At 57.8% G+C, this 56,369-nt stretch carries 53 protein-coding genes, 1 tRNA gene and 1 pseudogene; 9 read left to right on the plus strand and 46 right to left on the minus strand.

What is annotated here, in order from left to right:
- Positions 1–131: 131 nt before the first annotated feature.
- From B5E66_RS06445 to tnpA, 4 genes are all read right to left on the minus strand, one after another.
- Entirely contained in the window at positions 132–485 is a 354-nt protein-coding gene (locus B5E66_RS06445) for a sporulation initiation factor Spo0A C-terminal domain-containing protein (protein WP_158098340.1), read from the minus strand.
- Positions 486–642: 157 nt separating this feature from the next.
- Positions 643–2,259 (minus strand): IS66 family transposase, encoded by a 1,617-nt coding sequence (gene tnpC / locus B5E66_RS06450; protein ID WP_087230320.1) that lies wholly within the window; start codon positions 2,257–2,259, stop codon positions 643–645.
- Positions 2,260–2,428: 169 nt separating this feature from the next.
- Entirely contained in the window at positions 2,429–2,785 is a 357-nt protein-coding gene (gene tnpB / locus B5E66_RS06455) for an IS66 family insertion sequence element accessory protein TnpB (protein WP_087230322.1), read from the minus strand.
- Position 2,786: 1 nt separating this feature from the next.
- Positions 2,787–3,155 (minus strand): IS66 family insertion sequence element accessory protein TnpA, encoded by a 369-nt coding sequence (tnpA, locus tag B5E66_RS06460; RefSeq protein WP_087230325.1) that lies wholly within the window; start codon positions 3,153–3,155, stop codon positions 2,787–2,789.
- Between the two features lie 728 nt (positions 3,156–3,883).
- On the opposite strand from tnpA, the gene B5E66_RS06465 reads away from it, so the two are divergent.
- Complete coding sequence (locus tag B5E66_RS06465) at positions 3,884–4,423, plus strand: hypothetical protein (RefSeq protein WP_087230329.1); 540 nt, start codon at positions 3,884–3,886, stop codon at positions 4,421–4,423.
- 138 nt (positions 4,424–4,561) lie between these two features.
- Here the strand turns inward: B5E66_RS06465 and B5E66_RS06470 are convergent, their stop codons facing one another.
- From B5E66_RS06470 to B5E66_RS06500, 7 genes are all read right to left on the minus strand, one after another.
- On the minus strand, positions 4,562–5,629 hold the full coding sequence (locus B5E66_RS06470; protein WP_087230332.1) for a DUF262 domain-containing protein: 1,068 nt from the start codon (positions 5,627–5,629) through the stop codon (positions 4,562–4,564).
- The gene (locus tag B5E66_RS12810; protein WP_143406939.1) at positions 5,622–6,698 is read right to left on the minus strand and encodes a hypothetical protein; all 1,077 of its coding nucleotides are present in this window, start codon (positions 6,696–6,698) and stop codon (positions 5,622–5,624) included. Before B5E66_RS12810 ends, B5E66_RS06470 begins: the two co-directional genes overlap by 8 nt.
- An 11-nt stretch (positions 6,699–6,709) precedes the next feature.
- Positions 6,710–7,135, minus strand: coding sequence for a very short patch repair endonuclease (locus B5E66_RS06480; protein ID WP_087230337.1), 426 nt, complete (start codon positions 7,133–7,135; stop codon positions 6,710–6,712).
- Positions 7,135–8,010: an NgoMIV family type II restriction endonuclease gene (locus B5E66_RS06485; protein ID WP_087230340.1), complete on the minus strand. Its 876-nt coding sequence runs from the start codon at positions 8,008–8,010 to the stop codon at positions 7,135–7,137. The genes B5E66_RS06480 and B5E66_RS06485 overlap by 1 nt, the downstream gene beginning before the upstream one ends.
- Positions 7,958–8,944: a DNA cytosine methyltransferase gene (locus B5E66_RS06490; protein ID WP_087230343.1), complete on the minus strand. Its 987-nt coding sequence runs from the start codon at positions 8,942–8,944 to the stop codon at positions 7,958–7,960. The genes B5E66_RS06485 and B5E66_RS06490 overlap by 53 nt, the downstream gene beginning before the upstream one ends.
- A 46-nt stretch (positions 8,945–8,990) precedes the next feature.
- Positions 8,991–9,194: a helix-turn-helix domain-containing protein gene (locus tag B5E66_RS06495; protein ID WP_087230346.1), complete on the minus strand. Its 204-nt coding sequence runs from the start codon at positions 9,192–9,194 to the stop codon at positions 8,991–8,993.
- A gap of 97 nt (positions 9,195–9,291) precedes the next feature.
- A complete protein-coding gene (locus B5E66_RS06500; protein WP_087230349.1) occupies positions 9,292–9,762 on the minus strand; it encodes a hypothetical protein in 471 nt (156 codons plus the stop codon).
- 117 nt (positions 9,763–9,879) lie between these two features.
- On the opposite strand from B5E66_RS06500, the gene B5E66_RS06505 reads away from it, so the two are divergent.
- Both B5E66_RS06505 and B5E66_RS06510 read left to right on the plus strand, forming a co-directional pair.
- On the plus strand, positions 9,880–10,185 hold the full coding sequence (locus B5E66_RS06505) for a helix-turn-helix domain-containing protein (RefSeq protein WP_087230352.1): 306 nt from the start codon (positions 9,880–9,882) through the stop codon (positions 10,183–10,185).
- Positions 10,186–10,199: 14 nt separating this feature from the next.
- Positions 10,200–10,442 (plus strand): helix-turn-helix domain-containing protein, encoded by a 243-nt coding sequence (locus B5E66_RS06510; RefSeq protein WP_087230354.1) that lies wholly within the window; start codon positions 10,200–10,202, stop codon positions 10,440–10,442.
- Between the two features lie 76 nt (positions 10,443–10,518).
- Here B5E66_RS06510 and B5E66_RS06515 read toward each other — a convergent pair whose 3' ends face one another.
- The 5 genes from B5E66_RS06515 to B5E66_RS06535 all read right to left on the minus strand — a co-directional run bounded on the left by B5E66_RS06515 (position 10,519) and on the right by B5E66_RS06535 (position 14,873).
- A complete protein-coding gene (locus tag B5E66_RS06515; protein WP_087230356.1) occupies positions 10,519–11,778 on the minus strand; it encodes a plasmid recombination protein in 1,260 nt (419 codons plus the stop codon).
- 318 nt (positions 11,779–12,096) lie between these two features.
- Positions 12,097–13,263, minus strand: coding sequence for an AAA family ATPase (locus B5E66_RS06520; protein WP_087230359.1), 1,167 nt, complete (start codon positions 13,261–13,263; stop codon positions 12,097–12,099).
- On the minus strand, positions 13,253–13,588 hold the full coding sequence (locus B5E66_RS06525; protein WP_087230362.1) for a plasmid mobilization protein: 336 nt from the start codon (positions 13,586–13,588) through the stop codon (positions 13,253–13,255). Before B5E66_RS06525 ends, B5E66_RS06520 begins: the two co-directional genes overlap by 11 nt.
- Positions 13,589–13,590: 2 nt before the next feature.
- Entirely contained in the window at positions 13,591–14,673 is a 1,083-nt protein-coding gene (locus B5E66_RS06530; protein ID WP_087230364.1) for a site-specific integrase, read from the minus strand.
- A gap of 2 nt (positions 14,674–14,675) precedes the next feature.
- Positions 14,676–14,873 carry a helix-turn-helix domain-containing protein gene (locus B5E66_RS06535; RefSeq protein WP_087230366.1) on the minus strand — a complete coding sequence of 66 codons (198 nt, stop codon included), beginning with the start codon at positions 14,871–14,873 and terminating at the stop codon, positions 14,676–14,678.
- 522 nt (positions 14,874–15,395) lie between these two features.
- On the opposite strand from B5E66_RS06535, the gene B5E66_RS06540 reads away from it, so the two are divergent.
- Positions 15,396–15,920: a helix-turn-helix domain-containing protein gene (locus tag B5E66_RS06540; protein ID WP_087230369.1), complete on the plus strand. Its 525-nt coding sequence runs from the start codon at positions 15,396–15,398 to the stop codon at positions 15,918–15,920.
- A gap of 210 nt (positions 15,921–16,130) precedes the next feature.
- On the opposite strand, the gene guaA is transcribed toward B5E66_RS06540, so the two are convergent.
- The 18 genes and pseudogenes from guaA to B5E66_RS06625 form a co-directional block, all read right to left on the minus strand.
- Entirely contained in the window at positions 16,131–17,678 is a 1,548-nt protein-coding gene (guaA, locus tag B5E66_RS06545; RefSeq protein ID WP_087230371.1) for a glutamine-hydrolyzing GMP synthase, read from the minus strand.
- Between the two features lie 192 nt (positions 17,679–17,870).
- Positions 17,871–19,076: an elongation factor Tu gene (gene tuf, locus B5E66_RS06550; RefSeq protein WP_087230374.1), complete on the minus strand. Its 1,206-nt coding sequence runs from the start codon at positions 19,074–19,076 to the stop codon at positions 17,871–17,873.
- A gap of 157 nt (positions 19,077–19,233) precedes the next feature.
- A complete protein-coding gene (fusA, locus tag B5E66_RS06555; protein WP_087230377.1) occupies positions 19,234–21,360 on the minus strand; it encodes an elongation factor G in 2,127 nt (708 codons plus the stop codon).
- Positions 21,361–21,378: 18 nt separating this feature from the next.
- Complete coding sequence (gene rpsG, locus B5E66_RS06560; RefSeq protein WP_087230381.1) at positions 21,379–21,849, minus strand: 30S ribosomal protein S7; 471 nt, start codon at positions 21,847–21,849, stop codon at positions 21,379–21,381.
- A gap of 162 nt (positions 21,850–22,011) precedes the next feature.
- Entirely contained in the window at positions 22,012–22,440 is a 429-nt protein-coding gene (gene rpsL / locus B5E66_RS06565) for a 30S ribosomal protein S12 (RefSeq protein ID WP_087230386.1), read from the minus strand.
- Positions 22,441–22,702: 262 nt separating this feature from the next.
- The gene (gene rpoC / locus B5E66_RS06570) at positions 22,703–26,284 is read right to left on the minus strand and encodes a DNA-directed RNA polymerase subunit beta' (protein ID WP_087230390.1); all 3,582 of its coding nucleotides are present in this window, start codon (positions 26,282–26,284) and stop codon (positions 22,703–22,705) included.
- Positions 26,266–26,310: pseudogene (locus tag B5E66_RS13625) on the minus strand (hypothetical protein); the annotation flags it as partial. The pseudogene B5E66_RS13625 and the gene rpoC, both read right to left, overlap by 19 nt.
- A gap of 29 nt (positions 26,311–26,339) precedes the next feature.
- Entirely contained in the window at positions 26,340–30,167 is a 3,828-nt protein-coding gene (gene rpoB, locus B5E66_RS06575; protein WP_087230393.1) for a DNA-directed RNA polymerase subunit beta, read from the minus strand.
- Positions 30,168–30,607: 440 nt separating this feature from the next.
- Positions 30,608–30,832 carry an aspartate dehydrogenase gene (locus B5E66_RS06580; protein ID WP_087230396.1) on the minus strand — a complete coding sequence of 75 codons (225 nt, stop codon included), beginning with the start codon at positions 30,830–30,832 and terminating at the stop codon, positions 30,608–30,610.
- A gap of 62 nt (positions 30,833–30,894) precedes the next feature.
- Positions 30,895–32,298, minus strand: a complete 1,404-nt coding sequence (locus tag B5E66_RS06585; protein WP_087230399.1) for an oxaloacetate decarboxylase subunit alpha — start codon at positions 32,296–32,298, stop codon at positions 30,895–30,897.
- A gap of 19 nt (positions 32,299–32,317) precedes the next feature.
- Complete coding sequence (locus tag B5E66_RS06590; protein WP_087230402.1) at positions 32,318–32,716, minus strand: biotin/lipoyl-containing protein; 399 nt, start codon at positions 32,714–32,716, stop codon at positions 32,318–32,320.
- A 60-nt stretch (positions 32,717–32,776) separates the two neighbouring features.
- Positions 32,777–34,096, minus strand: coding sequence for a carboxyl transferase domain-containing protein (locus B5E66_RS06595; RefSeq protein ID WP_087230405.1), 1,320 nt, complete (start codon positions 34,094–34,096; stop codon positions 32,777–32,779).
- Between the two features lie 185 nt (positions 34,097–34,281).
- Entirely contained in the window at positions 34,282–35,145 is an 864-nt protein-coding gene (locus tag B5E66_RS06600) for a pseudouridine synthase (RefSeq protein WP_087230408.1), read from the minus strand.
- Positions 35,146–35,194: 49 nt separating this feature from the next.
- Positions 35,195–35,602 (minus strand): GerW family sporulation protein, encoded by a 408-nt coding sequence (gene ytfJ, locus B5E66_RS06605; protein ID WP_087230412.1) that lies wholly within the window; start codon positions 35,600–35,602, stop codon positions 35,195–35,197.
- Between the two features lie 102 nt (positions 35,603–35,704).
- Positions 35,705–36,460: a hypothetical protein gene (locus tag B5E66_RS06610; protein ID WP_087230415.1), complete on the minus strand. Its 756-nt coding sequence runs from the start codon at positions 36,458–36,460 to the stop codon at positions 35,705–35,707.
- Complete coding sequence (gene scpB, locus B5E66_RS06615; RefSeq protein ID WP_087230418.1) at positions 36,457–36,993, minus strand: SMC-Scp complex subunit ScpB; 537 nt, start codon at positions 36,991–36,993, stop codon at positions 36,457–36,459. Before scpB ends, B5E66_RS06610 begins: the two co-directional genes overlap by 4 nt.
- Positions 36,980–37,723, minus strand: coding sequence for a segregation and condensation protein A (locus B5E66_RS06620; RefSeq protein WP_087230421.1), 744 nt, complete (start codon positions 37,721–37,723; stop codon positions 36,980–36,982). Before B5E66_RS06620 ends, scpB begins: the two co-directional genes overlap by 14 nt.
- Positions 37,724–37,727: 4 nt before the next feature.
- Positions 37,728–38,402, minus strand: coding sequence for a site-2 protease family protein (locus B5E66_RS06625; RefSeq protein WP_087230423.1), 675 nt, complete (start codon positions 38,400–38,402; stop codon positions 37,728–37,730).
- Between the two features lie 243 nt (positions 38,403–38,645).
- Between B5E66_RS06625 and rpmB the strand changes: the two genes are divergently transcribed.
- The 4 genes from rpmB to B5E66_RS06645 all read left to right on the plus strand — a co-directional run bounded on the left by rpmB (position 38,646) and on the right by B5E66_RS06645 (position 40,767).
- Positions 38,646–38,834: a 50S ribosomal protein L28 gene (gene rpmB, locus B5E66_RS06630; protein WP_087230425.1), complete on the plus strand. Its 189-nt coding sequence runs from the start codon at positions 38,646–38,648 to the stop codon at positions 38,832–38,834.
- Positions 38,835–38,916: 82 nt separating this feature from the next.
- Positions 38,917–39,093, plus strand: coding sequence for a DUF4250 domain-containing protein (locus B5E66_RS06635; RefSeq protein WP_087230427.1), 177 nt, complete (start codon positions 38,917–38,919; stop codon positions 39,091–39,093).
- 34 nt (positions 39,094–39,127) lie between these two features.
- The gene (locus tag B5E66_RS06640) at positions 39,128–39,916 is read left to right on the plus strand and encodes an alpha/beta hydrolase-fold protein (RefSeq protein WP_087230429.1); all 789 of its coding nucleotides are present in this window, start codon (positions 39,128–39,130) and stop codon (positions 39,914–39,916) included.
- A 20-nt stretch (positions 39,917–39,936) separates the two neighbouring features.
- The gene (locus B5E66_RS06645) at positions 39,937–40,767 is read left to right on the plus strand and encodes a sugar phosphate isomerase/epimerase family protein (RefSeq protein ID WP_087230432.1); all 831 of its coding nucleotides are present in this window, start codon (positions 39,937–39,939) and stop codon (positions 40,765–40,767) included.
- 68 nt (positions 40,768–40,835) lie between these two features.
- Here the strand turns inward: B5E66_RS06645 and B5E66_RS06650 are convergent, their stop codons facing one another.
- From B5E66_RS06650 to B5E66_RS06700, 11 genes are all read right to left on the minus strand, one after another.
- The gene (locus B5E66_RS06650) at positions 40,836–43,391 is read right to left on the minus strand and encodes a heavy metal translocating P-type ATPase (RefSeq protein ID WP_087230435.1); all 2,556 of its coding nucleotides are present in this window, start codon (positions 43,389–43,391) and stop codon (positions 40,836–40,838) included.
- 29 nt (positions 43,392–43,420) lie between these two features.
- On the minus strand, positions 43,421–43,795 hold the full coding sequence (locus B5E66_RS06655; RefSeq protein WP_087230438.1) for a metal-sensing transcriptional repressor: 375 nt from the start codon (positions 43,793–43,795) through the stop codon (positions 43,421–43,423).
- Between the two features lie 235 nt (positions 43,796–44,030).
- Positions 44,031–44,855, minus strand: a complete 825-nt coding sequence (locus tag B5E66_RS06660) for a glycosyltransferase family 8 protein (protein ID WP_087230441.1) — start codon at positions 44,853–44,855, stop codon at positions 44,031–44,033.
- A gap of 59 nt (positions 44,856–44,914) precedes the next feature.
- Positions 44,915–45,994 (minus strand): glycosyltransferase, encoded by a 1,080-nt coding sequence (locus tag B5E66_RS06665; protein ID WP_087230444.1) that lies wholly within the window; start codon positions 45,992–45,994, stop codon positions 44,915–44,917.
- Between the two features lie 46 nt (positions 45,995–46,040).
- Positions 46,041–47,780 carry a glycosyltransferase gene (locus B5E66_RS06670; RefSeq protein ID WP_242958116.1) on the minus strand — a complete coding sequence of 580 codons (1,740 nt, stop codon included), beginning with the start codon at positions 47,778–47,780 and terminating at the stop codon, positions 46,041–46,043.
- A gap of 253 nt (positions 47,781–48,033) precedes the next feature.
- Positions 48,034–49,632, minus strand: a complete 1,599-nt coding sequence (locus B5E66_RS06675) for a hypothetical protein (RefSeq protein WP_087230447.1) — start codon at positions 49,630–49,632, stop codon at positions 48,034–48,036.
- Positions 49,629–50,351, minus strand: a complete 723-nt coding sequence (locus B5E66_RS06680) for an ABC transporter ATP-binding protein (RefSeq protein WP_087230450.1) — start codon at positions 50,349–50,351, stop codon at positions 49,629–49,631. The genes B5E66_RS06675 and B5E66_RS06680 overlap by 4 nt, the downstream gene beginning before the upstream one ends.
- A 193-nt stretch (positions 50,352–50,544) precedes the next feature.
- Positions 50,545–51,945: an Orn/Lys/Arg family decarboxylase gene (locus B5E66_RS06685; protein ID WP_087230452.1), complete on the minus strand. Its 1,401-nt coding sequence runs from the start codon at positions 51,943–51,945 to the stop codon at positions 50,545–50,547.
- Entirely contained in the window at positions 51,942–53,393 is a 1,452-nt protein-coding gene (gene scfB / locus B5E66_RS06690; protein WP_087230455.1) for a thioether cross-link-forming SCIFF peptide maturase, read from the minus strand. Before scfB ends, B5E66_RS06685 begins: the two co-directional genes overlap by 4 nt.
- A gap of 75 nt (positions 53,394–53,468) precedes the next feature.
- Positions 53,469–53,615 (minus strand): six-cysteine ranthipeptide SCIFF, encoded by a 147-nt coding sequence (gene scfA, locus B5E66_RS06695; protein ID WP_087230457.1) that lies wholly within the window; start codon positions 53,613–53,615, stop codon positions 53,469–53,471.
- Between the two features lie 108 nt (positions 53,616–53,723).
- The gene (locus B5E66_RS06700; RefSeq protein WP_087230460.1) at positions 53,724–54,014 is read right to left on the minus strand and encodes a DUF2508 domain-containing protein; all 291 of its coding nucleotides are present in this window, start codon (positions 54,012–54,014) and stop codon (positions 53,724–53,726) included.
- A 169-nt stretch (positions 54,015–54,183) separates the two neighbouring features.
- Between B5E66_RS06700 and B5E66_RS06705 the strand changes: the two genes are divergently transcribed.
- Positions 54,184–54,257, plus strand: a tRNA-Gln gene (locus B5E66_RS06705).
- A 138-nt stretch (positions 54,258–54,395) separates the two neighbouring features.
- On the opposite strand, the gene B5E66_RS06710 is transcribed toward B5E66_RS06705, so the two are convergent.
- A complete protein-coding gene (locus B5E66_RS06710) occupies positions 54,396–56,153 on the minus strand; it encodes a bifunctional metallophosphatase/5'-nucleotidase (protein WP_087230463.1) in 1,758 nt (585 codons plus the stop codon).
- Between the last annotated feature and the right edge of the window lie 216 nt (positions 56,154–56,369).

Below are 56,369 nucleotides of genomic sequence, written 5' to 3' on the forward strand. Positions count from 1 at the left end.
CCCCGTCTCAGCAGATCCCATCAGTATAAGAGCAGCACTTTCTAATCCTTTTAGACACAAAAAGAGCTGCCGTGTCAAGTGCGGCAGCTCGGGGTTCCAGGGATGTTGTTAAACGATTTTGGTTATACAGGTCAAGTGAGGATTCTTTCTTCCAGGTAGTTTCTCTGTATGTAGTTGGAAAAGATCTCTATGAACAGCACAGCAGACGAGCGATTGTCCAGTGGGTATCCTGCAATTTGTACCAGTCTGGCAGGATCGTTTTTCCATGCAATGTCGGACAGCGTCCGGATATTGCTTTCGACAGACCTGGGCTGCAGATCGTATTCTTTTGCGATCACAGCGTAGATCTGCTTGTGAACAGCCTGGATACCATCCGGCTTTTCGAGGACGATTTCGATCGCCCGGATCAGCTGCGAACAGCCCGTGTAGTTGTTGGTGATGCCAAAGGGCCGCAAAAGATCGAACAGGACATTTTTCAAATTCAATGATACGCGCCTCCTTTGCAACATCCAAAGCAAGGAACCCGATATCATCATAAATTAAAAATGTCCGCAGATTGTTTTTACGTAAAAATCCGTTTCAATGCGTTGAAATGTACAGATGGCATATAAAAAGAGCTCCCTTTCAGGAGCCCGGAAGTTCTCATTGCTTGATTTTACAATAGCCTGGCAAGTCTGGCGACCAGGGCAATAGAGGCAGAAGCTGTTTTTCCGCAGGGTCAGGGCCCAGTTTGGGCAATTCCTGCAATAGAAACATGAGATAGCCGAACGGGTCAAGACCGTTGCGTTTTGCGGTCTCGATCACGCTGAAACATAGGGCACTGGCATCCGCACCTTTGGCGGTATCGCAGAACAGAAAATTCCTGCGTGCCATGACAAAGGGCTTGACCGTCCGCTCTGCAAGGTTATTGGTCAGCTCCAGCCGGCCGTCCAGGAGCACTGCATCCAGAGCCTGCTTTTGATTCAGCGAGTAGTTTTGAGCCTTGTAAAGAGCTGTTCCCTCTGCCGCTTCAAAGCTGGCCAGATATTCCCAATACCGGTCCAGTATTGGCTTGAGTTTTTCGCTGCGGAGCCTGCGGCGCTCTTCCGGCGCTGTGTCTTCCCAGGTTTGTTCCAGCTGGAACATCTGCTCAATAAGCTGGAACGCAGTTTCAGACTTGCTGCCAGCTACGGGTTTGCCATCCACAAAACAGTCTACCCATTTGCGCCGGGCATGGGCCCAGCAGCCCACATGGGTCACACGGTCCAGACAATGGTAACCTGAATAGCCGTCGGTCTGCAGGTAGCCGGAGAAATCTCCTAACATCTCTTTGGCTACCTGCCCTTTACGGCTCGGATGGTACTGGTACAGTGCGATCTTCTTTTCCGGCGAACAGTAGACCCACATCTGGGACATCTGTTTGGATTCACGCCCATCTTCCTTGAGGACGTGACATCTGGTTTCGTCGGCGTTTACAATGCTCTGCTGCAGCATCTCTTTGCGCAGCAGGTTCCACAGCGGTATAAACCATCTGGAACTTCGGATGATCCAGTTGGCCATGGTGCTGCGCCGCAGCTCCACACCCTGGCCTTTCCAATATTGCTCCTGCCGGTAGAGCGGAACGCCTTTCTCGAATTTTTCCTGCATGACATATGCCACGGTGGAAGGAGCCGCCATGCTCTTTTTCATGACCGGCACAGGAGCCTGGGCCTGCAGAATGTAGCTCTCTCCCGTTTCCTGTTCGCAATGGACACACTTATAGCTTGCCGCATAGTAGTCCACTACCGACACCTGAGCCGGAATAATAATGAGTTCGGAACGCAGGTATTTCTCCCCGATCCTCACCATCTTATTGCCGCATCTGGCGCAGAGCTGCTGGTCTTCCGGAAGCTCGCAGAGCACCTTCTTATGCTCCAGTCCCTCGGTCAGCTCGGCTTTGGTACGTTTTTCTTTACGGGTGTGCGCCTTGACCGGTGTCGTTTTTCCAGGTTCCGGTGCGCCGGCGTCGCTGCAAGTCTCTGCCTCATTGAAGAAATCCAGCTGCTCTCCGTCTACGTATTGGACCTTCTCGCTGGACCGCCCAAATGTCCGCCTGCGCAGATTCACCAGCTGCTCATTCAGAGACTGCATTTTCAGCAGCTGGTTCTTCTGCTGCTGGTTCTCTTCCCGCAATGCTGCAACCTCTGTTTCCAACGCCTCTATTTTTTCTACTCTGGTCTCAAGGGAGCGGATGTAGGCGGCAACTTCCGGTGAAAGCCTGCTTGTGTCAAACCCTGTCATTTCTGTCTTCCTCCACTCCCTTGTTTCTTGTTCCCATTATACAGCACGGCCCCGAAAAAAGCTACAAAACCAGCTCTTTTCAGGGCCTTTGCAGGTGTAAATTTTTCCTGTGGAAAACAGGCGTTCTTTAGTCAGAATATTCCGCAAAAATGGACTGCTGTGTGGAAAGTCAGACCAGGGCTTTTGGTTTGCCGGGTTTTATTGCTTTGGGCTGCTCGATGCTCAATCCCTGCATGAGCCAGGTGAACTGCTCCCAGGTCAGCTGCCTGACCTCCTGCGCATTCCGCGGCCACTGGTACCGGCCGTTGTCCAGTCTTTTGTACAGCAGAACAAATCCGTCCGGTTCCCACAGCAATGCTTTCAGCCGGTCGCAGCGCTTGCCGCAGAACAGGAATAAACTGCTGGCATATGGGTCCAGCTTGAAATGTTGCTGGATGAAGGGGACTAGACTATTCAGTCCTTTCCGCATATCTGTATACCCGCAGACGATGTAGACGCTCTTTGCCTGCCGGATGTCTCCCAACATCTCAGACCAGTCCTTTCACCAGGCTGGCCAGATAGCTTGCCGGCGTATCCTTTGGCAGATGGATATGGATGCTCCCGGTGCTGATCTCGATCCCTTCTCCACAAACCGCAGATGCAGAATTCGCAGGAAGTGTTTCTGCACTCTGCCGCGAAACCTGTTCCGGAAGTTCCACCTGTACCGGTACGATCTCCTGCGCTGCCAGAATTTCCCCGGCCAGTTCTTCCCGAAGCTGCCTTTGCCAACGCATGAAGGTCGAATATTTGACACCGTTCTCCCTGCACCATTCCCGTTTGCTTTTTCCACTCCGGGCGCATTGCTGCACAAACTGCAGGTATCTCTGCTTTTTCAAGTTCTCATATTCGTTTCCCATTTTTCCGCTCCCGTTGTGAGACTTATGAGACTCCTGAGATTTTTGAGACTTCCGGCACTTCTTAGACTTCTGAGACCTCTGATCTCATTTGTCTCTTTTTCTTATTCTCTCACTTCTTCCGCCGCTTTGCTAGACGGGGGATTATGGGGCGGTTACATTGAAAACAGGTGCGTTATGGCTTCAAGTAAAGATTCTTTGACCTTTGAAAAATAAAAAAGGATAAAGCAAAAAGAGAGTTACCCGATCCATACAGATCCGGTAGCTCTCTTTTTTAGAATCATAAAAAGTGTTGCCAAACCGTTGCCACAGCGGAGATTTCAGCAAAAATAAAGCACCAATTCGTTTGATTTTTGCTTTTTGAATTCACTCCATCTCGCCGAGTTACAAAGAGTTCTAAGCTTTTTTGCTTAGGAGATTTACTTGGAATTATTTCTATTGATGCAGATTATCCAATTTACTTGGTCTAAGCCAATCTTTGCTATCAAAAAACTATCTGCCCTATGCTATCAGGGTAACTTTCCAAGGTGTCGAACAAATAGTCTATATATAGTATAACAGATGCTGGAGAGATTTTCCAGAGAATGCGCGTTTTTTCTTCATCTTCTACCGCTTATCAAAAAATATAATTTGTCGACATATTTTTCTTTATTTCTTTCCCTCCCTTATATTATAATGAAGCTAGGCAAATGCCACTCACAACGGATCTCAGAACAAAGGAGGATAAATCAATGAGAAAAAAGAGCAAACTACCGGACAACCTGTACCACTTTACCAGTCTCGTAAAATATCGGATCATTCTCGAGTCCGGCAAGCTTGCCCTGACTCCTTCCAATCTGAAATTTGATCCCGACACATTCCATTACGAGCCCATCTACTTCCGGGAACAGGAAATCGGGATGCAGGCGGTGGACAAGTACAAGGACCACCATCCGGTTGTATGGCTCACCGCCAACGACCAGGTAACAGCTCAAAATACTGGCCTGTCCGATGACAAGCTGATGTGCCGGATCAACATCAAGACGGACGGACGATTCTGGAGATACCTCCGGTGGCGTGATTTCTGCGACAAATACCACGCTGACCGCTTTGCGATGGCTGCACTCAAGCAGTCAGCATCCGATCACGCAAACTGGTACATCTGTGAATCGGAGATTCCTCTGGCCGACTTTGCCAAGGTTGAATTTCTGGATCAGGACGGACTTTACAAGGAAGCGCATCAGATTCCTGGATTCTCGCTTGAGGATGTGGCGCCGGAGTTGTTTGCGTAAAAGAATCAAATAAAGACAAGCAGTTGTATTTCCCCGGTATACCCCGTTTCGAGGTATACCGGGGATATCTTTTCTTATTTCCATAGCGCAAGAGACATGACTATATACCGTTATAATTCTTCTTAATATTCAAAAATACTATAAAACGTCACAATACTTTAAAACTGCTTCCATTCGATGATTCTTTTGAACCGCCGAACGAGTTCGGCTAGAACATGCATCTTTATATTCTTTTAATGCACCCTCATAGTGTGTACCTTTAGAAAAATACTTGGCATAGAATTCATTTAGTGGCTTGGAAATTTGATTTGCCGATACTCCTTTTTTAACGCAATACCATGCAACCGAGAAAAGCGTGTATAAATGAGTCGTCCAAAACAATCGTTTATAACGTGTATAATCAATAGACAATTGTTTTATAAAATCAATAATATGTTCAAATTGTTTTTGTCCATTATTTAGTGTCTCAGTATCATTTTTATACTGATTATACTTATCGTCTAATACATCGGGAGAGGAATCCAACGCCTTTCCGTCCAGAATTAAAAAAAGCAACTCTGATACAAACTCTTCATCCTCCATTCTTTCAATTTTCAATCTATCAAGTTTATCTTTTAAAAATTCATTTTCAGCCAGATTTTCAACAACTTCTATAATTGGCGTACTAGCATATTTGGCTTTTCTCAACTCTTGAGGATTAAGTGGTTCACCATTTCTATTCAATCTATCAAATACCGAAGAAATCAGGTCAGTATTATCATCGTAGAGATACTCAATTTGTAAAGTATATGTCCAAAATTGCTTAACATAATCTGACGCACCATTGTCTCTTATCTCTAAAAATGTTTTTCCTGCAATCTTATCAGCCATGTCTCGATTATCTTCGCCAATAAAACTATCTTCAGCAAAATAGCTGGTAAGCGCAGTTTTTCCTTCGATAAAACTAATAATCGCTTGTAATCTTTGTTTTCCATCAACAACGTCATACTGTGTTTTTCCATCATCATCTACTATCGGTCTCATAAAAATAGCTGGCATTGGATAATTTTTCAAGATGGAATCAATCAAAAAAGATTTTTTATCATCTGACCAGACATTGCTTTTTCTTTGATATGGTGCCTCAAAGTTGTATTTTCCCAATTTATAATTATCATAAAATTCAGATATTGTAAGTTTGGTTGAATTCCTCTCAAAAAACTTAGTCATTCAAAATGCCTCCAATTTCAGAAGATGAACTCTGTTGTACATATTTTGAGAAAATACTTGTTAAAACGGCATTTAAATCTCTCGGTGGCTGTGGATTAATAAATGTAAAATTTGCATTCTGATTTAAATCAATCAAAAGCTCATCAATTTCTCTTCGGTCAACATACCAATACGACATACCGCATAAAACAATTTCGTCATTTTCTTCAATTTCTGTCGCCAGATTTGTTGCCCGTTGGCGTAGCTTCTCTGACCAAGGAACTGATGATTGTAATCGAGCTGAATCACCTGCTGGCGGTATAATGGCACCTTTATCATATTTATCAAGCTCATCATACCTCAATTCAAGATTCTCAATAGGAATACCATTATAATCAAAGTTGTAATTTATAGCATACGAGCTACCAACATAATCCTTGGGAACAAAACTAATTGAGCCGTGTGGTTTAACGATTTCAACCTTTTTCCCATTCAACTCTTCAAACCCACTAATGCAGAAATCAACATTTAATATTTTCAGAATGCGTTCCAGCCATATATCATAATTATATGTTACAAACACAATTTTATCATATTTATCATCCTGTATATGCTTAAAAAATTTGAGCCATCCCCACTCACTATCGCTATTCAGAAAGCCTTCTAGTTTAGTTTCTGAGATCACAGAATTATAGCACGAAAATAAATGCTGCAGATATACAATCAATTCGCAATATGCCCTTAGATGTAGCGAGGAAACCCCGGACGTCGTCAATTTCAAACGTTTAGCTTTTTGTTTTGGGTCATTTACAAAATCAAAAAACATATTCGCGCAGGCAATTATTTCTTCAATTAAAGCCGTACTTTCTTCAGCTGTACTACTTGCTCTAGCCCCTAAAGTCCATAAATTCGGACAGTGTTTATAAGAAAGGAACCCCGGTTTGCTATCCCAAGGTGAATTAATTTTGTCACCTAAACGGAATAAATTTCTAACATCAATTTTTTCTGCAACGGTATTGTCAAATTTATTATAATAATGTAAAAAGTCAATAGTAAATCCATTTCCCAGAATGATAAAAGCCTTCTTCATTGTATCACCATTTATGACGCATTTTTTCTCATAAAATCTACAAGTTCATCGATTGTCTGATCAAAATGGTCTCGTATTTGACATTCCCAAATTACAACAACATTCCAACCGAGAGATTTGAGTTTTGTAATATGTTCTTGATCTCGTTGCTGTGTACGTTGAATTTTAGGCATCCAGTAAGCTTTATTTGATTTACTGACATGGGCATACCTACTTCCGCAATTATGCCCATGCCAGTAGCACCCATGAATGAAAATAGCCACTTTTTTCCTGGTAAAGACAATATCAGGTTTGCCCGGCAGCGCCTTATAATTGACTCGATACCTGTATCCCATGGCAAAAAGTCGCCGACGCACCATCATTTCAATACTAGTGTCTTTACTTTTGATGTGAGACATTATTTCACTTCTACGATCTGAAGATATTGTATCTGCCATTATACAGTTAAATCCAGCGGCAAATCTGAAATATCCTTTAGCCGCTTACCCTTCACTAGTGTTTCCAATGTTTCAACCGCATCTTCTGAGCCAACTTCGTTGACCGCACGAATTAGCTCATAAAGAGCAAAGTGGTATACACAATCAATATCGCCTGTTCCCAACGCCAGTGATGCCAGACGGTTCGGCATAGGTTCCGCCGTAACTACAACGATATGAGGCAGATGTCCCTTCCTGTTTCGAATTAAATTCAGTGCCTCAGTACGGCTGTTCTGTGCCCGATCACTTCTCATTGTAAATTTGGCTGATACACTTGCGTGTAGTATAGGTTTACCACCATTAGCTTTTCGAATATCTGCCATTTTGCTGACATCTTCATCAACGATACACTGGACAGCGTTGATTTCATCATCTTCATATAAATCACGATAGACCACTACATCTGGTGCCACTAAATAATCGTTTCCCAGAGCAGCTGCCAACTGCGCATTCTGTGTAGTAAGTGCGTTTAAATACGCAAGATGCTCATATTGAGCAAAATCACTTGTCTTTAGTTTATTGTTATTTCCAAGCTGTAGGATAGTCCAACACCCTGGCCGTAAATTCTGAAGATGTGGAAAAGTCTCACGCAGAAAATCCATTGTAAGAATTTCGAACTGCTTGCCCAGCGTTTGCCCAGAAATCTTATCTACCGTATTCACAGCATGATGATGTTCATCAACTAAAATATCGATAATTTTCCTGGAAATGGCTTTTGAGCCTCGACTACTAGTATCTGCATTCGAAGCTATACCAGCCGAAGTCAATGTGAGAGTATTTGTTTCAAATAACCGTTCGTGAAAGTGAAACCTCGCATTCGCTATCAACGCTTCCATGCTCAAGACACTCCTTAATCTTTTCACCTACTGCTTTCGCTACAGGAGGAGGAAATGCATTTCCTATCATCCGGCATGCCACCGTTTTTCTTTTTCCAAACGTCCAGGTATCTGGGAACCCTTGGATTCTTGCCATCATACGGCTCGTAAGCCGGGGCATTCCTTCAAAATCCCGTGCCGGTGCCTCATTTGCAATTCCCTTACCATCAACGCCAAGTTCCGCCCACGCATTACGCGCTCTCGTTGGGCCTAGGTCTGGACCACCGTGTTTTTTTGATCCGCCCACCAATGTTGGGGCAATTCTATTGGCCTTAGCTGCCCAATCTTTCGCACCTACCCAACCATTTTCCGACATTAAATCATACAATGTTTTTCCAACAGTAGGTGCACTGTTCGGGTCTTCATTCGGATAAGAAAACACTCCGGTCTGATCATTGCGAATTCCAATAATAATTACTCTGGGACGAAGTTGCGGAACTCCAAAATTCGATGCGTTGAGCAATTTAATTTGCGTTTTATACCCCAAGTTCCGTATAGAGTTTAAAATGTGCATGCGGTACTCATCAAATCCTGAGTCTAAAAAGCCTCTAACATTTTCAAGCATAACCGCACGAGGTTGAATCTCTTTTATCAGACGAATTGCTTCTGGGAACAAATCTCTATCATCATCTTTTCCCAACTGTTTGCCTGCCACCGAGAAAGGAGGGCAAGGGACTCCACCAGCAAATAAATCTACTCCATGATAAGGACGACCATCAAAATTGTGTACATCTGCACAGATAACATTCCACTCCGGCCGGTTTTCTTTTAAAACTTTACAGTAATCCGTTTCGTATTCTACTAATGCCACGTGAGTAAAACCAGCCATGGCAAGACCCAAAGCCTGTCCTCCAGCTCCTGCACATATTTCGACACAAGTTAAGGGGCGCTGCATATATTTTATCTCCTAACCGTTCTTTTTTCGAATATCTATTCAGATTTTATTCTTCTACAAATTCTACAATTTCCCCGATATCACACGATAAAGTTTGGCAAATTCGATGAAGACTCTCCATCGATACATATTCATTCTTGCTCATTTTGGCCAGCACATTGAAACTAATGCCTGCAGCATCTTTTAACTCGGTTCGATTCATCTTTTTATCAATCAGCATCTTCCATAGCTTATCATAACTGACTGGCATTCTCCATTCTCCATTTCATTGTTGATTTGTTTTATATTATACCATATTGTCCACATATCATCAAGATAATCTCATTAAATCGTGAGTTGCATAAAATCTACGTGTATTCACAGATTGTTGTTCCTAGAATCGCTATTTTCAATTGATTATTGTTTTTTCTTCTCTTTGCATACTCCACCAGTGCTCTGGCATTGCTCCCCGGCTGCCAGGCATAGGCAATCAGATAGTCCACATGATCCACAACGTAGCGGTTTGCCGCCACGATGGCTGCCCTATAGGGTACTTTTTCCATTCCAGGAGGGTAGAACAAGCTGTCAAAGCCCTCCGGCCTCTGGATAGGCCTCTTTGCTGGATGATAAGGAAGCAACAGGGTCAGCTCCATTTCCGGGTACCGAACCTTCGACTCCTTCACTGCCCTGGCAGCAAGGCTGTCAAACCTGCCATAGTGCCCTACAATGAACTCCCCCACCCCAAGTTCTGTGATATGGCGCTCCACTTCAGCCAACAATGCCGGGTAAATGGTATCCGGGGCATCTCTATGGCCAATGAAAAAGCAGGTCTTCTTCATAGTCTGCCCTCCCTTCATAGTTGCGTAACTCGTTAAAATTATACGATATAAATGATTAACTTGCAACGAATTGTAAAAGTATAATTTACGAAAAACACAATCAAAGGGGTGACTCAGGTGAAGGACATTCTTTCTGTTATCACCGCATATCGAGAAGAACGAGGCTGGACCGAATACCAGCTTGCAGAGCGTTCCGGTCTCCCACAGTCCACTATTTCTTCCTGGTATCGGAAAAATATGATTCCCACCATCCCCTCCCTGGAAAAGATTTGTACTGCTTTTGGAATCACTCTTTCCCAGCTGTTTGCCGAGCAAGATGATCCCGTTGCTTTAACAGATTCGCAGAAAAAGCTTTTGGAATCCTGGGCCAGGTTGACCGAGGAGCAGCAGGCTGTGGTGTTTGCCCTAATTGAAAAGATGTAATCAGGTGATCTCCCTTGTGTATCGGTGAAGCTGTCAAAGATCGGATTCTGGAGCTATGCCGGGAGAAAAACATTTCCATCAACAAGCTGAGCACCATGAGCGGTGTCACCCAGTCCACCGTGAACAACATCGTCAGTGGCCGCAATCGGAGCGCCACCATTTCCACCATCAAAAAGCTTTGCGATGGCCTGGGAATTACCATCGAGCAGTTCTTTGATTCCGACCTGTTCCGGGATCTGGATCAGGAACTCCAGTAAAACAAAAAAGCCCGCCTGCACCCGTGCATCAGCTGTACGGATACAGGCGGTTTATCATTTCATACGGTACTGTTCTTTAGATTTTCTCCTTCTGGGGCTTGGCCTTTGGGCGTTCAAAAAGATGCCAGAGTTTGTTCCTTTCAATCTCTGTTTCATAGCTCTGGAGCTTCTTTTTCAGGGCTACATTTTCCTGTTCAAGGCCTACTGTGCTCAGCTGGCGCCGGACTGATTTATACTCCTGTAATTCCGCATTCAAAGCAGCCACTTTGGTCTTCAGTTCCCCGATCAGCTTATTGGCGGCATCCAAAGCTTTCTTGAAGCCAACCGCTTTATGCTCCTGGGTACAGTACTTCTTGGCAGCGGCTGAAATGGCTTCATATTCCGAGCGCTCCAGAATTACCTTGGAGGAAAACGGAACGGGCCGGGCTTCGATCTGTTCTAATTTCTGGATCTCCACCTGCTGCCTCTGGACCTTCTCCAGCTTCTTTTCCAGAGAGGCTGCCTGCTGCTCTTTCTGCTGGGTCTGCTCGGTCAGGGCTGCCAGCCTTTCCTGCTCCTTCTGAACCTTAAACTGGGTCACGGTCAAATGCTCCTCCGAGCTGTCACGTTCTCCTCGTTCAATATCGGTATACCCCGCTTCCTGCATATACCGGAAGAAGTCATCCTGGAGGACGCTGTAGGATTTCTTGAGGATTGGTTTTCCCTTCTCGGTCCTCAATGGCTCACCAGTGGTTTCGTCCAGGATAGGTTTGGAAGCCCACTTCTTGCTCATACTGACCTGCATGATGGTCTCCTTCACCTTTCCCACCAGGGACTTATCTTTGCAGCGTTTGGTCCAAAGGATTTGCTTTTCTACCACCGGGACATACACCACATGGAGGTGGTAGTGGTAGACATCCTGACCCAGGGCATCCGACATGGCCCGGTTGCGTTCATCGGCATGCATGACCGCGGACAGGATATACTGCTCCCCGCCCACAATCTTGATAGCTGCCTGGTAGGCAGCCTCGTAAAATTCTTTGGCGAACTCATACCCGCCCCGGTTGAAGAAGTAAGCAGAGTTCACGTCAAAGACTAGCTCTCCATACCGGAAGGCATCCTCCTTGAGGCCGCGGGTGGAGATGACGCCGGCTGCCTCCATTCGCTCAAACTGCTCTAAATAGCTGCCATCCGGCTTCTTGAAATGGGCGTTTAGGTGGGAGCGTTCCGGGACAATATCCGGGTTAACGTAGGAGTCCTTCTCGCGCTCGTTGTGCTGCTGGGCATTTTTCAATTTCTGTGTGGTCAATCTCATATTCCTCGCGCTGGTACGGTCGATACCGTCGCCTCTTGCCATAGCGCTCCTTTCTCGCCCACTGGGCGGCAGATACGGGGAGGCTCGGGAGATGCACTTCTGCGGAAGTGTAATAACCCACTATGACACTTTCAGCCTGAGGCTGCAAAGTGCCGTGGGCTCTCCGAGGGGGATTGCGGCTCCTGCGGGAGCCGCTCTGGTCTGCGGTCAAATAAGGAATCCCGCAGACCAGTCAGGGCCATCAGCCCTGCGCAGACTCGCCTCCCCACGGTGTGCTCATTTTGCAATCTGTGACGGTTGTGACGATGGTGACGGTACTTTATACACCCCTTTCAGGCATCGTCACAACCGTCACCATCGTCACGTCTGGGCGGCTGCCAGTGCCAAACTGATCCGGCTGCCGTTCCGGCCATGGGTATTTTCATATCGGATATTAAAGTCATTGAACAGCTTGGATGCCCGGACATTCAGCCGTTTGGTCAGGGCGTTGGCCTGGAGTTCCAGCCCCAGGGCCGCAATCAGTTCAGTGGCACTTCCCTGCCAGGTGGGAGCCTCTGCCGTGAGCAGAGCCGCCACCTTTTCCAGAAGCGGGTCTGGGGGCTCCTTCCAGAGCTCTTTCTCTGCGTGGTCAAACTCCCAGAGTAGCCGTTCTTCATCCCGCACCAGGTAAACTCGCTGGTCCGGCTGATCTCGACCAACCACATCCAGCATTGCTGTCCCGTTGGTCCGCTTCTCCTTTTGGAGAACAAAGGCACCGTCTGCACAGCCCAGCAGACCCGTGGTGCCGGAAATCATATCAAACTTATCCCCTGCCGGGGTTTTCCGGGTATGATGGACAATCAGCAGGCAGATGCCATGCTTGTCCGCGAACTGTTTGAGGCTCCCGATGATCTGGTAGTCCTCTGAGTAGCTGTAGCCGTCTCCTGCCGCTTCCCGGACTTTCTGCAAGGTGTCAATGATGACCAACCGAGTATCTGGATGTTCCTTGATGAAATACTCCAGCTGTTCATCCAAGCCGTTTCCCAGCTGCTTGGCATCGGTGGCAAAGTGAAGCCGGTCGGTCCCTTCTACACCGAACATTCGGAACATCCGTTCCTGTAGTCTGCGGTGATCATCTTCCAGAGCCAGGTACAAAACTGTTCCCGGATTGACCTTATACTCCCATAAATCCTGCCCAGTGCTGACATGATAAGCGATCTGTGCCACCAGGAAGGATTTGCCCACCTTGGGAGCGCCAGCAAAGAGATAAGTCCCCGTATACAGCAGCCCTTCGATGACTGGAGGCTTGCTCTGATAAGCGGTGTCAAACAGAGTCTGCAAGGTAACAGTGGGCAGATATTCCGGAGCCATCATCTTCTGCCGCAGACGTGCCCGCTCCCGCATACTCAGCTTTGATTTTTCATCGGTTTCATTGATTTTTTCATCCGAAACTGGTATACTTTCTACTGTAAAGGTTTGATTGGACTGCCCCTCATCTGCGCCAACAGATGAGCCAGGGGCAGTCTTTTCTTTTGCGTCAATTTCCATAGGCAGATTCCTCCTTCATTCCATCCAGAATGACAGTGATCATCTGGATTACTTCCAGCAGTTCATGGTCTGTTTTTGCTCCGGCTTCAATTCGTTGAAGCTCCTCCAAAACGGCCGCCAGCTGCTCCCGCAATGCCTTGAATACCCGGGGATTTCCCTGGACGATCACCTCCCTTCCCAGCAGCCGGCGGGTGATATAGTCCTGCTTGGTCAGCCCGGACAATTTCACATAGGTTTCCAGCTGCCTATCCTCCTCCGGCGACACCCGAAATGCTACGGTTTTATTCCGCCAGCGGTTGCATTCATCACGGTTTTTGTGTGACATATTTATGCTCCTTCCTTGTCTTTTAACTGATCCAGTTGATTTGCCATCTCAGTCTGCCGGTTCGGGAACAGATGTGCATACCGATACGTGATGTCAACGCTTTCATGCCCTACCCGGTCCGCAATTGCCAAAGCTGTAAAACCCATATCAATCAGCAAACTGATATGACTGTGCCGCAGGTCATGAATCCGTATTCTCTTTACCCCAGTCTGCTTACAGCCGCGATCCATTTCTCGATGAAGGTAGCTTTTGGTAATCGGAAATATACGATCATTCGATTCAACTCCATACAGCTGTTTCAGGTAGTCCTGAATCTCGTCACAAAGGAACTGCGGCATCTGGACCACACGAACACTCTTAGGAGTCTTGGGGGTAGTGATAAGGTCTTGTCCATGGATTCTTTGATAAGACTTTGTGATCGAAACAGTCCGTTTCTGAAAATCAAAATCAGAGGGTGTCAAGGCCAGCAATTCACCCTCGCGGATGCCACACCAGTACAGCATCTCAAAGGCATAGAAAGACATCGGTTTGTCCATCATGGCATCTGAAAATTTGGTATATTCTTCACGGGTCCAGAACAGCATTTCTTTGCGTTCTTCCTTCCCCATATTCCCGGCACGCTGCGCCGGATTCACCTGCAGCCCATAATAGCGGATGGCATGATTAAAAATCGCACTGAGCTGATTGTGAACCGTTTTTAAATACGTGGCCGAAAGCGGTTTACCATGCCAATCTTTCAGCTCGCGGATTTCATTCTGCCAGCAAATAATATCCCTGGCCGTGATTTCCGAGAGCTTGCGTTTGCCGAAATAGGGCAGAATTTTCTTCTGAATGATGCTCTCTTTTGTGATCCAGGTATTGAGTTTTAATTTAGGTTTAATATCTCTTTCATAAAGCTTCGCGAACTGCTCGAACGTCATATTGATGTCAGCTCGTTTTGACATTAAAAATTGACGTTCCCATTCCTGCGCTTCTCTCTTGGTCGCAAATCCTCGCTTGAGTTTTTGCTGACGTTCCCCTTTCCAGTCGGTGTACCGAAACTGAACATACCAGGTACCGTTTTTCTTATTTTTAAATGCTCCCATACTTACCCTCCTGTTTCATTTTCGCTGTAGCACAGCTTCTTCATGAAATACTTGCGGTTGACCCGGCCTGAGACGGTGATATATCCCATCTGGGCCATTTCTTTGTTCAGTTGGTGGACAATCTTATAGGCGTGAGATTTGGAGATACCCAAAGTCTCCGCCACCTCTTCCACTCGCATAAAAATCTTTTCTTCGCTCATTTGGATTCCTCCTGTTTTCTGGATGCCGCTGGTTTCCCTCCAGAGGCTTTTTGTTGGTTTACTTCGGTCGGTTTGTCTTCCACCAGGCTGCCGGTAGTGGGCCGGCACTCATTTTTCAATCTCCGATTGACTTACGGAGCCTCTCACCCTATCGCCTGCGACGGTTATGATCTCGCTCGGGCTGTAGCTGGTGGGGAGTCTCTCTTCCCTGTCCTCGTCGCCTCCTCCGGGGACTGCCCGGATTCTTCGGGGTTCGGGTTCGCTCGTTCCTTGCGGAAGTCCTGGCGTCCTCTCCCCGATCTGGCTCTTACAGAGAAGTCGTTGTCTGGTGGTTCTTCATTCAGTTTTCAAGGTCCAGTTTTACTAAGCATTTTTGCTTATGATCATTATACTATACAATTTTGCTTAAGTCAAGAGGCTAGATGTGATATATTAAACTTTTTTGTTTCATTTTCTCTTGACTATCTTAAACATATATGTTACACTCAGGTTGTAACAAACCGACGAATGGAGATGACTCTCATGGCAATAGGTGAACGCATCCGCTTTTTCCGCATGTTAAGAGGAATGACCCAGAAATACCTCGGAATGACCGTTGGCTTTCCCGAAAAGTCTGCTGATGTCCGGCTGGCTCAGTATGAAAATGGCTCCCGGTCACCCAAGGCTGACCTGACTGCGGCCCTGGCCGAGGTGCTGGATGTCTCCCCTCAGGCTCTTTCTGTGCCTGACATTGACTCCTATACCGGCCTGATGCACACCTTGTTCACCCTGGAAGACCTCTATGGCCTTAAGGTCCGCGAGCTGGATGGAGAGATCTGCCTCACTGTGGATGTGCGCCAAAACAAGGACGCTGCCCACCTCCACGAGATGTTGTGCAGCTGGCGGGAGCAGGCTGCCAAACTTGAAGCTGGTGAGATCTCCAAGGAGGACTACGACAAGTGGCGGTACCACTATCCTGACTTTGACACCTCCTCTCTCCGACAGAAGGTCGGGCCGTCTCAGGGACTGAGCGATCTGCTGACAGACGCACTCAAAAATGAAGACTAAACAAAAAAGGTCTAACTGATTCGCAAAAATCAGTTAGACCTTTTTCTCTTGGATGAATGCTTCACACACCTGCAAGCCACCCGTTCCCTGCTGATAAACCCAGCAAGTGCGGATTTGAAGGGTGCTATCATTCTGCTATCAAAATAGAAATTCCAGATGGAAAAAGTGAGTGTTCATGCGGGTTTTTACGCCCTCAAAAGCACATTTTAGTTATTCCATCTCGATCGTCGCAGGCGGTTTGCCGGTGCAGTCATAGAACACGCGGTTGACGTGTTTGACCTCATTGACGATGCGGCTGGTAACCGTGCCCAGCACGTCCCAGGGGACGTTGTAGCTCTCGGCGGTCATAAAGTCGGTGGTGGTCACGGCCCGCAGGGCTACGGCGTAGTCATAGGTACGCTCGTCTCCCATCACGCCTACGCTGTGCATATTGGTCAGCGCCGCATAATACTGGCTGATCTCTTTGTCCAGGCCGGCTTTGGCGATCTCCTCACGCCAGATGGCATCTGCATCCTGCACGATGGCCACCTTCTCGGGGGTCACTTCGCCAATGATGCGGATCGCCAGCCCGGGCCCGGGGAAGGGCTGACGGCTGACAAGATATTCCGGCAGGCCCAGCTCACGGCCAGCCTGGCGCACTTCGTCCTTGAAGAGGTTGCGCAGAGGCTCCACCAGCGCCTTGAAGTCCACATGGTCGGGCAAGCCGCCTACATTGTGGTGGCTCTTGATGACCGTGGACTCGCCGCCCAGGCCGCTCTCCACCACGTCGGGATAAATGGTGCCCTGGGCCAGGAAATCCACATGGCCGATCTTTTTGGCCTCTTCCTCAAAGACCCGGATGAACTCCTCACCAATGATCTTGCGTTTGCGCTCAGGCTCGGTGACGCCGGCCAGCCTGCCAAAATAGCGGGCGCGGGCGTCCACGCACACAAAATTGATATCAAAGTTGGGGTTGCCGGGGCCAAAGACCGCGCAGACCTCCTCCTTCTCGTTTTTGCGCAGCAGGCCGTGGTCCACAAAGACACAGGTCAGCTGTTTGCCCACTGCCTTAGCCAGCATGGCCGCCAGCACCGAGGAATCCACGCCGCCGGACAGGGCGCACAGCACCTTGCCGTCGCCGATCTGCTCCCGCAGGGCCTTGACATTGCTCTCCACAAAGGAATCCATCTTCCAGTCGCCGGTGCAGCCGCAGACGTTGTAGACAAAGTTGCGCAGCATCTTCTTGCCTTCGGCGGTGTGCAGCACCTCAGGATGGAATTGCACCGCATACAGGCCCTTTTCGGCGTTCTCCATGGCAGCCACCGGGCAGTTGGCCGTATGGGCAGTCACCTGGAAGCCGTCGGGAGCCTGCTGGATGTAATCGTTGTGACTCATCCAGCAGATGGTGGAATCGTGTACGCCCTGGAACAGCTTGCTGGAGGTATCCACAAAGACCTCCGTTTTGCCGTATTCACGCTCGGGGGCCCGGCTCACCTTGCCGCCCAGCAGATGGGTCATCAGCTGGCTGCCATAGCAGATGCCCAGGATGGGCACGCCCCAGGTAAAGATCTCGGGGTCGCAGCTGGCCGAGTCCTCCAGATAGACGCTGTTGGGGCCGCCTGTAAAAATGATACCCTTGGGGTTTTTGGCACGGATCACCGACAGGTCGGTCTTATAGGAATAGATCTCACAGTAAACATTGTTCTCACGCACCCGGCGCGCGATCAGCTGATTATACTGGCCGCCAAAGTCCAGTACGATCACCGTTTCATGCTGCATGCTGTTTCCTCCTGCATTCTCCAGAAAAATGTATCGTTATCGAATAGTATACCATATTTCCAAAAGAAAATCGACTCTTTTCACCGAATTATGGAAAGTTCTCTCCCCACGCCAAAACAAAAAGCCCCTCCCTGCCCAAAAGGCAGGAAGGGGCGGATGGCTTAGGGTTTTATCCCCTCAGACCGCAGCAGATCACTCAACGATCTTGCTGACGACGCCGGAACCAACGGTACGGCCACCCTCACGGATAGCGAAACGCAGGCCCTCTTCCATAGCGACAGCGGTCAGCAGCTCAACGCTCATGACAACGTTATCGCCAGGCATGCACATCTCGGTGCCCTCGGGCAGAGTGATGATGCCGGTCACGTCGGTGGTGCGGAAGTAGAACTGAGGACGATAGTTGGAGAAGAAGGGGGTGTGACGGCCGCCTTCTTCCTTGGTCAGGACGTAGACCTGAGCCTCGAACTTAGTGTGGGGGTGCACGGAACCGGGCTTAGCCAGAACCTGGCCACGCTCGATCTGGGTACGGTCCACGCCACGCAGCAGGGCGCCGATGTTGTCGCCGGCCTGAGCGTAATCCAGGCTCTTGCGGAACATCTCCAGGCCGGTGATGGTGGTGGACAGACGCTCGGGACGGATGCCAACGATCTCCATCTGATCGCCAACCTTAGCGGTGCCGCGCTCGACACGACCGGTAGCGACGGTGCCACGGCCAGAAATGGTCATGACGTCCTCAACGGGCATCAGGAAGTCCTTGTCGGCCAGACGGTCGGGAGTGGGGATGTACTCGTCGACCGCATTCATCAGCTCGTTGATGCACTCGTACTCGGGTGCGTTGGGATCGGTGGAGGTGGACTCCAGAGCCTTCAGAGCAGAACCACGGATGATGGGGGTGTCGTCGCCGGGGAAGTCATACTCGCTCAGCAGCTCACGGATCTCCATCTCGACCAGGTCCAGCAGCTCCTCGTCGTCGACCATGTCGCACTTGTTCATGAAGACAACGATATAGGGCACGCCGACCTGACGGGCCAGCAGGATGTGCTCGCGGGTCTGGGGCATGGGACCATCGGTAGCAGCCACGACCAGGATAGCGCCGTCCATCTGAGCAGCACCGGTGATCATGTTCTTGACGTAGTCAGCATGGCCCGGGCAGTCAACGTGAGCGTAGTGACGCTTGTCGGTCTGGTACTCAACGTGAGCGGAGTTGATCGTGATACCACGAGCGCGCTCCTCGGGAGCCTTATCGATGTTGGCGTAGTCCATGAAGTCTGCGTCACCCTTCAGGGCCAGAACCTTGGTGATGGCGGCAGTCAGAGTGGTCTTGCCGTGGTCAACGTGACCGATGGTGCCGATGTTAACATGCGGCTTGGAACGGTCAAATTTTGCCTTTTCAGCCATTGGAATATCCTCCCTTTAAAACGGTTTCTGTTGGTTATAACAGCCTCGCGCCTGCAAGATTGCATTGCAAGGCTATTCTACTAGATTATCCCTATAAAATCAAGAGATTTTCCAGAAATTTTGCTGCTGAACACAAAGTTCAGCCATTTTGCAGCCCTTACTGCTTGGTACGGCCTGCAATGATCTGGTCGGCGATGTTCTTGGGCACCGGCTCGTAGTGAGACGGCTCCATGACATACTGGCCACGGCCCTGGGTCTTGCTGCGCAGGTCGGTGGCGTAGCCGAACATCTGGGCCAGAGGCACCATCGCGTTGACGCGCTGGGTACCGGCCATAGCCTCCATGCCCTGGATCTGGCCGCGGCGAGCATTCAGGTCGCCGATGACGTCGCCCAGGTACTCGTCGGGAACGATGACCGCCACCTTCATGATAGGCTCGGTGATGATGGGGTCAGCCTTGCGCATAGCCTCCTTGAAGGCCATGGAACCGGCGATGGAGAAAGCCATTTCGGAAGAGTCGACCTCGTGGTACGAACCATCCCACAGGGTGACCTTGACGTCCACCACGGGATAACCGGCCAGCACGCCCGCCTTCATAGCACCCTGGATACCGTTGTCGACAGCCGGGATGTATTCCTTCGGGATAGCGCCGCCCACGATGGCGTTGACGAACTCGTAACCCTTGCCGGGCTCATTGGGCTCGATCTTGATCTTGACGTGACCATACTGGCCCTTACCACCGGACTGACGAGCGTACTTGGTCTCCTGGTTGGCAGCCTTGCGGATGGTCTCACGGTAAGCGACCTGGGGTGCGCCCACGTTGGCTTCCACCTTGAACTCGCGCAGCAGGCGGTCCACGATGATCTCCAGGTGCAGCTCGCCCATGCCGGCGATGATGGTCTGACCAGTCTCCTCGTCGGTGTAGGTCTTGAAGGTGGGATCTTCCTCAGCCAGCTTGGCCAGGGCAATGCCCATCTTCTCGTTGCCGGCCTTGGTCTTGGGCTCGATGGCCACGCGGATGACGGGCTCGGGGAACTTCATCGACTCCAGGATGATGGGATGGTTCTCATCGCACAGGGTGTCACCGGTGGTGGTGTTCTTCAGGCCCACAACAGCCGCGATATCGCCTGCATAGCAGCAGTCGATATCCTTGCGGTGGTTGGAGTGCATCTGCAGGATACGGCCCATGCGCTCGCGGCAGTCCTTCACCGAGTTGTAGACGGTGGTGCCTGCCTCGACCTTGCCGGAGTAGACGCGGAAGTATGCCAGCTTGCCGACGAAGGGGTCGGTAGCGATCTTGAAGGCCAGAGCGGCGAAGGGTGCGTCGTCGGAAGACGGACGGGTCTCGGGCTCCTCGGTCTCAGGATTGATGCCCTTGATATCCTCGATATCGGTGGGGGCGGGCATATAGTCCACGATCGCGTCCAGCAGCTTCTGGACGCCCTTGTTCTTATAGGAAGAGCCGCAGACCACAGGCACCAGGGTGTTGGCGATGGTCTCCTTGCGGATGGCAGCCTTCAGCTCATCGCGGGTGATCTCCTCGCCTTCCAGGTACTTTTCCATCAGGGCTTCGTCGTTCTCGGCGACAGCCTCCACCAGGATATTGTGGTACTCCTCGGCCTGCTCCTTCATGTCGTCGGGGATCTCCTCGACGCGCATGTCGTTGCCCATATCGTCGTAGTAGACCTCAGCCTTCATGTCCACCAGGTCGATGATGCCCTTGAAGGTATCCTCGCAGCCGATGGGCAGCTGGATCGCCACGCCGTTGGCGTGCAGGCGGTCATGCAGCATCTTGATGCAGTTGAAGAAGTCGGCGCCCATGGTGTCCATCTTGTTGACGTAAACCATGCGGGGGACCTTGTACTCGTCTGCCTGACGCCAGACCGTCTCGGACTGGGGCTCGACGCCGCCCTTGGCAGCCAGAACGGTAACGGAACCGTCCAGCACGCGCAGAGAGCGCTGCACCTCAACGGTGAAGTCCACGTGGCCCGGGGTGTCGATGATGTTGATACGATGACGGTTCTTCTTGTAGGCCACGGGATCCTTCTGGGTCTCGCTGTGGCTCCAGTAGCAGGTGGTGGCTGCCGAAGTAATGGTAATGCCGCGCTCCTGCTCCTGGACCATCCAGTCCATCGTGGCTGCGCCCTCATGCACCTCACCGATCTTGTGGGTGATGCCGGTGTAGTAGAGGATGCGCTCGGTGGTGGTGGTCTTACCGGCATCGATGTGAGCCATGATGCCGATGTTTCTGGTCATCTGAAGAGAAACTTCTCTGGGTGTAGCCATCAATGTACCTCCAGCAGATCAATAGCGGAAATGAGCGAAAGCCTTGTTGGCCTCGGCCATCTTATGGGTATCCTCGCGCTTCTTCACGGCGGCGCCGGTGTTGTTGGCGGCGTCCATGATCTCGGCGGCCAGACGCTGGCTCATGGTCTTTTCACCACGATTGCGGCTGTAAGTGGTCAGCCAGCGCAGGCCCAGGGTCTCGCGGCGGGCAGGGCTGACTTCCAGGGGGACCTGGTAGTTGGCGCCACCCACGCGGCGGGTCTTGCACTCGAGGCTGGGCATGATGTTCTCCATGGCCTTCTCAAAGACCTCCAGGGGATCGTTGCCTGTCTTCTCCTGGATCATGGTGAAAGCATCATAAACGATCTTCTGAGCAACGCCCTTTTTGCCGTCCAGCATGACGCTGTTGACAAGGCGGGTAACCATCTTGGAATTGTAAATAGGATCAGCTAAGACATCGCGCTTAGCAATGTTACCTCTTCTAGGCATCTTTCTTCCCTCCTTCACAGAATGATATCATCGGTACTCGAAAGTATTAAACTCCCGTTGTGTCACAAAGAGCTGACCTTACATAAACCGTTGCCATCTACCGTGTTACGCGCAGACTTGTTATTTATATATGGAAAGCCGTTTATGGCGGTTCAGGTTTTATTACTTCTTAGCAGCACCGGCCTTGGGACGCTTTGCGCCGTACTTGGAGCGGGCCTGGTTGCGGCCTGCAACACCCTGGGCATCCAGAGTGCCGCGGATGATGTGGTAACGCACACCGGGCAGGTCCTTGACACGGCCGCCGCGGATCAGAACGACCGAGTGCTCCTGCAGGTTGTGGCCGATGCCGGGAATGTAAGAGGTGACCTCGATACCATTCGTCAGGCGGACACGAGCAACCTTACGCAGTGCAGAGTTGGGCTTCTTGGGGGTCATGGTACGGACGGCAGTGCAGACGCCACGCTTCTGGGGGCTGTTCAGATCAGAATACTGTTTCTTCTGAGAATTGTAGCTCTTCAGCAGGGCGGGAGCAGTGCTCTTGGTAGCCAGGACATCGCGGCCTTTGCGTACAAGCTGGTTAAAAGTAGGCATTGTGTTTCTCCTTTCCTATAGTTTTTCCTGCCGGGCGGTCTGCCCGGCACATTTTGCCGCACTTCGCCCTAAAGCGAAGCGCAACATGATTATTGTACACAGAAACACCCGTGATGTCAACAGTTTTTCCAGAAAAATTTTATTTTATACACGGATGTTACTTTGCCTTTCCATTCCCCTCTCCCATGCCAAAAACGCCCCCTCTGCACCGGGGCGCAGAAGGGGCGTTCGACTATGCTTTTACGGGGTCAGGAAACGGCGCTCACTGGTTGACGACCTTGGCAGCTTCGGCTTCTGCGGTCAGCTCCTGATCCAGTTCCTGCTCGCGGCGGACCAGATCCTCCCGGACCTCCGGCAGGCCGGTACCCGCAGGGATCAGCTTGCCGATGATGACGTTCTCCTTCAGGCCGGTCAGTTTGTCTTCCTTGCCCTTGATAGCGGCCTCGGTCAGCACGCGGGTGGTCTCCTGGAAGGAAGCGGCGGACAGGAAGGACTCGGTGGCCAGGGCGGCCTTGGTGATGCCCAGCAGCACCTGCTGGTACTCCACCAGCTTCAGGTCGGTCTCCCCTGCCTCGATGCGGGCCTTCAGTTCCTCGTTGACGCTCTCCACATCCAGACGGTTGGCCAGAGCGCCGCCGATCAGGTCGGAAGAACCGGCGTCGGTCACCCGCACCTTGCGGCACATCTGGCGGATGATGACCTCGATGTGCTTGTCGTTGATCTCAACGCCCTGCAGGCGGTAGACCTTCTGGACTTCGCTGATCAGATAGTTCTGCACAGCGTCCAGGCCCTTGACCGCCAGGATATCCTGGGGATACAGGACGCCTTCACGGGTGATGATATCGCCCTTCTCCACCCGGTCGCCGGGCATGACCCGTGCGTGCTGGGTGAAGGGGATGGAATAGCTCTTGACCACTTCGGCGCCGGTCTCGTCCTTGCCGGTGACCTTGATGACCACGTTCTTCTTGGTGTCGTCCTGCGAGACAACGCCCGAGATCTCGCTCATGATGGCCATGCTCTTGGGACGGCGGCTCTCAAACAGCTCCTCGACGCGGGGCAGACCCTGGGTGATATCTTCCGCAGAGGCGATGCCGCCGGTGTGGAAGGTACGCATGGTCAGCTGGGTGCCCGGCTCACCGATGGACTGGGCCGCGATGATGCCGACCGACTCGCCCAGCTGGACCGGATCGCCGGTGGCCATGTTGGAGCCATAGCAGCGGGCGCAGACACCGGTCTTGGCCCGGCAGGTCAGCAGGCTGCGGATCTTCAGGTGGGTGATGCCTGCGGCCTCGATCTTCTCGGCGTCGTACAGGTCCATCATCTTGCCCTCGGGCACGATCACTTCTCCGGTGGCGGGGTTGACCACATCGCCCACGGCGTAGCGGCCGATCAGACGCTCACGGAAGGACTCGATCTTCTCCTTGCCCTCGTGGATCTCGGACACCTCCAGACCATCGGTGGTGCCGCAGTCCAGCTCACGGATGATGACATCCTGGGAGACGTCCACCATGCGGCGGGTCAGATAACCCGAGTCGGCGGTACGCAGAGCGGTATCGGCCAGGCCCTTGCGGGCGCCGCGGGCCGAGACGAAGTATTCCAGAATGTTCAGACCTTCACGGTAGTTGGCGCGGATGGGCATCTCGATGGTGTGGCCGGCGGTGTTGGCCAGCAGGCCGCGCATACCGGCCAGCTGCTTGATCTGGTTCATCGAACCACGGGCGCCCGAGTCGGCCATCATATAGATCTCGTTGTCCTTGGGCAGGTTGTCGGCCAGGGCCTTGGAGACCTTGTCGGTGGTGGCCTGCCAGATGTCGATGGTCTTCTTGTAGCGCTCCTCCTCCGAGATCAGGCCGCGGTTGAACAGCTTGCCCACCTGGGACACCTGCTTGTCGGCCTCCCCAATCAGTTCGGCCTTCTGGGGCGGGATCACCGCGTCACAGACGGCCACCGAGATGGCCGAGAGGGTGGAGTACTTGTAGCCCTGTGCCTTGATGGCATCCAGCATCTTTGCGCAGACGCGGGTGCCATTGCGGGTCAGGCAGCGGGAAATGATATCGGGCAGGGTCTTTTTGGTGACCCGGAAGCTGATCTCATAGTCCAGCCAGTGGGCGGGATCGGTGCGGTCCACATAGCCCAGGTTCTGGGGCACGGGGGCATTGAAGATGATGCTGCCCACTGTGGTATCCACCAGGCCGCTGCGCTCCACGCCCTCCAGCACCATGGTGCGGCGCACCTTGATGGGGGCGTGCAGGGTGACGATGTGCTCAGCATAAGCCATCAGGGCCTCGTCCTCATCCCGGAACACCTTCCCTGCCCCTTCCTCGTTCTCGCGGACGGTGGTCAGGTAGTAGCTGCCCAGGATCATATCCTGGGTGGGCACGGTGACGGGGGCGCCGTCCGAGGGCTTGAGCAGGTTGCCGGAAGCCAGCATCAGCATCTTGGCCTCGCGGCAGGCGTCCTCGCCCAGAGGCAGGTGGACGGCCATCTGGTCGCCGTCAAAGTCGGCGTTGAAAGCAGTACAGGACAGGGGGTGCAGCTTGATGGCGCGGCCCTCCACCAGCACCGGATTGAAGGCCTGGATGCCCAGACGGTGCAGGGTAGGCGCGCGGTTGAGCAGCACGGGGTGGCCCTTGATGACCGTCTCCAGGCTGTCCCACACCTCGGGGCGGGCACGCTCCACCATCTTGCGGGCGGACTTGATGTTGTTGGCCACGCCCTTCTCCACCAGGTCCTTCATGACAAAGGGCTTGAACAGCTCCAGAGCCATTTCCTTGGGCAGACCGCACTGGTCCATCCGCAGCTCGGGACCAACCACGATGACCGAACGGCCGGAGTAGTCCACGCGCTTGCCCAGCAGGTTCTGGCGGAAGCGGCCCTGCTTGCCCTTGAGCATATCGGACAGGCTCTTGAGGGCGCGGTTGTTGGGGCCGGTGACCGGGCGGCCGCGGCGGCCGTTGTCGATCAGGCTGTCCACAGCCTCCTGCAGCATCCGCTTTTCGTTGCGGACGATGATATCCGGGGCGCCCAGCTCCAGCAGGCGGCGCAGGCGGTTGTTGCGGTTGATGACCCGGCGGTACAGATCGTTCAGGTCGGTGGTGGCGAAGCGGCCGCCGTCCAGCTGCACCATGGGGCGCAGGTCGGGGGGCAGCACCGGCAGCACGGTCAGGATCATCCACTCGGGGCGGTTGCCCGAAATGCGGAATGCCTCCACCACTTCCAGACGCTTGAGGATGCGGATGCGCTTCTGGCCGCTGGACTTCTCCACCTCGGCGGTCAGCTCGGCGGACAGCTGGTCCAGGTCGATCTCAGCCAGCAGGGTCTGGATGGCCTCGGCGCCCATCTGGGCGTTGAACTCATCCCCGTAGCGCTCCTGCATCTCACGGTATTCCTTCTCGGTCAGCAGCTGCTTTTTCTCCAGCGGGGTCAGGCCGGGGTCCACCACGATATAGCTTGCAAAGTACAGCACCTTTTCCAGCAGGCGGGGGCTGATGTCCAGCATCAGGCCGATGCGGCTGGGGATGCCCTTGAAGTACCAGATGTGGCTGACGGGGGCGGCCAGCTCGATGTGGCCCATCCGCTCACGGCGGACCTTGGCCTTGGTCACTTCGACGCCGCAGCGCTCGCAGATCTTGCCCTTGTAGCGGATCCGCTTATACTTGCCGCAGTGGCACTCCCAGTCCTTGGTGGGTCCAAAGATGCGCTCGCAGAACAGGCCGTCCCGCTCGGGCTTCAGGGTGCGGTAGTTGATGGTCTCGGGCTTTTTCACCTCGCCGTAGCTCCATTTGCGGATCTGGTCGGGAGAGGCAAGACCGATCTTGATCGAATCGAAAACGGTGTTTTCCATGAATCGAACCCTTCCTTAATCTCTATAACAAGTTCCGATGCAAAACAGGCTGTCCTTACTCGTCAAAGTCCACCTCGTCCGACGGCTTGCCTGCGTCGGCGGCGGGCTGATCCTCCAGGGAGGCAGCGTCATCGAAGCCCGAGTCAGCGTCCTTGATGGTGTAATCGTTGAGCAGCTCGCTCTCCTGCACCACGTTCTCTGCGCCGGCCACCTCGCGCATATCGAAGCCGGTCTCTTCCTCGTCGAAGTTCTGGCGCATATCGATCTCGTTGCCGTCCTTATCCTGGACAATGACGTCCAGACCCAGGGACTGCAGCTCCTTGAGCATGACACGGAAGGACTCGGGGATGCCGGGCTGAGGCACAGGCTCGCCCTTGACGATGGCCTCGTAGGTCTTGACACGGCCCTCCACGTCGTCCGACTTGACGGTCAGGATCTCCTGCAGGGTGTATGCCGCGCCGTAGGCCTCCAGGGCCCACACCTCCATCTCGCCGAAGCGCTGGCCGCCGAACTGGGCCTTGCCGCCCAGAGGCTGCTGGGTGACCAGGGAGTAGGGGCCGGTGGAGCGGGCGTGGATCTTGTCGTCCACCAGGTGGTGCAGCTTGAGGTAGTACATATAGCCCACCGTGACACGGTTATCGAACTTCTCACCGGTGCGGCCGTCGTAGACGGTGGTCTTGCCGTCGCGGTCCAGCTCGATCTTGGAGAAGTCGATGATGTGGCCCTGCTCGCCCATGATCTTGGGGAGCTTGGTGGGATAAGCGGGAGCGTTTTCGCCGTGCCACATCTCGCGGGCCTGGTCGAAGGCGTCGCCGATATCGTTCTCACGGGCGGAATCGAACACAGGGGTCATGACCTTGATGCCGCAGGCCTTGGCCGCATAGCCCAGGTTGACCTCCAGCACCTGTCCGATGTTCATACGGGAAGGCACGCCCAGGGGGTTCAGCACGATATCCAGGGGGGTGCCGTCGGGCAGATAGGGCATATCCTCCTGAGGCAGGATGCGGGAAACAACGCCCTTGTTGCCGTGACGGCCTGCCATCTTGTCGCCCACGCTGATCTTGCGCTTCTGGGCGATGTAGCAGCGCACCACCTCGCGCACGCCGGGCTGCAGCTCATCGCTGTTCTCGGGGGTAAAGACCTTGACATCCACAATGATGCCGTACTCGCCGTGGGGCACACGCAGGGAGGTGTCGCGCACCTCGCGGGCCTTCTCGCCAAAGATGGCGCGCAGCAGCCGCTCCTCGGCGGTCAGCTCGGTCTCGCCCTTGGGAGTGACCTTGCCCACCAGGATATCGCCGCTCTTGACCTCGGCGCCGATGCGGATGATGCCCCGCTCGTCCAGATCCTTCAGCGCATCCTCCGAAACGTTGGGGATATCGCGGGTGATCTCCTCGGGTCCCAGCTTGGTGTCGCGGGACTCGGTCTCATATTCCTCGATGTGGATGGAGGTGTACACGTCCTCACGGACGATCTTCTCATTCAGCAGGACGGCGTCCTCGTAGTTGTAGCCCTCCCAGGTCATGAAGCCGATCAGGGCGTTCTTGCCCAGGGCGATCTCGCCGTTGCGCATGGCGGGGCCGTCGGCCAGCACCTGGCCCTTCTTGACGCTCTCCCCCACCGACACGATGGGACGCTGGTTGATGCAGGTGCCTGCGTTGGAACGGGCGAACTTGATCATGCTGTATTCGTCCACGCCGCCCTTTTCGTTGCGCACCACCACATGGTCGGCGTCCACGCGCTCCACCACGCCGTCGTTCTCGGCCAGGATGGCCACGCCCGAGTCGGTGGCGGCCTTGTACTCCATGCCGGTGGCCACCAGCGGCTGCTGGGTGACCATCAGAGGCACGGCCTGGCGCTGCATGTTGGCGCCCATCAGAGCGCGGTTGCAGTCGTCGTTCTCCAGGAAGGGGATCATGGCGGTGGCCACAGAGACCATCATCCGGGGCGAGACGTCCACGAAATCCACCTTCTCGGCGTCGATTTCCAGGATGTCATCCCGGCGGCGGGCCGAAACGCGCTGCCGCTTGAAGCGGTGGTTCTCGTCCAGAGGCTCATTGGCCTGGGCCACCACGTATTCATCCTCCACGTCGGCGGTCATGTAGACCACCTCGTCGGTGACCACCTGGTCGATGACGCGGCCCTTCTCGTCGTAGGTCTTCTGGACCCGGCGGTAGGGCGCCTCGATGAAGCCGTATTCATTGATCTTGGCGTAGGATGCCAGATAGGAGATCAGACCGATGTTGGGACCTTCCGGGGTCTCAATGGGGCACATACGGCCATAGTGGCTGTAGTGGACGTCGCGGACCTCGAAGCCTGCGCGGTCACGGCTCAGACCGCCGGGACCCAGGGCAGACAGACGGCGCTTGTGAGTCAGCTCGGCCAGGGGGTTGTTCTGGTCCATGAACTGGGACAGAGGCGAGGAACCAAAGAACTCCTTGATGGCGGCCACCACAGGACGGATATTGATGAGGGTCTGGGGGGTCAGGGTGCTCTGGTCCTGGCTCTGCAGGGTCATGCGCTCCCGGATCACCCGCTCCATGCGGGAGAAGCCGATGCGGAACTGGTTCTGCAGCAGCTCGCCCACGCTGCGGATCCGGCGGTTGCCCAGGTGGTCGATGTCATCGGTGGTACCGATGCCGTGGCCCAGACCGTTCAGGTAGTTGATGGAGGCCAGGATATCGGTGACCGTCAGGGTGCGGCCGATCAGCTGGTCGTGGTTGCGGCGCAGCAGTTCCTTCTGCTCCTCGGGGTCGCTGGTGGTGTCCAGGATCTTGCGCAGCTCATCGAAGGAGCAGCGCTCGTTGATGCCGCACTCCTTCACATTGAAAGAGAAGAAGCCCTGTGCATCCACACAGCCGTTGGTGATCACCTTGACCTTCTTGTCCTCGATCAGCAGGGTGACCAGATTGACGCCGGCGGCATCGGCCTGCTCGGCCTTGGCCCGGGTGATCTTCTCCCCTTCCTCGATCAGCAGTTCGCCGGTCAGGGGGTCCACCACATTCTCAGCGGCCACCTGGCCGGTGATGCGGCGGGCCAGGGACAGCTTTTTGTTCATCTTATAGCGGCCAAAGCGGGACAGGTCGTAGCGGCGGGGGTCAAAGAACAGCATATTGATCTGGCTGGTCGCAGACTCCACCGTGGGAGGCTCGCCGGGACGCAGCTTGCGGTAGACCTCCAGCAGGCCTTCCTCGCTGTTCTTGGTGGTATCCTTTTCCAGGGTGGCCAGGATCCGCTCATCCTCGCCAAAGTAACCCAGGATGTCCTCGTCGGAAGACAGGCCCAGCGCACGGCACAGCACGGTGACGGGCAGCTTGCGGTTCTTGTCGATGCGGACGTAGAACACATTGGCTGCGTCGGTCTCATACTCCAGCCAGGCGCCCCGGTTGGGGTTCATGGTGGCGCTGAACAGGTCATTGCCCACCTTGTCCTTGGCTGCGCCGTAGAACACGCCGGGAGAACGGACCAGCTGGCTGACGATGACGCGCTCGGCGCCGTTGATGACGAAGGTGCCCGCATCGGTCATCAGAGGGAAATCCCCCATGAAGATCTCCTGATCCTTCACCTCGCCGGTCTCCTTGTTCAGCAGCCGGGCGGTGACGCGCAGGGGCGCGGCGTAGGTGACGTCGCGGCTCTTGCACTCTTTGATGCTGTACTTGGGCTCTTTGTCCAGGCGGTAATCCACAAAGCTCAGCGCCAGGTTGCCGGTATAATCCTCGATGACGCCGATGTCATGGAACACCTCCCGCAGGCCCTCGTCCAAAAACCACTGGTACGAGTTCTTCTGGACCTCGATCAGGTTGGGCATCTCGATGACTTCGTCGATGTGGGAGAAGCTCATCCGCTCGGTTTTGCCGAGCTTTACGGGCTTGACTTTCATCATAAAATCAACCACTCCTTACTTTTATACTCCACAGGCGTGATAACAAGGCAGCCGCGAAGCCGCCCGATTTCTGGCAGACTCACAGAAACAGCCCCTGCGCAGGCGGAAAGGGTTCGTCGTTTTTCACAAACTTTTGCTTTTGGAGCCCGCCAAAGGATCTGCAAAACCCCGTTTTTCGCGCAGTATTCCATTTTGTGATACTTAGGTAGTATAGCGCAAAAAAATCCTGTTGTCAAGCCATTTTACAGACTTGGGTCAAAAAATTTTTCCGGAGCCTCCCGGCATTCGTACGCACGGCGCCGTGTCATAAAAGTGTATTTTGGGGCTTGCATTTTTCGTTTTTCACGTTCCATCCAAAAAAGCCTTTGGTGATTTTGTCGATGTTGCCTCTTGCCAAAGCCGGCAAAACCGGGCAGGGGATGGACCCTGCCCGGCTGGTGTCAATATTCTTTTGTCACGTCCTCCGGCTTCAGCCCGTACTCCCGCAGGAAGCGGGCCATATCCCCCTCCCCGCGGATCAGCATGACCTCCTCAAAGCGCCCGGTGGCCTTTTCCTTAAAGCCGGCGGCCTGTTCGCCGGTGCAGATGCTGCACCGCACCACGGGTTTCCAGCAGGCAAGATCGTAGGTCTTTTTTCCGGGAGCCTTCTTTTTTCCAAACAGCATTGCGGCTACCTCCCCATACAAAACAAAAAGGGGCCCCGGTGCGGGGCCCCCCGGATCATCGATCAGACAGGATGGGATTTGTTGGTATAGTCGGCGTGGTCGGCATCCACACCCTGCAGTTTGGCGTTCCGCTTTTCAAAGAACTTGGGAGCCACCTGGGGGAACATGGCGTAGGTCAGCGCGTCCTCCTCCTGGATGGTCCACTTGGCGGCCTCGGCCTTCAGCTTGTCCATCTCAGGCTCCAGGGTATCGGCAAAGCGGCAGGTGATGGGCTGCTCGTCGCCCAGGATCTTCTTGGTGAATTCGGGGCTGATGGGCGCAGGGGTCTTGCCGTAGTCGCCATGGACCAGGCCCTTGAACTCCTTGGTCACCATCTTATAGCGCTCGCCCAGGATGACATTGAAGACAGCCTGGGTGCCCACGATCTGGCTGGTGGGCGTGACCAGCGGCGGATAGCCTGCATCCTCACGGACGCGGGGGATCTCAGCCAGCACTTCGTCCAGCTTGTCCTCCTTGCCGGCGTCCTTCAGCTGCTTGAGCATATTGGAGAACATGCCGCCCGGCACCTGGTAGATCAGGGTGTTGGCGTCCACGCCCAGGCTCTTGGGGCTGATCTGGCCGTTGGCGATATACTTCTCGCGCAGCTTCGTAAAGTAAGCCCGGACCACATTCAGCTGGTTCAGATCCAGGCCGGTATCGTAGTCGGTGCCCTGCAGGGCGGCCACCAGGCTCTCGGTGGGCATATGGCTGGTGCCCATGGCCAGGGGGCTCATGGCAGTATCCACAATGTCGGCGCCTGCCTCGATGCCCTTGATGATGGACATGGACGCCAGGCCGGCCGTATAGTGGCTGTGGATGTCCACAGGGATCTTGACGGCAGCTTTCAGCTCCCTGACCAGCTCATAGCAGGTATAGGGGGTCAGCAGGCCGGCCATATCCTTGATGCAGATGGAGTCTGCGCCCATCTCCTCCAGGGTCTTGGCATACTTGGCAAAGGCCTCGTTGGTATGAACCGGGCTGAGAGTGTAGCTGATGCAGCCCTGCACATGGGCGTGCTCCTTGTTGGCAGCCTTGATGGCGGTCTGCAGGTTGCGCGGGTCGTTCAGAGCGTCGAAAATGCGGATGATGTCGATGCCGTTGGCCACCGATTTCTGTACAAAGTACTCCACCGCGTCGTCCGCATAGGGACGGTAGCCCAGCATATTCTGGCCGCGGAACAGCATCTGCAGCTTCTGGTGGGGCAGCTCTTTGCGCAGGATGCGCAGGCGCTCCCAGGGATCCTCATCCAGAAAGCGGATGCAGCTGTCAAAGGTGGCGCCGCCCCAGCATTCCACCGAGAAGTAGTTGATCTTGTCCATTTCGGGCAGGATGGGACGCATCTCATCCATGGTCATGCGGGTCGCCAGCAGGGACTGGTGGGCGTCGCGCAGGACGACCTCAGTGACCTTGATGGGCTTTTTCGCCATAGTTTTCACCCTCCCCTTTTCAGTTCAGCGTGACCAGGACGTCGCCCGAGTTGACCACGTCGCCCTTGTTCACATCCACAGTGGCCACGGTGCCGTCCTGGGGCGCCACGATCTCATTCTCCATCTTCATGGCTTCCAGCACCACCAGAGGATCGCCGGTCTTGACCGAAGCGCCGGCCTTGACCTTCACATCCAGGATGTTGCCGGGCATGGGGGCCTTGACAGCCACAGCGCCGGCCGCGCCCTTGGGAGCCGCGGGGGCCGGTGCGGCAGCGGGGGCGGGAGCTGCGGCCTTGGGAGCCGGAGCCGCAGGGGCAGGAGCTGCGGCGGGGGCGGCAGCAGGAGCTGCACCGGCAGTGGTCTCCTCCACGCTGACGCTGTAAGCGACACCGTTGACGGTAATGTTGTAATACTTCATGGATAAACCCTCCTGGATCTTCAATGATCTTATTTCTTCTACTCGTACTCGATTCGTCGGTTACAGCGCCATGTTGCCATGCTTTTTGGGCAGGCGGGAGGCGCGCTTGGTGCGCAGCATATCAAGGGCAGCCACCACGGCGCTGCGGGCGCCGGCGGCGGTGCAGGCCATGTCGGCCGCGCCGGCGGCCACGGCGGCCTGGGCGCTGCACACCTCTTGGGTATAGGCGGCGGCCTTGGCATTGGTGGCGGATACGATGTTGTCGGAGGCGTCGATCTCCTCCTTGTACAGGACCGAGACGGCGGCCGAGGGCTCCAGCGGGCTGACCACACAGCCTTCCACAGCGATCTTCAGGTCAGCGGCTGCCAGGGCGGTATAGACGGGGCCCACCACCTTGCCGGCCAGCAGGCAGACACGGGCGGTGGTGGCATCGGCATAGGTGGCGGCCAGACGGGCAGCCTCCCGCACACCGCCGGCAATGTCCTCACTGGTGCTGGGCACAAAGCCGTTGGTGCCGGCAATGGTCACCACAGGCACGCTGAAAGCGTCGCACAGGCGGACGAACCGGGAAGCCTTGGCCACACAGTTGTGGCACAGCTGCTCGCCGGTGGCCACCACGCCCACAGCCTGCCCGCCAATGGTGGCCAGGGCGGTGTAGACGTTCTTGCCAAAGCCTGCATACAGCTCCACGGCGCTGTCGGCATCCACCAGGGCGGCAGCCGCCTTGGCAGGGGTCAGACCCGCCTTGAGCGCCGCAGTGGGCTGCTGGAAATCAAAGCAGGCCGAACCGGCCAGGTTGTTGGCAGGCAGCAGGCCCGCCACATGGGCGGCAGCCTGGGCGGCAGCGGCAGGGTCATCCGCCACCAGAGCGGCCACGCCGGCCTTGGCGGCAGCGGCCGCGGTGCCGGCACTTTCCACCTTATCCCCCTTGGCTGCGGAGGTGAAGGGCGGGGTAAAGAACAGCTCTGCTCCCTTGGCCATGATGCACACATCGGCGTTGGCCGCAGCCAGCGCGCTGGTGCCGCCGCAGACCCCCAGCACCACGGCTACCTGGGGGACCACCCCGGACACCTGGGCAATGGCGCTGTTCAGTTTGGCGCTGGCGGTCAGGGCATCCAGGCCCTCGGCCAGCATAGCGCCTGCCGACTGGTAGAAGGTGACCACCGGGCAGCCGGTCTGGGCGGCCAGTTCCAGCACATGGACCATCTTGTCCACATCCTTGGCGCCCAGCGCCGCCCCGTCCTGCCAGACCGCGTAGGCCTGCTGGCCGTTTGCACAGCCAAAAGCGGCGCTCACAGCACCCTGCTCATACAGGACGCTGTAAACACCGTCGTCATAAAACTGGGCGAGAATCTCTTTTTGGTTGATCTTTGAAGCCATGATCGGACCTCCCTGCTTCCCTCATGGCGGCCGGTCACCGCCATTTCATTCATAAACGCTACTATTATACTATTTTTTCGGTTATTCTACAAGTACATTTGTGCTCTATGCACCGAAATCTTTCCAGAGGCCCATACAGCCCAAAGCAGGTCCGGGCCGGCAGGTATGCCTCATCCAGCCGGAGATCACCCCTGGCGCTTGGGTCCCCGGCCCGCAGGCCGGCCATGGCCCTTGACGGGGCCGGCATCCCTGCCGGAGGCAGGAGCCCGGTGGCGGGCAGCCTTGGCGGCAGCGGCGGCGCTACGGGTCTGGGCGCGGCCCTTGGCGGCAGCAGCACGCAGGCCGGCCAGCTCCTGTTTGGTCAGCTCCCGGTACTTGCCGGGCTGCAGCATCCCCAGCTTGACCACGCCCTCGGCGTTCCGCTTCAGGCGGACCACTTCCAGGCCCACCGCCTCGCACATCCGGCGGATCTCCCGGTTCTTGCCCTCTTTCAGGGTGATCTCCATAACGGTGCGGCCCGGCTCATCCACCACCACATTGATGGTGCAGGGCATGGTTTTGGTGCCGTCGTCCAGCACCACCCCCGAACTCAGCTTGAGGATCTGCTCCTCCCGGGCGCGGGGCTGCACCGTGACCCGGTACAGCTTGGAGATACCTCCCGAGGGGTGCATCATGGCGTTGGCAAAGGCGCCGTCGTTGGTCATCAGCAGCAGGCCCTCGCTGTCCTTGTCCAGACGCCCCACCGGGTACAGACGGGCGGGGATATCCGCCACCAGATCCATGACCGTCCGGCGGCCCAGCTCGTCGCTGACGGTGGTCACATAGCCGCGGGGCTTATACAGAGCCAGATAATAGAGCTTCTGATCCTTATTGATATAGATCCGCTCGTCATCCACGTGCAGGATATCCTGGTTGGGATCCATCTTGTCACCCACCCTGGCCACATGGCCGTTCACTTTGACCCGGCCCTCGGCAATGATCTGCTCGGCGGCCCGGCGGGAGCACAGCCCCTGCTCGCTCATGATCTTTTGAATACGTTCTTGTGCCATAAATCTTCTCCTTGTGCGCCTCCCGGCGCTCAATAATGTGTGTCTGGGATCATTCGGCCCCGGCGCCGCCGGCCTTTTCGGCCTTCTCCGGCTTTTCGGGGATGAGAGCCAGCAGCCGGTCCACCAGCTCGGGCAGCATGGTCAGAGCCCGGTCCAGGCTGTTGGAGGGATCGGACAGCTGGATGGTGCGCACCAGGCCGTCCTTGATGACCAGGAACGCCACCGGCCGGATGGTGATGCCGGCCCCCGAGCCGCCCCCGAACAGATCCTTCTGTGCGGCGTTCTTGCTGTCAAAATCGGAGCCGCCGCCCCCGACCCCCACCGTGATGCGGGACACCGGGATGATGGTGGTGCCGTCCTCGGTGCGGATCTCTTTGCCAATGACGGTGTTGGCGTCGGCCATCTGGCGCACCTTGTCCATCGTCGCATTCATAAGTCCCTGAAGATGTTCAGCCATACTCTTGGCCTCCTTGTCCTTGCTGTCGTATTGGGATGCGGGGCGGCAGGCGCAGCCCCGTGTTGGATTCAACCGTGTCTCCACAGGTCAGTATAGCACATTTTAAAGGAACACGTCCAGTACCTTTTCCCGTTCAAACAAAAGCAGCACCTTCCCTGCGGCGATCGCCACAAACAGGGCACGGGCCGATACCCGGAAGGAGACCCGGCCCAGAGGCCGCGGGGCCTCGGGGTCGATGCAGGGCACCAGCCGCAGTTCCTCAAAGTCCATATAGATCCAGTGGCTCAGAGCGCCCAGGGCCGGGTAGAGCCAGGCGTTGGCCCTGCCATAGGCCACGGCCGCCTGGGCGGGGTCCTCCCCTGTCACCGGCATAAAGACCCGGATGCGGGTCACCCGCAGGGCCCCGAAGGCCGCCCGGGTCAGCATACCGGCCCCCTCCAGCATGGTGTTCAGCCGATGCAGCGTCAGCTTTGCTTTCTGTTTTGGCTGGGAGGCGGCAGGCTTTTTGGGCGGCTTGCGCGCGGCCTTTCCGGCCCTGCGAGCCTGCAGCTTCCCCTTCAGTCTGCCCCAGAGCCGGGCCAGAAAACCGGGCTTTGCCTCCTGCCCTGCGGCAGCGGGGGGCGGCGCCGGCCAGGTGAACACCGGGAAGGTCAGCCCCAGCGCCCCGGCGCGGATCTTCACTTTCCCCCAGCCCTCCGGGTCGTCGGGGTCTTCTTCCCAGGAGAGGTCGGCGCAGAAGGGGCACAGCAGGATCACAAGGGCCAGCACCAGCACCACGGCCAGCAGGCCAAGCAACAGCAGCCCCAGCCGGACGGCCAGCCACAGCGCCCCCTGCAGGACAGCCAGCAGGATATTCATTGGCTCCCCTCCTTTCCCTCATCCTCCGGGCGGACCGGCGGCAGGTCTGCCAGGCTGCTCAGCCCGAACACCCGCAAAAAGTGGTCGGTGGTCCTGAAGCTCACCGGACGCCCCGGCAGATCCAGCCGGCCCGCCTCCTCGATCAGCCCCTTTTCCAGCAGGCCGGACACACTGGAGGAGGAATCCACTCCCCGCACCTGTTCGATGAAGGCCCGGGAAACGGGCTGGTTGTAGGCAATGACGGTCAGGGTCTCCATGGCGGCATTGGACAGGGGGACCGCTTTCCGTGTTTCCAGGGCTTTGCGCACCCAGGGGCCGTATTGATTTTTGGTGGCCAGCTGCCAGTGGCCCTCCAGGCACAGCAGCTCCAGGCCGCTCTCGGGGCGCCGGTACCGCTTTTGCAGTCCCTCCAGGCCCCGGGCCACCAGGCTCTGGGGCAGTTCCAGGACAGCGGCCAGCTTTTCCGGGCCGATGGGGTCGGCATGGGCGAACAGCACCGCCTCCAGCATGGCCTCGATCTCAATTTGCTCCATGGTCATCCTCCTGTGATGGTTCCCTGCGGGGCAGCCGGCCCCGCCGCATCTGCAGCCCGCCGTCCTCACGGATCTCCAGCCGGCCCGCCCGCACCAGCTCCAGCACCGCCAGGAAGGTGGCCACGGTGGCGGACACCTCCTGGTCCGGAGCAAACAGCTGGTCCAGCCGGTCCACTTTGCCGGTCGCAAGCCCCCGCAGCACGTGTACCACCCGGCTTTCCACCGAGACGAAGGGGGCCGCCACCAGCGGTTCAAAGGTCTCCTGGCCCAAAGGCTGCGGCCTGGCCCGCCCGGCCATGGCCTGCCAGCAGCGGGCCAGAAGCTGGGGGGAATGGCGCAGTGGGTAGAGGCTATCGGTCTCAAGGCGGGCCGGGGCGCGGACATAGACCGTCACCTGCCTGGCCCGGTCGGCCAATTGGGCTGCCAGGCGGCGGCAGCGGTCGTATTCGATCAGGCGTCCGGTCAGTTCCTGTTTGAGCTGCTCGGCCTCCTGGCTGCGGGGCAGCAGCAGCCAGCTTTTCATCTCCACCAGCCGGGCCGCCATCTCGATGAAGCTGCTGGCCGCCTCCGGCTCCTCCCTGCGGGCCTGGGTCACCACCTCGGTGTACTGGTCGATCAGCGCCAGGATGGGGATATCGTGCAGATCCATCTTGTGGGCCTGCACCAGGGCCAGAAGGAGTTCCAGCGGGCCGTCGAAATCCTTCAGGTGGAAGGTCAATCCCTCTGCCATCCCATCACACCCTTGTGCCTATGCCGGACAGGTAGGAGGCGTAGGCCAGCTGGTCCACCCAGCCCGTGCCGTCCACCAGCAGGTTCCATACCTGGTTGTTGGCCCAGGCCAGCGGCCCGTTCAGCGCGCCGTACCACACCACGGCCAGCAGGATGACCAGGATGACCTTTTCGTACTGCATGACCCGGAAGTAGAGCCGCCGGGGCAGCACCAGGAGCAGCACGCGGCTGCCGTCCAGCGGGGGCACCGGGATGAGATTGAATACGGCCAGCCCCACGTTCATCATGATCATGTACTGCAAAAAATAGACCGCATACTGGCTGACGGCATTGGCCGGGGCCCAGTAATAGACCGCCTTCCACGCGGCCATGGACAGGTAGGCCAGCACCAGGTTGGCCGCCGGGCCGGCCAGGGCGGTCACCGCCATCCCCAGCTTCGGATTTTTGAAGCGGCGCGGGTCGATGGAGACAGGCTTCGCCCAGCCTACCCCCGCCACCACCATGCAAAGGGTGCCCAGCAGGTCAAAGTGGCGCAGCGGGTTGAGGGACAGACGTCCCTGGGCCCGGGCGGTGGGGTCGCCCAGCAGCCAGCTGGCCAGGGCGTGGCCCATTTCGTGGATGGGGATGGCCACCAGGGTCACCAGCAGCCGGGTCAAATAATAAATGCCCGTTATGGTCATAAAGAAATTTCTCCTGTTTCATATTTCCCTGCCGGACGGCGCCGCCGCCCGGACGATGTGTCTCCATGATACTATTTTTTTCCCCGTGAAACAAGGCCCCGGGCCGCCACTTTGAAAAAACAGCGGCATTTTTTTAAAATGGACTTGCATTTTCGGCTCGTGTCTGGTAGAATAATAGGGCTGATTACACTGTATTGTTTTGGATTCCCTTTTTGATTTCACTTCATAGGAGGTGCGAAAATCATGGCTAAGTGTGAATGCTGCGGCAAGGGCGTGACCTTTGGTATCAAGGTCTCCCACTCTCATCGCCGCTCCAACCGTACCTGGAAGCCCAACGTCCGCCGCGTCAAGGCGATCGTTGACGGTTCCCCCAAGTATGTTTATGCATGCTCCCGTTGCCTGCGCGCTGGCAAGATTACCCGCGCTGTCTAAGTCTGTGGTGTATGTTGCCGGTCACGTTTCCCGTGGCCGGCTTTTTGTTTCTTGTTCCGCTCACGAAAGAGGTGTGTTTTGTATGGCGCTGCCCAGCGACCCCGTCATGCTGCTGAGCGTTATCAACCTGAAGCTGCGTGATTATTACCCCACCCTGGACGCCCTGTGCGAGGATCTGGACATCGACAGGGAAAGCCTGTGCGGCCGGCTGGCCGCCATCGGCTATGCCTATGACCCCGCCCGGAACCAATTCAAATAAACAGGAAGATTCTCTCTGAAGGAGGAACTGCATCATGATGGATGGCATCTATTATAAGGAATGGAGCACGGCCCTGGGCCGGGAGATGGAGTTCAAGGTCTATGGCACCGGGGGCGTGCCGGTGCTGGCCTTCCCCTGTGAGGGCGGTCGTTTTTACGACTGGGAAAACAACGGTATGCCCGATGCCGCCGGCTGGCTGATCCAGCACGGCAAGGTCCAGCTGTTCTGCGCTGACAGCATCGACCAGGACAGTTTCCTGGCCGGCCATCTGTCCCAGCGCCGCCGGGCCGAGATGCAGGAGAAATACTTCAACTATATCACCGGCGAACTGGTCCCCCGCATCCTGGCCCTGAACGCATCCGCCCAGCCCAAGGCCGCCGGCGCCAGGGAGGAGAAGGCGGGCCCCATCCTGTGGGCCATCGGCGCCGACCTGGGCGCTTACCAGGCCGTCAACTGCCGCCTGCGCCGCCCTGAACTGTTCTGCGGAGCCATCGGCCTGTCCGGCCGCTACGACCCGTCGCCCTGGCTGGGCGGCTGGGAGGATGACCTGGCCCTGCGCAACGCGCCCATGGCCGCCCTGTCGGTGGGCCTTCTGGACAGTGCCGACAAGGCCGCACTCCAGAAGGGCCAGTTCCTGCTTTGTGCCGGCCAGGCCCAGGACGGGACCGAACCCGCAGCTCTGGCCTCCACCCAGGCCCTGGACGAGGCTTTGAAGGGGGCGGGCATCCCCGTCTCCACCGAGATCTGGGGCCAGGATGTCACCCATGAATGGCGCTGGTGGGCCCGCGCCTGGGACGTTTTCTCCAACCGTCTGTTCAGCTGAGAAAGAGGAGGTGCTCTGCCATGCCCGCATTCATCATCGGAGCCCGCGGCCACGATTTCGGCCGCCATACCCCTGCAGACCTGCTGGCCGCCATCGGCCAGGCGGGATTTGCCTGCACCCAGCTGGCCTATACCAAGGCCATCGAAGGGGTCAAGAGCTATGCAGACGTCACCCCCGCCCTGGTGGAAGACACCCGGAAGGCGGTGGAACAGACCGGCGTCCGCATTGCCGTCTACGGCACCTATGTGGAGTTGAGCTATGCCGACGAGGACAAGCGCCGGGCCGAGGCTGCCAAGGTGATCGGCCAGGTCGGCAATGCCAAGCGGCTGGGGGCCGGCTGCATGGGCAGCGAGACCACCGCCATGGCCAAGCAGCCCGGCGTCACCCGGAAGGAAGCGCTGGAAGCCCTGCTGCGCAGTCTGGGCGAGATCATGCCGGTGTGCGAGGAAGCCGGGGTCCTGTTCGGGGTCGAGTGCGTCCATCACCACGCCATGAACACCCCTGAGGCCACCAAAATGGTGCTGGACACCATTGCCAGCCCCAACCTGCGGGTGATCTGCGACCTGGCCAACTACGTCAGCCCGGCAGAAGCCTCTGTGGACGCCCAGCGCCGCATCTGGGACAAGGTGGGCAGCTGGTACGGCGACAAGATCAGCGCAGTCCACTTCAAGGGCCTGGCCTTTGCGGGGGACACCTTCTTCTCCACCAGCCTGGAGGAATCGGCCATCGACTACGCGGGGGGCTTTGCCATGCTACGGCAGCTGCCCCAGGCATCCCTGCCCGTCCTGCGGGAGGAGGCCGTTCCCGCCCGCGCCGCCAGTGACATCGCCTTTATGCGGCAGTTCTGCTGAATCCCAAAAAGACAAGCCCCCTGCCCGGAAAACGGCAGGGGGCTTTTTGGCTGTGTGGGAAAACGGCTTTATTCGATGCCGGTGACGGTGTAGTCCTTGTCCTCCACGGCCTTGGTCAGGGCGGCGTCATCCACAGCTTCGCTCAGGGTGACCACTGCGGTGCCGGCCGTATGGCTGACCTGGGCCGACTGCACCTGGGGCAGGGCCTCCAGGGCTTTTTTGACGGTGGCCTCACAGTGGCCGCACATCATTCCTTCGATCTTGATGGTCTTTTGCATGGTAGCTACCTCCGTGTTGATGGGGCACGCAGTCTGCCGCGGCGCAGGAGCGGGAGGCAGTTCAACGGCCCGGATGGGTTTATCTTTTTTGGCGCTGTGCAAATCGAACAGGTTCAGCCGCAGCGCATTGGACACGACACAGAAACTGGACAGGCTCATGGCCGCCGCACCGAACATGGGGTTCAGGGTGAGCCCCAGCGGAATAAAGACGCCGGCTGCCAGGGGGATACCGATGACATTGTAGATGAAGGCCCAGAACAGGTTCTCATGGATGTTGCGCAGGGTGGCCCGGGACAGCCGGATGGCTGCCGGCACATCCGACAGCCTGCTGTTCATCAGCACCACGTCGGCCGCATCGATGGCCACATCGGTGCCGGCGCCAATGGCAATGCCGGTGTCGGCCCGGGTCAGGGCGGGGGCGTCGTTGATGCCGTCCCCGACCATGGCCACCTTGCCCTTTTCGCTCAGGGCCCGGATGACGCTCTCCTTGCCGTCGGGCAGGACCCCGGCGATCACCTGGTCCACCCCGGCCTGCCGGCCGATGGCCTCTGCGGTGCGCTGGTTGTCGCCGGTCAGCATCACCACACGGATGCCCATCTGCCGCAGCTGCCGGATGGCCTCGGGGCTGTCCTCCTTGATGGTGTCAGCCACCGCAATGACACCCAGCAGTTTCTTCTCTCCGCCAAAAAACAGCGGGGTCTTGCCCTGCTCTGCCAGCTGCTGGGCCTGCTGGGCCAGAGCGGCGGGCACCCGGGTCTGGGTCTGGATAAAGCTGAGGCTGCCGCCATAGATGCTGCGTCCCTCCAGCCGGGCGGACAAGCCGTTGCCGGGCAGAGCGGTAAAATCGGTCACGGCAGGGGCTTGCAGACCCTGCTGTGCGGCATAGGCCAGTACAGCTTTGGCCAGGGGATGCTCGCTCTTCTGTTCCAGGGCGGCGGCCAGGGTCAGCAGCTCCTGCTCGGTGACCCCCTCCACAGGAACCATCTCGGTCACCTGCGGCTCCCCCTTGGTGATGGTGCCGGTCTTGTCCAGGGCCACGATCTGGGTGCGGCCGGCGGCCTCCAGGGAGGCTGCGGTCTTGAACAGGATGCCGTTTTTGGCGCCCATGCCATTGCCTACCATGATGGCCACAGGGGTGGCCAGACCCAAAGCGCAGGGACAACTGATCACCAGCACCGAGATGCCCCGTGCCAGAGCAAAGGCCAGATCCCGGCCCAGCAGCAGCCATGCGAGGGTGGTGATGACGGCGATGGTGATGACGGCCGGCACGAACACCCCCGACACCTTGTCAGCGATCTTGGCGATGGGAGCCTTGGTGGCCGCCGCATCGCTGACCATCCGGATGATCTGGGACAGGGTGGTATCCTCGCCCACCCGGGTGGCTTCACAGCGCAGGAAGCCGGACTGGTTCACGGTGGCCGCCGAGACAGCGTCCCCGGGGGCCTTGTCCACCGGGATGCTCTCACCGGTCAGGGCGCTCTCGTTGACTGCGCTGGCCCCTTCCAGCACTACGCCGTCCACCGGGATATTCTCCCCCGGTCGGACCACAAATTGATCTCCCCGGCGCACCTGTTCGATGGGCACTTCCACTTCCCGGCCTTCCCGCAGCAGGGTGGCGGTCTTGGGCGCCAGCTTCATCAGGCTTTTGAGGGCGTCGGTGGTCTTGCCCTTGCTGCGGGCCTCCAGCATCTTGCCCACGGTGATGAGGGTCAGGATCATGGCAGCCGACTCGAAGTACAGCTCCATCATATATTCCATCACCCGGGCGGTATCCCCGTGCAGCTGGGCGTCGGTCATGACGAACACCGCATAGGTGCTCCACACAAAGGATGCGGTGGAGCCCAAAGCCACCAGGGTGTCCATATTGGGGGACCTGTGGAGCAGGCTCTTGAAGCCGCTGATAAAAAACCGCTGGTTGATGACCATGACAATGCCGGCCAGCAGCAGTTCCACCAGAGCCACCGCCAGATGGTTGCCCGCAAACCAGGCAGGCAGGGGCCATCCCCACATCATATGCCCCATGGAAAAGTACATCAATACCAACAGAAAGCCCAGGGATGCGATCAGCCTCTGCTTGAGTTTGGGGGTCTCATGGTCGGCCAGAGCGTCCAGGGCAGCGGCGGCGGGCTGGGCCTGGGCAGGCCCGGCGGCTTTGGGGCTGGCCCCATAGCCCGCCTGCTCCACCGCCCGGATGATGTCCTGGGGGGAGGCGGTGCCCTCCACCCCCATCGAATTGGTCAGCAGGCTGACCGAACAGGCCGTCACCCCCGGCACCTTGCCGACCGCTTTTTCCACCCGGGCGCTGCAGGCAGCGCAGCTCATCCCGGTGATCGTATATTGTTCCATCTTGTTCTCCTCTTGGTCAGGAGGCCGCTTTATTTCATCAGCCGCTGGATCACCCGCACCAGCTCATCCACGCTCTCATAGCGGCCGGCCTCCAGGTCGTCCACCACACAGGTGCGGATGTGCTGGGCCAGCAGTTCCTTGCAGAAGCTGTCCAAAGCCTTGCCGACAGCCGATGCCTGGAACAGAATATCCGGGCAGTAGGCGTCCCGCTCCACCATCCCGCGGATGCCCCGCACCTGGCCCTCCACCCGGTTGAGGCGGTTGATCAGGTCCTGGTATTCCTCGGGGCTGCGGTGACGGGTGCGGGGGGTGCCGTGTATGGTGGTCACGGGATAGCCCGCATCCGGCTGCTCGGTCTCGATCTGCTGGGCGGCGCCGGCAGGGATCTTGTTTTCATTTTCCATTTTATGGTCCTCACTTTCCTGTTGTCTGGCACCAAAGGCAGTCCCTTTGGAGGTGCGGCCCATTCCACCGCACACCCCTGGGGGTACTTGTGCATTCAGTATACCATGGAACGACCCACAAAACAAGTGGGAATTTATACCCATACCCCCTATATGTGTGAAAAAACAGTGAAAAAGAGGAGACGCGCCGCGCGCGTCTCCTCTCTTTTCCATGCATCGTACAGGCGCGGGCCGGTCAGGCTTCCTCGCCGTTCTGCTCCGCCATCGACTGGGCCAGCTCTTCCTGGTAAAAGACGCCCAGAGGCCCGATGTAGCTTTTCTGCCAGGGCTTGGGCTTGCCCAGATAGTGGATGACCACCGTATTGCGGCGCACCCAGTCCAGGCTGAGCTTTTCGGACGGAGTGGCGCTGCACCGGATGTACAGCCGGTCGGTCATGTTGTAGATCCGGCTGTCCAGCACCAGAGCCCGGTCCCCAAACAGGGCGGTCAGGATATCCTGGTCGGGCAGGATCAGGCGCTTTTTGTATCTTTCGGCATAAGCCCGGATGTCCTCCAGCCGCAGCGTGCGGCGCAGCTCGGCCAGGTTGAGCATCAGCACCCCTGAATTGAGGTAGCGCACTCCCTCGTCCAGCCCCAGCCGCACCTGGTTGATCCGGTCCAGAAACCTGGTGGTATGGCTGCAGGCCATAAAGGCCGAACCGGCGAAGTCGGAGGTATAGAGGGGCTCCAGGCTGTTGAGCACCACTGTATCCACATCCAGATACAGCACCCGGCCCAGACTGTCGGGCAGCAGCAGAGGCGCCGCCAGCCGGTAATAGATCTGCAGCGGGTAGCGGCTGGACTCGGGAAAGCCCTCGAACAGTCCATCCGGCACCTGCACCAGGGTACAGCGGTCGGCAGGGCGCAGGATCTGGCGCATCTGCATCGCATCCGCCCCGGTCAGGTCGGAGTGGAGCACATAGATGTCGTAGCGGTCCGCACCCCCATGGCGGAGGATGGTGGCCATGCACTGCTGCCACAGGGGGATGAATTTTTGGTTGATGGAAAATAGTAAGTTCATATCTCTATTGTATCCAGACCGATCGGTTTATATACCTGCGGCCCGGGGCGCAGGCGACCTCAGGCCCGTCTCTTTTTGGCGGCAGCCTCTGCGCGGGCGGCTTCGGGGCTTGTCTTGGCCGCTTCCAAAAAGCCGCTGGAAGCATAGATGCGGCACAGCCCCTGGCCGATCTGGCGCAGGCTCCGGGCTTCCGCCACCGCCATCCCACCGTCTTTCAGGCTGGGCAGATGGCCGGCCAGCATATCTTTCAGCCTGGACTCGAACTGATCCAGAGTGGCGGCCTTGTAGACCGATCTGCCGTCCTGCAGCCAGTTGTCGTACACCGGGATATCCCGCAGCAGGGTGGGGATGCCGCAGGCCAGGGCCTCCAGCACCACGATCCCCTCGGTCTCCTCGTGGCTGAGGAACACAAAGGCGTCGGCCCCGCAGTAGGCATCGCAGAGTTCCTCCGCGTTGACATACCCCGCAAACAGCACATTGCCGGGCGCCGCCTCCATGGCCTGGCGGATCTCGTCGGTGAGCAGGGCGTCGTCGGTCTGGCCAAACCAGATGAACCGCACCTGGGGCATCCGCCGGGCCAGCTCCACAAAATCCGGCAGGCCCTTGCGCACCATCCAGTGCCCCACCGACATGACGCACTTCTGCCCTTCTCCCAGGCTGTACCGGGTGCGGAAGCGGGCTGCGCGGCCGGCATCCGGCTTGAAAAAGTCGGTGTCGATGCCATTGGAAAGGGTGTAGATGGGCCGTCCGATCTTGTAGCCCATCAGGATCCGGCGGGAATAGACGCTGGGGGTGATCACCACATCCCCCTGCCGGTAGCACAAAATCAGCCACCGCTTGAACAAGGGGGCCAGCAGGTTGGAGCCCAAAAAGCTGTTGCGGAAGTCCTCCATGGTGGAGTGGCCATAGTAGACCACCTTGCACCCGCGGGCATGGGCCCGGGCCGCCGCCAGCAGGGCGCTGGGCAGCACCGTATTCAGATGGACCACGCATTCCCGGGCTTCAGGGCCTGCAGGCGGCAGCTGGTCCACCAGGGGCAGGCCGGCGCTTTTCAGGGCTGCGGTCTGGTGTTCCAGGGCCTTGCCCACGCCGCTTTTGCGGACGGTATCGTAGCCGCCATGATAAATGCAGACAGACATGATGTATTCCCTTCTTGTACTGGCAGGCAGCGCCTGCGTAAAATGGTCACAGCAGCCGCAGGATGGCGTTCATGGCCACCGTCAGGCCGGTGCTGTAAGCCGCAATGGCAAAGGGCTTGCAGGTGAGGATGATGAAGGTGAACTGCCGCCACCCCATGGAAGTGGTGCCCGCCAGATAGCACAAAAAGTCATCCGGCGCCACCGGGAAAAAGATGGCCAGGGCAAACCATTTGGCAAAGCTCTTTTTGCCCAGCCAGCCGTCGTATTTCAGCAGCAGCTTGCGGGGGAACATCCGCTCCAGCAGAGGGCGGCCGCAGTACCGCGCCACCCCGAAGGCCGCCATGGACCCCGCGCAGATCCCCAGATAGTTGTAGGCAAAGCCGTACCACGGGCCGAACAGCACCACACCCGCCAGGCATCCCAGCCCGCCGGGCAGAATGGGGATCACCACCTGGATGGCCTGGAACGCCACAAAGGCCACAGCAGCCCATACGCCCAGTCCGGCCACCCAGGCCTGCAGCGCTCCCAGGTCGGTCAGCAGGCCCTTTTGCCAGGCCCATACGCCCAGCCACAGGCACAGGAAAAAGCAGGCCCCGGACAGAGCCGCCGGCACGCCGGCGGGCAATCCCCCGTTGAGGGTGCGCCGCCGTTCGATGGCCTCACTGTACACCTGCATGGCCTGGGCGGCAAAATGGCCGGCAGAGTACCGCTCGGCCGTGGCCAGGGCCCCCGCCCGCAGGCTGTCGTTCCTCGTCCCGGACAGCAGTACCTCCAGCGCCTGATGGAAACCGGCAGCGTCCTTCCACTGCCAGCCGTTGACCCCGTTTTCCACCACGCCCTCCAGGCAGGGGTCGGCGCGGACGATGGCAGGCAGGCCACAGGCCAGCGCCTCAAAATAGGTCAGGCCCTGGGTCTCGCTTTGGGAGGCGCACACAAAGGCGTCGCCTGCCTGGTAATAGCGCACCACCTCGCCGGGAGGCACCATCCCCGCAAACATCACCCGGTCCACAAGGCCCAGGTCGGCGGCCTGCTGTTCCAGCTGGGCCCGCACCGGGCCGTCCCCGACAAACAGCAGCAGAGGCCGTGTGTCCGCAGGTTCCCTGGCCAGCAGGCGCAGCAGCTCCCCGTGGTTCTTCTCGGCAGCCAGGCGGCCCACCGACACCAGGATCTTCTCCTGCTCGGGCAGGCCCAGGGTCCGGCGCAGAGCGGGCTTGTCCTCCGGCCGGATGGGACGGAAAGCGGTCAGGTCGATGCCGGTCGGCACAGTGTAGACCGGGCAGCTGACCCGGTATTCCTGCAGCAGGCCGGTGACCTTGTTGGTGGGCGCCAGGATGGCGTCGCACCGGCCCGACACCAGGCGGGTAAATTCCTTCACCGCTGCCCGGCCGCACCGCTCGCTGGGGATCACATAGCGGGTGTAATCCTCATAGACGGTGTGGTAGGTATGCACCAGCGGGCAGTTGCACCGGCGTGCCAGCTGCCAGGCCGGCAGGAAGGTGGAAAATTCACATTGCGAGTGGATGACGTCCGGGCGCCAGCTTGCCAGGGCTTTCAGCCAGCGGCTCCAGGCCAGCAGCCGCACCCGCGCTCCGGGGTAGACACGGTCGGCGCTCATGCTTCCCAGATAATAGACGCCGTCTTCTTCATAAGACTGATTGGTGGACGACAGGGTCAGCACCCGGACGTCGTGCCCCTGGGCCAGCAGCTCCCTGCGCAGCAGGGTCACCGAACGCACCACGCCGTTCACGGCCGGGGTCCACCAATCGGTGGTGAGCAAGATCTTCATGGTTCAGCACCTCCGTAACAGAGTTTGTCTGAGAAAGCCGCTTCTTCCTATAAAACGAATCAGAAGCCGGACTTTTTGCAAAAATATGGAGAGTCCCAGTCCGTTTTCGGCACGAAAGGGCCGGCGGGCAGTGGGTGCTGTCCGTCGGCCCGATGTTTCCGGTTTTATTTTAGCAGGTTTTTGAGCGCTCTGCAAGGCAATTTACCTATTCTTTGCAGCTTTACACCTGTTTTTATAAAATTCCTTAAGATTTTCACATCTGTGCAAAGAGGGTGCAGCCGCCCCGCCGCAGCCAGGCCAGCAGCGCCGCGCAGCCTGCCCCCAGCAGGCCGCAGCAGACGGCCAAAGCCCCTGCCGCACCCAGCACCGACTGCATCCCCCACCAGATCAGACAGAGCACCATCAGGACGCCCCATCCGGCAAACAAGGTCAGCACCGGCGCCGCGCCGCCTTTGACGGCAGCGGTCTCGTTGGTCCAGTGGAGGTTGGGCAGCCGCAGCCCAAACACCAGGCCCATCGCCCCACTGAACAGGACATACAGGCCCGCACCCAGCAGAACCAGCACCCCCTCCCAAAAGCTCCCCCCTGTCACCCACAACAGGCACAGCATGGCGAAGACCGCGGGGGGCAGCGTACAGGCCAGATGGAGGTCCAGCTTGGCCCGCAGCGCCTGCCAGGGAGTGACCGGCAGGGACTGGAGCAGCCAGAGGGTCTTCCCTTCCAGGGACACCGAAGGCGGGGTCAAAAGGTTCATGGAGGCCGCCGCGCACACACCGGCGCATCCCAGCGCCGGGCCGTATCCTGCCGGCAGCATCGCCAGCATGGCCGACAGCTGTCCCGCTTTCCACAGAGCCGCCGCCCCCATCGCCGGCAGGAACAGGCTTGCCAGCATCCCGTTGACCAGATAGCTGGTGCAGCTGCCCAGCCGCCGGAACTCCCGCTCCAGCAGCGCCCTGCGCAGGCTGTGGGCCCGGATGGCCCCGACCCGGCTGGCAGAGCGGCGGGCTCCCCGGTGGGTGGTCATCAGCCGCAGGTAGCTGCGGCGCAAAACCAGTCCCACGGCGCCCAGGACCGCCAGAGACACCGCTCCCAGAACGGCCAGGGCGGGCAGATCGCCCACCGCAGCCTGCCCCAGCAGATACAGCACCCAGGCGTCGGCCCGCAGGCCTCCGGCAAAGCTGTCCAGATGGGTCATCAGCCAGATCATCCCCTGCTGGATCCCAAAGTGGGCTCCAAAGGCAAACCCCAGCACCAGCACCGCGTACAGCAGGCTGAACAGGGGCTTGAACCGGGTGATCCGCTCCCCCAGCAGGGCCGCGGCCCATCCCGCCAGGCAGGCCGCCGCCAGCACCAGACAGCCCAGGAACACCGTCACCGGCACGAGGGCCAAAGCGGCGCTCCACGGGTGGGCTCCAAACAGCAGGTACACCCCATACGCCGGGACCAGGATCACGGCCAGGTAGCCGGTGCCCGTCAGCCAGACACAGCCCATCCGCACCGCCAGGATCATCCCCGGCGGGATGGGCAGCGAGAGCAGCAGTTCATTGTCCCGGGGGCGGTACAGTTCCCCGTAGGCCGCGAAGGCTCCACCCATCACCCCCACCAGCCAGGCAGGCACCAGCAAAAGCACAAAATACAGCCAGTCCAGCCCGGCCTGGGTGAGAGGGACGCAGACCAGCCAGGCCAGCAGGCCCACGCTGCCCGCCACGGTGAGCAGCACCAGCACCATCAGCGCCCCAAATCCGATCACACGCCAGCCGGTGCGGCTGCGCCCGGTAGCGGCGTTCCGGCGCAGAAAAGCAGTCATCTCCAGCAGCTGTTTTTTCAGCATGGCCCGCAGCAAGACGCTCATCCCTGCCCCTCCTTTTCCTCGACCAGTTCCAGAAAGACTTCTTCCAGCGAGTCGTCTCCCCGCACTTCCTCCATCGAGCCGGCACGCACCAGTCTGCCGCCCCGGATGATGGCCACTTTGTCACACAGCTTTTCGGCCACCTCCAGCACATGGGTGGAGAAGAAGATCGCTCCGCCCCGGTCGCACAGACGGTGCATCAGCTGCTTGAGCTGGTGGGCCGCCTTGGGGTCAAGACCCACAAAGGGCTCATCCATCAGCAGCAGTTTGGGGTCGTGCAGCAGGGCCGACAGGATGGCCAGCTTCTGCTTCATGCCGTGGGAATAGGCGCTGACCGGCTGGGTCAGGTCCCCTGCCAGCTCAAACAAAGCGCCGTATTCCTCGATCCGTTCTGCCCGCAGCGGCCCCGGCACCCCAAATACATCCCCGATGAAGTTGAGGTACTGGATGCCGGTCATATACTCGTACAGGTCGGGGTTATCGGGGATGTAGGCCATCTGCCGCTTGCAGGCCAGCGGGTCGGTGCGGATGGATATCCCGTCCACCAGGATATCCCCGCCCTCGAACTGCAAGATGCCGCAGCAGCTTTTGAGGGTGGTGGTCTTGCCTGCTCCATTGTGCCCGATGAAGCCGTAGATCTCCCCCGGGCAGATGTGCAAAGACAGGTCATCCACCGCCTTTTTATCCCCATACGTCTTGGTCAGATGCTGGATACGCAGCATAAAGCGCCTCCTGTCCGATGGCAGCCGCCATCATTTAACATTCATGTTAATTGTGAGCCGATTATAACAGAAAGACTCCGCCCTGTCAACGGGCAGCGCACAATCTTTTTGATATCAAAATCATATCATTTTATTCTACATCTGTCAAGAGGGCACAAAAAAGCGGCAGACTGAGCCTGCCGCTTCCTGTCTTTTATTCAGTCGTCACCGCCACCCGGCGGATGCCATAATAGCCAAACAACTCTGCCGCCGCCGGACCGATCGTTTCACCGCTGACCGCGATGGGGATAGCGGGCGGGCAGGCCACCGTGGGCAGCGCGCAGACCCGGCCCACCGCCTGCTCCACCGGCACAAGGTCCTGTCGGGCAAACACCGCCTGACGGATGGTGCATTGGGGGCGCGCCTGTTCTTCCAGACGGACCCAGAGGCCGGGGTCCGGCGCATTCCGGCGGAAAGCGCCTTCTGCCGGGGCTTGGGCCGCCGCTTTCACCCCCTGCTCCACCCGCTCATAGTCCAGCGGGCGGTTGCCAGGGGCGAACATCAGCACCACATACTGCCCGTCGGCGTATTCGCATTCCACTTTATGGGCGCGGAGAAGATCCGCCAAAGCCCGGCCGCTGCGGCCCAGGGCGTTGGCATCCAGCACCAGTTTGAGGGGCTCTGCGGGGCGTACCAGACCGGGGGCCAGCCGGGCCAGACGGGCTTTCAGGCCGTCCACCGCTTCCACACAGGCAGCCAGCTCTCCCGGCCATGGCCCTGCCAGCGCACCGGCACACAGGTCCAGCGACTCCATGATCAGATAGGACGGGCTGGTGGAGCCAAACAGGCACATGGCGCCCCGCACTGCCGCCGGTTCAGGCCGCAGCAGGCCGTGCCCCAGGTGCAGATAGGCCCCGCCGGTCAGCACCGGCAGGGTCTTGTGGGCCGAGTCGCAGCACAGGTCCGCCCCCTGATCCAGGGCGTGGCGGCTGCCCCCGGGCAAAAACCGCAGGTAGGCCCCATGGGCGTGATCCACCAGCAGGGGCGTCCGATGGGCATGACAGACAGAGGCCAAAGCCCCTACATCCTGCATCCCGCCCAGGTAGTCGGGGCTGGTCAGGTAGACGCCGAAGGGGCTGTTCCCCGTCTGCTCCAACCCGGTCAGGGCCGCATCCAGGGCTTCCGGGGACACCGGGCAGGCGCAGAGGCTGCCGCCCTGCCCGTCTGCCGGGGGCCACAGCCAGCGGATATCGAAATCCAGCAAGGCCGCAGCGTACAGCAGAGCCTTGTGGGCATTCCGGGCCGCCAGCAGCACCGGTCTGCCCTGCCCCGCCGGGGCAGCCTGGAGAGCCAGGAACAGCATGGCCCGGATGCACTGGGAAGAACCCTCGGTCCCATAAAAGGTGCCCGCGGAGCCGAACAGCCGGGCGGTATTGGCCTCGCTTTGGGCAATGATCCCCTCCGCCTCATACAGCTCATCCGCCCCGGCGATCTCGGTCAGATCCCAGGCCTCGCAGCCCAGCGGACCGCGGCCCTTGTGCCCCGGCATATGCAGCCGGGATATCCCTGCTTCGGCATAGGCCCGGACAAAATCCGCAAGAGGGGTGGCGCTCATTCGCACCCCTCGCCGTCGGCGCAGGCGGTGCAGGCGCCGCCCACCTGGATGGGCACCTCGATGCCCTGGGCTGCCAGGTCCTGGTTCTCGGCCACCTGGATCATGATGGCGCATTCGATCCGCTTTTTGAACAGCTCGCAGCCATACTCATACACCCCCGAGATGCTGCCGGTGGCGTGGTAGGCGTTCGCCGCGCAGCCGCCCGAGCAGTACAGCTTGGCCCAGCAGTCCTTGCATTCGGGCCGGGCATAGGCGTTGCAGTGGCGGAACTCGTCCTGGGCTGCCGTGTTGGTGACCCCTTTCCAGATATCTCCCAGCAGGTATTTGGGATCACCTACAAACTGGTGGCAGGGGTACAGGTCGCCCCAGGGGGTGACGGCCATATACTCGGTGCCCGAGCCGCAGCCCGAGATCCGCTTGTAGATGCAGGGACCGCCGGTCAGGTCGATCATATAGTGGTAGAAGGTGAAGCCCCGGCCCTCCCGGTCCCGGCGCAGCATCTCCTTGGCCAGCAGCTCGTACTGGTCCAGCAGGACGGGCAGGTCCTCCTGGGTGAGGGCGCAGGGATCGTCGGGCTTGGAGACCACCGGTTCCATGCTCAGCTCGGTAAAGCCCAGATCTGCCATGTGGAAGATATCGTTCGTAAAATCGGTGTTGGCATGGGTGTAGGTGCCCCGGATGTAATAGTTCTTGCCGCCGCGGGCCTCCACCAGCTTCTGGAACTTGGGCACGATGGTATCGTAGCTGCCGCGGCCCGCATAGTCCACCCGCAGCCGGTCGTGGATCTCTTTGCGGCCGTCCAGGCTGAGCACCACGTTGCTCATCTCCCGGTTGCAGAAATCGATCACATCGTCGTCGATCAGCATACCGTTGGTGGTCAGGGTGAAGCGGAAGTTCTTGCCCGTCTCCTTTTCGCGGCCGCGGCAGTAGGCCACCAGGTCCTTGACCATCTGCCAGTTCATCAGGGGCTCGCCCCCGAAGAAGTCCACCTCCAGGTTGCGGCGGGTGCCCGAGTTCTCGATCAGGAACTCCATGGCCCGCTTGCCCACCTCCAGGCTCATCAGGGCGCGCTCGCCCTGGTAGCGGCCCTGGGCCGCAAAGCAATAGGAGCAGTTCAGGTTGCAGGTATGGGCCACATGCAGGCACAGGGCCTTGACCACATGGCTGCGGTTTTTGAAATCAAAGGCCATGTCCTCGTAGATATCGGGGCTCCACAGCTTGCCTGCCGCTTCCAGCGCGGCCACATCGTCGATGCACTGATCCAGGTCTGCGGCGGTGACATCGGGGCGGGCGGCGTATTTGGCCAGCAGGCTGGCAGCCAGCTGGTCCCGGGGCATTTCCTTGTACAGGGCAATGACGTCATAGGCCACGTCGTCCACCAGATGGACCGAGCCGCTGCAGGTATCCAGCACGATGTTGTATCCGTTGAGCTTATACTGATGTACCATTCTGTCCTCCGTAAAGCACAAAACAGCCCACAAAAAAATGCCGCCCGGCAAAGGCGGCATCCGATGGGGCCAAGTTTACTTGTTTGCGTTCTCGCACTTCTGGTTTGCCACGCCGCAGGAAGTCTTGCAGGCAGACTGGCAGGAGGTCTGGCACTCGCCGCAGCCGCCGGTCTGGACGCTCTTGGTCAGGTCGCGGGTCGCAATGGTCTTGATTCTCTCCATGGTATGTACCTCTCTATTCTCTATCGTTTACGCTGGAAACTGCGCCGGGCGGGCGCATGCACAGCACGCGTATCTTGTCTGATATGATAACACGGTTTGCCCCTGCTGTCAAGGGCTACCATCCTCAAAGGAGGGCAGGCCGGCCAGCACGGTGTGGACCCCCAGCTCCCGGGCGCGCTGCAGCAGATACCGGTAGCGGCACAGCAAAGCCTGCCGCTCATAGATCCGCTGCTCCACCAGATCCGGGTCCACCTCCAGATTGAACATCATGGCGTTGCGGCGCAGGCAGTACAGACATTCTTTCAGTTCTTCCTCCAGTTCGGGGTGATAGCGCTCATGCTCCATATCCCGGTGCACCCGGGGGGACAGCAGGCTGGCGCGGCTGGCAGCTTCGGACATGGCAGTCTCCTCCTTGCTCTTTTCTCGCAGCTGGGTCGTTTATCCCATTCTACGCTTTGAGGCTGGCAAAATATGCCGATTTTTTTATTTTGGGGGTTGACATTGCCCCTCCCGGCGGCTATAATATAGAGCGTCGGCAGCAAACGCCGGCCCGCAAAACAGAATACGATGGGGATTTGCATAGTGGTAGTGCGGTAGACTCTGACTCTACTTGTGGGAGTTCGATTCTCTCATCCCCAACCATGCCTCGTCCGATGGGACGGGGCTTTTTGTCGTCCATGTTTCCGCAGCGCCAAAAAGCCCGCCCCGGCGGGAACGCACGGGGCGGGCAGGAAGGTTTTATGAAATCAGAAGGTATGGGATTTATCCGCAGCGAGAATCTCAGAGCAGGGTGATGCGGCCTGCGCCGTAGGGGTTCTCATAGTCCAGCAGATAGCCGGCATAGTCGGCCAGGGGGCTGTTGGCGCTGGTGATGCTGCCGCCGTTGAACAGCATGGCGTAGCTGGACAGCACCAGGTAGTCCTCCGAGACGTAATCCTTGACCAGAGTAGCGCCGTCGAACATGGCAAAGCCGTCGCCCAGGCTGCGCAGGGTGTAATTCATGCCGGCCATGTTGTAGGTGCGGGCGGGGTCCAGAGGCTCATAGGCGCCGGTGGCCTTGTTGTAGATCTTGATGTTCTGCACACGGGGCGTACCGGTGGCAGGGCCGGTCCAGACGTTCTGGTCGTCGGTCTGGACGGTGTTGGGGATATCGGTGTGGATCTCATAGGTCGCGCCGGCCACCTGCAGGAAGCCGCCGTTCTCCTGGCCCGAGCCGGCGTAGCGCGCGCCGAATTCCAGGGCGTTCTGGATCTGCGCGCCGGTGACCGACATCAGGCAGGCCACGTTGCCGAAGGGGCTGACCGTCTTGCAGGTCATGTAGGTCCAGTCGCCTGCGGGCACGTCGGCGCGGATGCCGCCGCCGTTCATGATGGCGATGTCGCAGTCCAGCTGCTCGATCTCATTGAAGTAGGCATAGATGCCGTCGGCCACCAGGTCGCCCATGTTGGTCTCCTGCGAACGGATCAGGCGGTCGCCGGTGACGGGATCGTTGATATAGAAGTTGACCGGGCTCTCGGCGATCTTCTCGCCCAGCATATCGTCCACGGCGTTGATCCAGTCGGTCTGGAGGATCAGGGTCTCATTGAAGGGATTGACGTTGGTGGAGGAGATCAGCTCGGTGGTGAAGTTGCGGTCGGTGTCGATGGTCATGCGGCCGATATTGCCCAGATAGCAGCCGGTCTGGGTCAGCAGCACGGGGTTGCCCTCGGCATCCCGGACCGTCTCCCCTGCCATGACGGTGTGGGAGTGGCCGTCAATGAAAGCGTTGAAGCCCACCGTGTGCTGGATGACCTCGCGGCTGGTCCAGGGAGAGGAGGAGCCGTCCACACCCAGATGGCCCAGGCCGATGACAAAGTCGGCATAGAGCCATGCCTCGTCGATGGCCTTCTGCACTGCGTCGTAGAGGGCCTGGCCGTCATCGCCGCCGTCGATGCCATAGATGAACTCGTTCTGGCCGGCATCCATAAAGTAGGCCGGAGTGGATTTGGTGATGGTCTCGGGGGTGGTGACGCCGATGAACGCCAGGATGCGGCCGCCGCGCCAGAAGTACTTGATGGCGGGCAGCACCTTCCGGCCGGTGCGCAGGTCCTTGAAGTTGCAGCTGATGTAAGGGAAGTCGGCCTCCTCGTTGACGATGGTCAGGATGCGGTCCATGCCATAGTCGAACTCATGGTTGCCCAGGGTGGCCAGGTCATAGCCCGCCGAGTTCATCAGCTTGATGATGGAAGCACCTTTGTCCATGGCGCCGTAAGCGGTGCCCTGGATATGGTCGCCGGCATCCACCAGCAGCACGTCCATGTCCGCATCTTCGTAGCTCTTTTTGAGGGCTTCGATGTTGGCATAGGTCAGCTCAGGGGCCTCGTTGTCAATATAGGTATGTACGTCATTGGTATACAGGATGGTGATGGGATGCTTCTCAGGCGCAATGAACAGGCCGTCCGCAGCCAGCGGGGCGCCCGTGAGGCCGAGAGCCGCAGCTGCACCCGTGGCAGCGCCGGCGGTTTTCAGGAAATTACGACGCGATATGTAATTTTTCATCGGAACATCCTCCTCGTTCGGTTGTTTGTGGTTTTGGTCAGCTCTGTGCCGCAGGCTGTAGAAAATACCCGCAGTACCACTGCTATAACAATAGCATAAACGCGGACCTAAAACAAGACCCAAACCGTCAAAAAACGGTACTTTCTGCCAAAATAGGAAAATATCTTGGGCAGTATCGCCAAAACCGGCCAGAGATTTTCCCCGCCCTGCCTCAAA

It is taken from the genome of Faecalibacterium sp. An121 (assembly GCF_002160915.1).
Lineage (GTDB): Bacteria > Bacillota > Clostridia > Oscillospirales > Ruminococcaceae > Faecalibacterium > Faecalibacterium avium.

Excerpts from the sequence above, each read along its gene's own strand:
- B5E66_RS06675 (WP_087230447.1), bottom strand. The coding sequence starts at position 49,632 with ATGAGCGTCTTGCTGCGGGCCATGCTGAAAAAACAGCTGCTGGAGATG.
- B5E66_RS06535 (WP_087230366.1), bottom strand. The coding sequence starts at position 14,873 with ATGAGCGAAGAAAAGATTTTTATGCGAGTGGAAGAGGTGGCGGAGACT.
- B5E66_RS06700 (WP_087230460.1), bottom strand. The coding sequence starts at position 54,014 with ATGTCCGAAGCTGCCAGCCGCGCCAGCCTGCTGTCCCCCCGGGTGCAC.
- tnpA (WP_087230325.1), bottom strand. The coding sequence starts at position 3,155 with ATGGGAAACGAATATGAGAACTTGAAAAAGCAGAGATACCTGCAGTTT.
- B5E66_RS06520 (WP_087230359.1), bottom strand. The coding sequence starts at position 13,263 with ATGGAAATTGACGCAAAAGAAAAGACTGCCCCTGGCTCATCTGTTGGC.
- ytfJ (WP_087230412.1), bottom strand. The coding sequence starts at position 35,602 with ATGGCTGAACATCTTCAGGGACTTATGAATGCGACGATGGACAAGGTG.
- B5E66_RS06515 (WP_087230356.1), bottom strand. The coding sequence starts at position 11,778 with ATGGCAAGAGGCGACGGTATCGACCGTACCAGCGCGAGGAATATGAGA.
- guaA (WP_087230371.1), bottom strand. The coding sequence starts at position 17,678 with ATGCAGCATGAAACGGTGATCGTACTGGACTTTGGCGGCCAGTATAAT.
- B5E66_RS06595 (WP_087230405.1), bottom strand. The coding sequence starts at position 34,096 with ATGGCTTCAAAGATCAACCAAAAAGAGATTCTCGCCCAGTTTTATGAC.
- B5E66_RS06530 (WP_087230364.1), bottom strand. The coding sequence starts at position 14,673 with ATGGGAGCATTTAAAAATAAGAAAAACGGTACCTGGTATGTTCAGTTT.
- B5E66_RS06685 (WP_087230452.1), bottom strand. The coding sequence starts at position 51,945 with ATGAGCGCCACCCCTCTTGCGGATTTTGTCCGGGCCTATGCCGAAGCA.
- B5E66_RS06670 (WP_242958116.1), bottom strand. The coding sequence starts at position 47,780 with ATGAAGATCTTGCTCACCACCGATTGGTGGACCCCGGCCGTGAACGGC.
- B5E66_RS06650 (WP_087230435.1), bottom strand. The coding sequence starts at position 43,391 with ATGGAACAATATACGATCACCGGGATGAGCTGCGCTGCCTGCAGCGCC.
- scfA (WP_087230457.1), bottom strand. The coding sequence starts at position 53,615 with ATGGAGAGAATCAAGACCATTGCGACCCGCGACCTGACCAAGAGCGTC.
- B5E66_RS12810 (WP_143406939.1), bottom strand. The coding sequence starts at position 6,698 with ATGAAGAAGGCTTTTATCATTCTGGGAAATGGATTTACTATTGACTTT.
- B5E66_RS06710 (WP_087230463.1), bottom strand. The coding sequence starts at position 56,153 with ATGAAAAATTACATATCGCGTCGTAATTTCCTGAAAACCGCCGGCGCT.
- tuf (WP_087230374.1), bottom strand. The coding sequence starts at position 19,076 with ATGGCTGAAAAGGCAAAATTTGACCGTTCCAAGCCGCATGTTAACATC.
- B5E66_RS06640 (WP_087230429.1), top strand. The coding sequence starts at position 39,128 with ATGATGGATGGCATCTATTATAAGGAATGGAGCACGGCCCTGGGCCGG.
- B5E66_RS06490 (WP_087230343.1), bottom strand. The coding sequence starts at position 8,944 with ATGCAGCGCCCCTTAACTTGTGTCGAAATATGTGCAGGAGCTGGAGGA.
- tnpC (WP_087230320.1), bottom strand. The coding sequence starts at position 2,259 with ATGACAGGGTTTGACACAAGCAGGCTTTCACCGGAAGTTGCCGCCTAC.
- B5E66_RS06465 (WP_087230329.1), top strand. The coding sequence starts at position 3,884 with ATGAGAAAAAAGAGCAAACTACCGGACAACCTGTACCACTTTACCAGT.
- rpoB (WP_087230393.1), bottom strand. The coding sequence starts at position 30,167 with ATGATGAAAGTCAAGCCCGTAAAGCTCGGCAAAACCGAGCGGATGAGC.
- fusA (WP_087230377.1), bottom strand. The coding sequence starts at position 21,360 with ATGGCTACACCCAGAGAAGTTTCTCTTCAGATGACCAGAAACATCGGC.
- B5E66_RS06680 (WP_087230450.1), bottom strand. The coding sequence starts at position 50,351 with ATGCTGCGTATCCAGCATCTGACCAAGACGTATGGGGATAAAAAGGCG.
- B5E66_RS06620 (WP_087230421.1), bottom strand. The coding sequence starts at position 37,723 with ATGGCAGAGGGATTGACCTTCCACCTGAAGGATTTCGACGGCCCGCTG.
- scpB (WP_087230418.1), bottom strand. The coding sequence starts at position 36,993 with ATGGAGCAAATTGAGATCGAGGCCATGCTGGAGGCGGTGCTGTTCGCC.
- B5E66_RS06660 (WP_087230441.1), bottom strand. The coding sequence starts at position 44,855 with ATGAACTTACTATTTTCCATCAACCAAAAATTCATCCCCCTGTGGCAG.
- scfB (WP_087230455.1), bottom strand. The coding sequence starts at position 53,393 with ATGGTACATCAGTATAAGCTCAACGGATACAACATCGTGCTGGATACC.
- B5E66_RS06540 (WP_087230369.1), top strand. The coding sequence starts at position 15,396 with ATGGCAATAGGTGAACGCATCCGCTTTTTCCGCATGTTAAGAGGAATG.
- B5E66_RS06470 (WP_087230332.1), bottom strand. The coding sequence starts at position 5,629 with ATGACTAAGTTTTTTGAGAGGAATTCAACCAAACTTACAATATCTGAA.
- B5E66_RS06500 (WP_087230349.1), bottom strand. The coding sequence starts at position 9,762 with ATGAAGAAGACCTGCTTTTTCATTGGCCATAGAGATGCCCCGGATACC.
- B5E66_RS06590 (WP_087230402.1), bottom strand. The coding sequence starts at position 32,716 with ATGAAGTATTACAACATTACCGTCAACGGTGTCGCTTACAGCGTCAGC.
- rpsL (WP_087230386.1), bottom strand. The coding sequence starts at position 22,440 with ATGCCTACTTTTAACCAGCTTGTACGCAAAGGCCGCGATGTCCTGGCT.
- B5E66_RS06645 (WP_087230432.1), top strand. The coding sequence starts at position 39,937 with ATGCCCGCATTCATCATCGGAGCCCGCGGCCACGATTTCGGCCGCCAT.
- rpmB (WP_087230425.1), top strand. The coding sequence starts at position 38,646 with ATGGCTAAGTGTGAATGCTGCGGCAAGGGCGTGACCTTTGGTATCAAG.
- B5E66_RS06600 (WP_087230408.1), bottom strand. The coding sequence starts at position 35,145 with ATGGCACAAGAACGTATTCAAAAGATCATGAGCGAGCAGGGGCTGTGC.
- B5E66_RS06480 (WP_087230337.1), bottom strand. The coding sequence starts at position 7,135 with ATGGCAGATACAATATCTTCAGATCGTAGAAGTGAAATAATGTCTCAC.
- B5E66_RS06665 (WP_087230444.1), bottom strand. The coding sequence starts at position 45,994 with ATGTCTGTCTGCATTTATCATGGCGGCTACGATACCGTCCGCAAAAGC.
- tnpB (WP_087230322.1), bottom strand. The coding sequence starts at position 2,785 with ATGTTGGGAGACATCCGGCAGGCAAAGAGCGTCTACATCGTCTGCGGG.
- B5E66_RS06625 (WP_087230423.1), bottom strand. The coding sequence starts at position 38,402 with ATGACCATAACGGGCATTTATTATTTGACCCGGCTGCTGGTGACCCTG.
- B5E66_RS06610 (WP_087230415.1), bottom strand. The coding sequence starts at position 36,460 with ATGAATATCCTGCTGGCTGTCCTGCAGGGGGCGCTGTGGCTGGCCGTC.
- rpoC (WP_087230390.1), bottom strand. The coding sequence starts at position 26,284 with ATGGAAAACACCGTTTTCGATTCGATCAAGATCGGTCTTGCCTCTCCC.
- B5E66_RS06585 (WP_087230399.1), bottom strand. The coding sequence starts at position 32,298 with ATGGCGAAAAAGCCCATCAAGGTCACTGAGGTCGTCCTGCGCGACGCC.
- B5E66_RS06635 (WP_087230427.1), top strand. The coding sequence starts at position 38,917 with ATGGCGCTGCCCAGCGACCCCGTCATGCTGCTGAGCGTTATCAACCTG.
- B5E66_RS06655 (WP_087230438.1), bottom strand. The coding sequence starts at position 43,795 with ATGGAAAATGAAAACAAGATCCCTGCCGGCGCCGCCCAGCAGATCGAG.
- rpsG (WP_087230381.1), bottom strand. The coding sequence starts at position 21,849 with ATGCCTAGAAGAGGTAACATTGCTAAGCGCGATGTCTTAGCTGATCCT.
- B5E66_RS06525 (WP_087230362.1), bottom strand. The coding sequence starts at position 13,588 with ATGTCACACAAAAACCGTGATGAATGCAACCGCTGGCGGAATAAAACC.
- B5E66_RS06495 (WP_087230346.1), bottom strand. The coding sequence starts at position 9,194 with ATGCCAGTCAGTTATGATAAGCTATGGAAGATGCTGATTGATAAAAAG.
- B5E66_RS06580 (WP_087230396.1), bottom strand. The coding sequence starts at position 30,832 with ATGCTGTTTGGAAAAAAGAAGGCTCCCGGAAAAAAGACCTACGATCTT.
- B5E66_RS06485 (WP_087230340.1), bottom strand. The coding sequence starts at position 8,010 with ATGGAAGCGTTGATAGCGAATGCGAGGTTTCACTTTCACGAACGGTTA.